49 protein-coding genes and 1 tRNA gene (2 of these 50 only partly in view) are annotated in these 57,376 nt (G+C 56.1%); 32 read left to right on the plus strand and 18 right to left on the minus strand.

Going from position 1 to position 57,376, the window contains the following annotated elements:
- Positions 1-1,106, plus strand: the 3' portion of a protein-coding gene (locus GWA01_RS07365) for a sugar porter family MFS transporter (RefSeq protein WP_146795727.1). The gene continues 304 nt to the left of window position 1, outside the view; the window shows 1,106 of its 1,410 coding nt (coding positions 305-1,410); its start codon lies beyond the left edge, outside the window; its stop codon occupies positions 1,104-1,106.
- Positions 1,107-1,166: 60 nt separating this feature from the next.
- Here the strand turns inward: GWA01_RS07365 and GWA01_RS07370 are convergent, their stop codons facing one another.
- The 3 genes from GWA01_RS07370 to GWA01_RS13265 form a co-directional block, all read right to left on the minus strand.
- The gene (locus GWA01_RS07370; protein ID WP_186819505.1) at positions 1,167-2,492 is read right to left on the minus strand and encodes a UDP-glucose dehydrogenase family protein; all 1,326 of its coding nucleotides are present in this window, start codon (positions 2,490-2,492) and stop codon (positions 1,167-1,169) included.
- An 85-nt stretch (positions 2,493-2,577) separates the two neighbouring features.
- A complete protein-coding gene (locus tag GWA01_RS07375; protein WP_146795729.1) occupies positions 2,578-4,476 on the minus strand; it encodes an AsmA family protein in 1,899 nt (632 codons plus the stop codon).
- A 267-nt stretch (positions 4,477-4,743) separates the two neighbouring features.
- The gene (locus GWA01_RS13265) at positions 4,744-6,447 is read right to left on the minus strand and encodes a hypothetical protein (RefSeq protein ID WP_146795731.1); all 1,704 of its coding nucleotides are present in this window, start codon (positions 6,445-6,447) and stop codon (positions 4,744-4,746) included.
- A gap of 318 nt (positions 6,448-6,765) precedes the next feature.
- Between GWA01_RS13265 and pstS the strand changes: the two genes are divergently transcribed.
- On the plus strand, positions 6,766-7,785 hold the full coding sequence (gene pstS, locus GWA01_RS07385) for a phosphate ABC transporter substrate-binding protein PstS (protein WP_146795734.1): 1,020 nt from the start codon (positions 6,766-6,768) through the stop codon (positions 7,783-7,785).
- 159 nt (positions 7,786-7,944) lie between these two features.
- Positions 7,945-9,189 (plus strand): multidrug effflux MFS transporter, encoded by a 1,245-nt coding sequence (locus GWA01_RS07390; RefSeq protein ID WP_229316064.1) that lies wholly within the window; start codon positions 7,945-7,947, stop codon positions 9,187-9,189.
- An 83-nt stretch (positions 9,190-9,272) separates the two neighbouring features.
- Here the strand turns inward: GWA01_RS07390 and GWA01_RS13020 are convergent, their stop codons facing one another.
- Both GWA01_RS13020 and GWA01_RS07395 read right to left on the minus strand, forming a co-directional pair.
- Entirely contained in the window at positions 9,273-9,410 is a 138-nt protein-coding gene (locus GWA01_RS13020; RefSeq protein WP_186819506.1) for a hypothetical protein, read from the minus strand.
- A gap of 277 nt (positions 9,411-9,687) precedes the next feature.
- On the minus strand, positions 9,688-10,194 hold the full coding sequence (locus GWA01_RS07395; RefSeq protein ID WP_146795736.1) for a DUF2721 domain-containing protein: 507 nt from the start codon (positions 10,192-10,194) through the stop codon (positions 9,688-9,690).
- 95 nt (positions 10,195-10,289) lie between these two features.
- Between GWA01_RS07395 and GWA01_RS07400 the strand changes: the two genes are divergently transcribed.
- From GWA01_RS07400 to guaD, 4 genes are all read left to right on the plus strand, one after another.
- On the plus strand, positions 10,290-11,135 hold the full coding sequence (locus GWA01_RS07400; protein WP_146795738.1) for a creatininase family protein: 846 nt from the start codon (positions 10,290-10,292) through the stop codon (positions 11,133-11,135).
- Entirely contained in the window at positions 11,132-12,355 is a 1,224-nt protein-coding gene (locus tag GWA01_RS07405) for a YncE family protein (RefSeq protein ID WP_146795740.1), read from the plus strand. Before GWA01_RS07400 ends, GWA01_RS07405 begins: the two co-directional genes overlap by 4 nt.
- Positions 12,356-12,521: 166 nt before the next feature.
- Positions 12,522-12,884 (plus strand): zinc ribbon domain-containing protein YjdM, encoded by a 363-nt coding sequence (locus GWA01_RS07410; RefSeq protein WP_146795742.1) that lies wholly within the window; start codon positions 12,522-12,524, stop codon positions 12,882-12,884.
- A gap of 148 nt (positions 12,885-13,032) precedes the next feature.
- On the plus strand, positions 13,033-14,358 hold the full coding sequence (guaD, locus tag GWA01_RS07415) for a guanine deaminase (protein WP_146795745.1): 1,326 nt from the start codon (positions 13,033-13,035) through the stop codon (positions 14,356-14,358).
- Here guaD and GWA01_RS07420 read toward each other — a convergent pair.
- Entirely contained in the window at positions 14,328-15,296 is a 969-nt protein-coding gene (locus GWA01_RS07420; RefSeq protein WP_146795747.1) for a LysR family transcriptional regulator, read from the minus strand. The two genes, guaD and GWA01_RS07420, sit on opposite strands and share 31 nt — an antisense overlap.
- Before the next feature lie 208 nt (positions 15,297-15,504).
- Positions 15,505-15,639 (minus strand): hypothetical protein, encoded by a 135-nt coding sequence (locus tag GWA01_RS13325; RefSeq protein WP_264818479.1) that lies wholly within the window; start codon positions 15,637-15,639, stop codon positions 15,505-15,507.
- On the opposite strand from GWA01_RS13325, the gene GWA01_RS07425 reads away from it, so the two are divergent.
- The 6 genes from GWA01_RS07425 to GWA01_RS07450 all read left to right on the plus strand — a co-directional run bounded on the left by GWA01_RS07425 (position 15,638) and on the right by GWA01_RS07450 (position 22,369).
- Positions 15,638-17,095, plus strand: coding sequence for a SidA/IucD/PvdA family monooxygenase (locus tag GWA01_RS07425; RefSeq protein ID WP_146795749.1), 1,458 nt, complete (start codon positions 15,638-15,640; stop codon positions 17,093-17,095). The two genes, GWA01_RS13325 and GWA01_RS07425, sit on opposite strands and share 2 nt — an antisense overlap.
- Entirely contained in the window at positions 17,092-17,985 is an 894-nt protein-coding gene (puuE, locus tag GWA01_RS07430; RefSeq protein ID WP_146795751.1) for an allantoinase PuuE, read from the plus strand. Before GWA01_RS07425 ends, puuE begins: the two co-directional genes overlap by 4 nt.
- Positions 17,982-18,500, plus strand: coding sequence for a 2-oxo-4-hydroxy-4-carboxy-5-ureidoimidazoline decarboxylase (gene uraD, locus GWA01_RS07435; RefSeq protein WP_146795753.1), 519 nt, complete (start codon positions 17,982-17,984; stop codon positions 18,498-18,500). Before puuE ends, uraD begins: the two co-directional genes overlap by 4 nt.
- Positions 18,497-18,829 (plus strand): hydroxyisourate hydrolase, encoded by a 333-nt coding sequence (gene uraH / locus GWA01_RS07440; protein WP_146795755.1) that lies wholly within the window; start codon positions 18,497-18,499, stop codon positions 18,827-18,829. Before uraD ends, uraH begins: the two co-directional genes overlap by 4 nt.
- Before the next feature lie 282 nt (positions 18,830-19,111).
- Complete coding sequence (locus GWA01_RS07445) at positions 19,112-19,795, plus strand: hypothetical protein (RefSeq protein WP_228118525.1); 684 nt, start codon at positions 19,112-19,114, stop codon at positions 19,793-19,795.
- 207 nt (positions 19,796-20,002) lie between these two features.
- A complete protein-coding gene (locus GWA01_RS07450; protein ID WP_146795759.1) occupies positions 20,003-22,369 on the plus strand; it encodes a putative bifunctional diguanylate cyclase/phosphodiesterase in 2,367 nt (788 codons plus the stop codon).
- 64 nt (positions 22,370-22,433) lie between these two features.
- Here the strand turns inward: GWA01_RS07450 and GWA01_RS07455 are convergent, their stop codons facing one another.
- Positions 22,434-24,554 (minus strand): protein-disulfide reductase DsbD family protein, encoded by a 2,121-nt coding sequence (locus tag GWA01_RS07455; RefSeq protein ID WP_146795761.1) that lies wholly within the window; start codon positions 24,552-24,554, stop codon positions 22,434-22,436.
- 511 nt (positions 24,555-25,065) lie between these two features.
- Here GWA01_RS07455 and GWA01_RS07460 point away from each other — a divergent pair.
- On the plus strand, positions 25,066-26,376 hold the full coding sequence (locus GWA01_RS07460; RefSeq protein WP_228118580.1) for an autotransporter strand-loop-strand O-heptosyltransferase: 1,311 nt from the start codon (positions 25,066-25,068) through the stop codon (positions 26,374-26,376).
- Positions 26,377-26,522: 146 nt separating this feature from the next.
- Positions 26,523-27,476, plus strand: a complete 954-nt coding sequence (gene trhO, locus GWA01_RS07465; RefSeq protein WP_146795763.1) for an oxygen-dependent tRNA uridine(34) hydroxylase TrhO — start codon at positions 26,523-26,525, stop codon at positions 27,474-27,476.
- Positions 27,477-27,482: 6 nt separating this feature from the next.
- Here trhO and GWA01_RS07470 read toward each other — a convergent pair whose 3' ends face one another.
- The 4 genes from GWA01_RS07470 to uvrA form a co-directional block, all read right to left on the minus strand.
- Positions 27,483-27,908 carry a hypothetical protein gene (locus GWA01_RS07470; protein WP_146795765.1) on the minus strand — a complete coding sequence of 142 codons (426 nt, stop codon included), beginning with the start codon at positions 27,906-27,908 and terminating at the stop codon, positions 27,483-27,485.
- Between the two features lie 127 nt (positions 27,909-28,035).
- Positions 28,036-30,189, minus strand: a complete 2,154-nt coding sequence (locus tag GWA01_RS07475) for a TonB-dependent receptor (protein WP_146795766.1) — start codon at positions 30,187-30,189, stop codon at positions 28,036-28,038.
- 129 nt (positions 30,190-30,318) lie between these two features.
- Complete coding sequence (locus GWA01_RS07480; protein WP_244945717.1) at positions 30,319-30,699, minus strand: DUF2946 domain-containing protein; 381 nt, start codon at positions 30,697-30,699, stop codon at positions 30,319-30,321.
- 240 nt (positions 30,700-30,939) lie between these two features.
- Positions 30,940-33,924, minus strand: coding sequence for an excinuclease ABC subunit UvrA (uvrA, locus tag GWA01_RS07485; protein WP_146795770.1), 2,985 nt, complete (start codon positions 33,922-33,924; stop codon positions 30,940-30,942).
- A gap of 130 nt (positions 33,925-34,054) precedes the next feature.
- On the opposite strand from uvrA, the gene ssb reads away from it, so the two are divergent.
- The 6 genes from ssb to GWA01_RS07515 all read left to right on the plus strand — a co-directional run bounded on the left by ssb (position 34,055) and on the right by GWA01_RS07515 (position 40,543).
- Positions 34,055-34,633, plus strand: a complete 579-nt coding sequence (gene ssb / locus GWA01_RS07490) for a single-stranded DNA-binding protein (RefSeq protein WP_146795772.1) — start codon at positions 34,055-34,057, stop codon at positions 34,631-34,633.
- A gap of 207 nt (positions 34,634-34,840) precedes the next feature.
- Positions 34,841-37,693, plus strand: coding sequence for a DNA gyrase subunit A (gene gyrA, locus GWA01_RS07495; protein WP_371858440.1), 2,853 nt, complete (start codon positions 34,841-34,843; stop codon positions 37,691-37,693).
- Positions 37,686-38,192: a pantetheine-phosphate adenylyltransferase gene (gene coaD, locus GWA01_RS07500; RefSeq protein WP_146795776.1), complete on the plus strand. Its 507-nt coding sequence runs from the start codon at positions 37,686-37,688 to the stop codon at positions 38,190-38,192. Before gyrA ends, coaD begins: the two co-directional genes overlap by 8 nt.
- 32 nt (positions 38,193-38,224) lie before the next feature.
- Positions 38,225-38,710, plus strand: coding sequence for a peptidylprolyl isomerase (locus tag GWA01_RS07505; protein WP_146795778.1), 486 nt, complete (start codon positions 38,225-38,227; stop codon positions 38,708-38,710).
- 246 nt (positions 38,711-38,956) lie between these two features.
- Complete coding sequence (locus tag GWA01_RS07510; RefSeq protein WP_186819507.1) at positions 38,957-40,363, plus strand: sensor histidine kinase; 1,407 nt, start codon at positions 38,957-38,959, stop codon at positions 40,361-40,363.
- 104 nt (positions 40,364-40,467) lie between these two features.
- Positions 40,468-40,543: transfer RNA gene (locus GWA01_RS07515), tRNA-Lys, on the plus strand.
- Positions 40,544-40,656: 113 nt separating this feature from the next.
- On the opposite strand, the gene GWA01_RS07520 is transcribed toward GWA01_RS07515, so the two are convergent.
- The gene (locus GWA01_RS07520; RefSeq protein ID WP_186819508.1) at positions 40,657-41,571 is read right to left on the minus strand and encodes an AraC family transcriptional regulator; all 915 of its coding nucleotides are present in this window, start codon (positions 41,569-41,571) and stop codon (positions 40,657-40,659) included.
- A gap of 139 nt (positions 41,572-41,710) precedes the next feature.
- Between GWA01_RS07520 and GWA01_RS07525 the strand changes: the two genes are divergently transcribed.
- Positions 41,711-42,925 carry an MFS transporter gene (locus GWA01_RS07525; RefSeq protein WP_146795782.1) on the plus strand — a complete coding sequence of 405 codons (1,215 nt, stop codon included), beginning with the start codon at positions 41,711-41,713 and terminating at the stop codon, positions 42,923-42,925.
- A gap of 234 nt (positions 42,926-43,159) precedes the next feature.
- On the opposite strand, the gene GWA01_RS07530 is transcribed toward GWA01_RS07525, so the two are convergent.
- On the minus strand, positions 43,160-43,906 hold the full coding sequence (locus GWA01_RS07530; protein ID WP_146795783.1) for a glucose 1-dehydrogenase: 747 nt from the start codon (positions 43,904-43,906) through the stop codon (positions 43,160-43,162).
- A gap of 229 nt (positions 43,907-44,135) precedes the next feature.
- Between GWA01_RS07530 and GWA01_RS07535 the strand changes: the two genes are divergently transcribed.
- The gene (locus tag GWA01_RS07535; protein WP_146795785.1) at positions 44,136-44,675 is read left to right on the plus strand and encodes a TetR/AcrR family transcriptional regulator; all 540 of its coding nucleotides are present in this window, start codon (positions 44,136-44,138) and stop codon (positions 44,673-44,675) included.
- A 109-nt stretch (positions 44,676-44,784) separates the two neighbouring features.
- Positions 44,785-44,943, plus strand: coding sequence for a hypothetical protein (locus tag GWA01_RS13025; RefSeq protein ID WP_186819555.1), 159 nt, complete (start codon positions 44,785-44,787; stop codon positions 44,941-44,943).
- A 78-nt stretch (positions 44,944-45,021) separates the two neighbouring features.
- Here GWA01_RS13025 and GWA01_RS07540 read toward each other — a convergent pair whose 3' ends face one another.
- The 4 genes from GWA01_RS07540 to GWA01_RS07555 form a co-directional block, all read right to left on the minus strand.
- The gene (locus tag GWA01_RS07540; RefSeq protein ID WP_146795787.1) at positions 45,022-46,641 is read right to left on the minus strand and encodes an efflux transporter outer membrane subunit; all 1,620 of its coding nucleotides are present in this window, start codon (positions 46,639-46,641) and stop codon (positions 45,022-45,024) included.
- On the minus strand, positions 46,641-47,852 hold the full coding sequence (locus tag GWA01_RS07545) for an efflux RND transporter periplasmic adaptor subunit (RefSeq protein ID WP_146795789.1): 1,212 nt from the start codon (positions 47,850-47,852) through the stop codon (positions 46,641-46,643). Before GWA01_RS07545 ends, GWA01_RS07540 begins: the two co-directional genes overlap by 1 nt.
- Positions 47,852-51,049, minus strand: coding sequence for an efflux RND transporter permease subunit (locus tag GWA01_RS07550; RefSeq protein ID WP_146795791.1), 3,198 nt, complete (start codon positions 51,047-51,049; stop codon positions 47,852-47,854). The genes GWA01_RS07545 and GWA01_RS07550 overlap by 1 nt, the downstream gene beginning before the upstream one ends.
- A 452-nt stretch (positions 51,050-51,501) precedes the next feature.
- Positions 51,502-51,894, minus strand: a complete 393-nt coding sequence (locus tag GWA01_RS07555; RefSeq protein ID WP_146795793.1) for a helix-turn-helix domain-containing protein — start codon at positions 51,892-51,894, stop codon at positions 51,502-51,504.
- A gap of 109 nt (positions 51,895-52,003) precedes the next feature.
- Here GWA01_RS07555 and GWA01_RS07560 point away from each other — a divergent pair, with 109 nt between their 5' ends.
- The 8 genes from GWA01_RS07560 to GWA01_RS07595 form a co-directional block, all read left to right on the plus strand.
- Positions 52,004-52,309 carry a transcriptional regulator gene (locus GWA01_RS07560; RefSeq protein ID WP_146795797.1) on the plus strand — a complete coding sequence of 102 codons (306 nt, stop codon included), beginning with the start codon at positions 52,004-52,006 and terminating at the stop codon, positions 52,307-52,309.
- The gene (locus GWA01_RS07565) at positions 52,309-52,821 is read left to right on the plus strand and encodes a hypothetical protein (protein WP_146795799.1); all 513 of its coding nucleotides are present in this window, start codon (positions 52,309-52,311) and stop codon (positions 52,819-52,821) included. The genes GWA01_RS07560 and GWA01_RS07565 overlap by 1 nt, the downstream gene beginning before the upstream one ends.
- Positions 52,822-52,950: 129 nt before the next feature.
- Complete coding sequence (locus tag GWA01_RS07570) at positions 52,951-53,391, plus strand: hypothetical protein (RefSeq protein ID WP_146795801.1); 441 nt, start codon at positions 52,951-52,953, stop codon at positions 53,389-53,391.
- A 36-nt stretch (positions 53,392-53,427) separates the two neighbouring features.
- A complete protein-coding gene (locus GWA01_RS07575; protein WP_146795804.1) occupies positions 53,428-53,874 on the plus strand; it encodes a hypothetical protein in 447 nt (148 codons plus the stop codon).
- A complete protein-coding gene (locus GWA01_RS07580) occupies positions 53,858-55,171 on the plus strand; it encodes a phage terminase large subunit (protein WP_146795808.1) in 1,314 nt (437 codons plus the stop codon). Before GWA01_RS07575 ends, GWA01_RS07580 begins: the two co-directional genes overlap by 17 nt.
- A gap of 47 nt (positions 55,172-55,218) precedes the next feature.
- Positions 55,219-56,652, plus strand: coding sequence for a phage portal protein (locus tag GWA01_RS07585; RefSeq protein WP_146795811.1), 1,434 nt, complete (start codon positions 55,219-55,221; stop codon positions 56,650-56,652).
- A complete protein-coding gene (locus GWA01_RS07590; RefSeq protein WP_228118522.1) occupies positions 56,649-57,149 on the plus strand; it encodes a phage scaffolding protein in 501 nt (166 codons plus the stop codon). Before GWA01_RS07585 ends, GWA01_RS07590 begins: the two co-directional genes overlap by 4 nt.
- A gap of 73 nt (positions 57,150-57,222) precedes the next feature.
- Positions 57,223-57,376 carry the 5' end (the start) of a DUF4043 domain-containing protein gene (locus GWA01_RS07595; protein ID WP_146795814.1) on the plus strand. It continues 1,226 nt past the right edge of the window, so the window shows 154 of its 1,380 coding nt (coding positions 1-154); it begins with the start codon at positions 57,223-57,225; the stop codon falls past the right edge of the window.

Raw genomic sequence — 57,376 nt, forward strand, 5'->3', positions numbered from 1 at the left:
CGACAGCGCACAGCGTTGCCATGCTGATTACAGCACGCCTTCTTCTTGGTTTGGCTATTGGTGCTGCGTCTCAGATCGTGCCGATATACATTGCTGAAATTTCACCGCCCGAAAAACGCGGCCGTTTGGTTGTCGGTTTTCAGTTGGCCGTTGTTTTCGGTGTTACCGTCTCGTTCGTCACCGGGTATCTACTGCGCGATCACAGCTGGCGGATCATGTTTGGCATTGGAATGCTGCCGGCCTTGATTCTCTTTGTGGGTATGGTTTTCTTGCCGAACAGCCCACGCTGGCTCGCGATGCGGGGGCGTCATGATGAAGCGCGGGACGTGTTGCGCAAGGTTCGCCCTTCTGATGAGGTTGCAGAACAGGAACTGCGCGAAATCCTGGAGGGGCATGACGAGCAGGCTCCTTGGTCCGTGCTGGCCAAGCCGTGGGTTCGCCCTGCTGTCATTGCGTCTGTTGGTATTGCGCTTTTGTGCCAGCTGACCGGCATCAATGCCGTAATGTATTACGCTCCGACAATTTTTTCGGGTGCAGGATTCGGGCAGGACTCAGCGCTTCTGACGTCTGTTGCTGTTGGGTGTGCGATGATTTGTGCCACTTTGTTTGGTGGCTGGGCTGTAGATGCCTTGGGTCGTCGTACCCTGCTGCTGAGACTGCTCCCAGGTGCGGTCGTATCGCTTATTATTCTCGGTGGTCTCTTCGCCTTTCACCTGACGACCGGCATTGGCGCATGGCTCACTGTTCTGGCTGTGATGGGATATACGGTTTTCAACACGGGTAGCCTGTCTGTTGCGATTTGGCTTATTGGTGCGGAGGTTTACCCTCTGTCGTGCCGTGGCAAGGGAATGAGCCTTGTTGCAGGAAGCCATTGGGGCGCTGATCTTGTTATTTCACTCACCACGCTTTCGCTGGTTGAGGGGCTCGGTGCTGGTGGCACGTTCTGGCTATTCGCTGCGGTTAATGCGCTCGCGCTGGTGTTCATCGCGCGGTATGTCCCCGAGACCAAAGGCAAGTCTTTGGAACAACTCGAAGCCAGTCTGAAGAACGGCACTTTTGCTCCTGTTGCCAAAGCTCAGAAGCAGGCCAATCTTCAGACATCTTGATGATTTCAGTGTAGATGCGGTTTGCGCCCGGCGGAAAATTCCGCCGGGCTTTTTTGTGTGTCAGACGCGGCCGATGGAACGGTAATCGAAGCCTGCCGCTTTCATGGTGTCCGAGTTCCAGATATTCCGCAGGTCTGCAATTGCTGTTCCGCGCATGGCCGTTTTGAGGCGGGCCGGATCCAGGGCGCGAAACATGTTCCATTCTGTCAGCACGACCAGAATATCGGCATTTTCAGCGGCAGACAGTGCGTCGTCGCAGTAGCGAATCTTTTCCGGCAAGAGCGCGCGGGCGGGTGTCATCCCTTCTGGATCGAAAGCCTGAATGACAGCGCCGGCGTCGTGCAGGCGATGAAGGATGGGAATGGATGCCGCTTCGCGCATGTCATCAGTGTCTGGTTTGAAGGTCAGGCCCAATACACCGACCGTCCTCCCCGCAACACTGCCACCAGCCTGCTCGATGATACGCTCCGCCATGCGTATCTTGCGGGCTTCATTGACAGCCACTGTTGCCTCGACGAGTTGTGTTGGAGCGCCTGCGTCCTGCGCGATGGCCGTCAGGGCGCGTGTGTCTTTTGGAAAGCAGGAGCCGCCATATCCTGGCCCTGGATACAGGAATCTTGGCCCGATCCGTTCATCCAGACCCATGCCGCGCGCGACATCGTGGATGTTGCCACCGACTTTCTCGCAGAGATCGGCCATCTCGTTGATGAACGTCACTTTCATGGCGAGGAAAGCATTGGCTGCGTATTTGGTGAGCTCGGCCGTTTCCAGATCGGTGAAGACGATTGGGGCATCAATCATATAGAGAGGACGATAGAGTTCTCTCAGGGCGTCCTTTGCGCTTATGCCTTGATCGGGGCCGCTTTCATCTATGCCAATAATCACGCGGTCCGGGCGCATAAAGTCGCCAATGGCGTTGCCTTCGCGCAGAAATTCCGGATTTGAGGCTACATCAAACAACAGGTCGGGTCGGGCTTCACGCAGGATACGCGCGACTTCGCGGCCTGTGCCTACGGGCACGGTGGATTTAGTGACAACGAGCAGGCCACGCTTTGCCGTACGCGCGATTTCGGCTGCTGCATCGTAGACATAGGTCAGATCTGCATGGCCATCGCCGCGACGGGTCGGTGTTCCCACAGCAATGAAAACCGCATCGGCGTTTTCGATTGCAGTTGAGAGGTCATCTCCGAAGGTAAGACGTCCTGCCTGTGTATTGGTGGCGACGATCGTGTCGAGGCCAGGCTCATAGATGGGAATACTGCCTTTGCGGAGCGCTTCGAGACGTTTTGGATCCCGTTCGACGATGGCAACATCCGTACCAAATTCGGCAAAACATGCGCCGGATACAAGTCCGACATATCCACCGCCGATCATTGCGATACGCATTAAGGTGTCTCCTCTCCGATTGGGTGTGCATAGCGACCTCCCGCGAGAGGGGCAAACAGCGGAGTTGTGGCCAGTATATGTGTGCTCAGCGTGTAGGGCGCAGGCAGGCATTGCCCGATGCGAAGGAGCGCAGTGCTGGTGGCAGTGTTGTGACGGTATTGGACTCTGCGAGCAGTGCTTTGCCCTGTTTTGAGAGGGCTGCCAGACTGAGCTGTGGGCTATCGAACGGCCCTTTGACGCGGACCGGAATATCGAGGGCAAAAAAGCCTGTTGAGAACGGACGGCTGGCAAATACGAGATCGAACCAGTGTCTGTTCAGGTCGAACGATGCTTTCGCTGCGACGATTCCGATAGAGGTTCTGATCCTCAGAGGCGCTACGGTTCCGATGCCCTGATGCAGTTCCATCACGCCCAGAAGGCAGGTGATTGGGACTGTACCTTTGGGGCGCCGGAAGATGAGCCGCAGATCCATTGATGCGGCTTCCACAATTTCCCGGGCAATTTCACCTTGCTCCATACTTACGGCTGCCGAGAGATCTGCCTTGCGCGTGGCTTCATTGAGCGTATGGGCGTTTCTGGCGCTCGCGATGACCTGAATTCCGAGTTTGCCTTTGACGGGAATGGGCGCAAATCCGGCAGCCTTGCGAAGGCGGTCTATGTCGCCATGGCGGGCGTCGAACTGAGCATCGATATCCGTGCCGTCACGGGCGGCTTTCAGGCTTCCCTGTGCACGAATGGTTGTTCCCAGATAGCCAAGCGACAGTTCGTGAACGACGATTTTCCCCGGAGCCTGTTCAGCATTCAGAGCAAGGCCCGACATGGACAGGTCATTATACGTGACCTGTGTGGCGGAGAGACGGATGTTCAGGAGTGGATCCGGCTTGAGGGGCACTTGCAGGGGGATGTCTGTGTGGGCCGCTCGGCCAGTGGGTTTCTTGCCTTTCGGCTGGGACAATCCTGCCAGCATGCTGTTTACATCCAGAGCGCCCAGCGAAATGTTCGCGTGAATGTCGTCGGGTTTTGTGTGATTGCCTTCCTCAAGGTCAAAGGTGGCGTCCTTGATGACGGTGCCCTTGATCTGCCCGGAAGTCTGCTCAAGGTGCCAGCTATCCTGAAGATGGGAAAAATTCCCGTTGATCTCCATCGGTACGGTGTCCTGAAAGTCTTTCAGGCCCGCCAGATCAAGCAGGGGACGGGATGTGGGAGTTTTGACTGTAATGTGGCCTTTGATGCCGTCTACGTTCAGGACATCGGTCAGGGTGCCGTCAAAACCGATCTCCAGATCCCCTGAGGTGATCTTCGCTTTTGCTTCATATGGGCGTGGGGAGAGGCGGAGCATGGCGATTGATGCCATTGTGGTATCAATCGCGACTGGGGTTCCGTTATAGGCTCCTGCAAGGGTCATGAGGAGCGGGCTGGTGTCGCTTTGGGACGACAGATGCATGTTGTCGAGGCGCGCATCGTATGAGCTGCCGCCTGCAGAGCGATATGTGACGTCGCTTTTTAGAATCCGTACATCGCGAATGCCCGGAAACCAGTGTGTATCGGGCGCATCATTTTCGGGTTTGTCAGTGTTTGTTGGCCCGGGCTGGGCATCTGCTGGCGCAAACCGCCAGTTGGGTTGCCGCTCGGGGGTGCGTTCGAAAATGCCTGAAAAGCCGGTGATGATAACATCTCTGCTCTGGACGGGGCCGTGTAAAAGCGTGGTCAGGCGTATCTGTGCGTGCAGGGTGTCTAGCGTGATCATCTGAGGGCGGCTGCCGCCGGGGATGTTGGCAATGGACAGGCCCTCCAGATCGGCTGTCAGCCAAAGTCCGGCGCGGACATGCAGATGGTGGATCTCGACGCTGCGTCCTGTTGCATGCGCAATGCGTTGCGCGGCAAGGGAGGCGAAATCCTTGTGATCGACCCAGTACAGGCCTGCTCCAAGAGTACAGGCTGTGATAGCGGGAACGATGAGGGCAAGCGACGTAAGCCAGCGCAAAAGAGTGACGCCTTTCTGGGGAAGAAAGAAAGCACGCTACTCCAGATGGCGCGTGTGGGGGAGTGGCTGTATCTTGTGTATCGGTTATTGTGTTGCTGGAAACTATTTTGAGATTTTCCCGCATCTGACAATGCGGGAAAATTCGTCCGAAATACCCTTGAGCGTGAAGAGCATCGTCCAGTCAATCATATTCAATTTATGGATTGAATTATGATTTTTAAATAATTCAAAAATGGTGGATTGCAGGGCCTAAGCCCTGCTGTGGATTTAGTTAAAAGGCATGTAACGCAGGGACATGAACACCATGTTATCGCTGGTGTGTGGGGCGCCACCAATGCCTGAGAAAGAGTCGACGTAGGTGTACGAATATTGTGCGCCTACGCGGACGGTGCCGTAATCACCTTTCAGGTAATCATACCAGAAACCTGTGGTGCCTTGCGCAACCGTGTGGACGTTGGCCCCGGCAGCACAAAGGCTGCTGAGTTCTGTGTTGCATCCAGACATATTGTAGAGTGGGTTGCCGTAACCGTAGGATTTTCCACCGGCGTTGAAGTAGGCCCGAGACCTGACTTCTTCTGCGCCGGCATAAGCGTAGAGGCGCAGGGCTTTTGTGGGGTTGCCATAAACTCCAAGAAGGACATTGGCCTCTGGGAGAGGGTGTGTGGAGCCGTTTTGGTTGAAGCTGTAGTCGGGAATATTGGAGGTGCCATAGCGGCCGATTCCAACGCCGACTAGACCCGAGGCTTGGAAATAAAGTTTTTTGTTGATGATTGGCAGGATCAGACCGCCGCCGCCGCCGCCCGCAACGGATGTGTGGCTCTGGCCGCTTCCGGTTACGCTGGTGCGGTCGTGCAGAAAGCGCATGACGCCGGTAAGTTCGTAGTGGCCCCAACCTGGATCAGCAGAAAATTTTGTGATGATGTCAGGAGCAACATCGGTCGCGTAATAAGTGTCTGGGTTATTTACGTTTGCGCCGCTCTCTTTATAGGTCACGACGGTGCTGCCAGGCTCATAAGGAGAGCCCGACGGAACGGCAGACGGATTTTCGATCGACAGACCGACATGATAGCGACTGTTGTCGAAGCCTTTGACGATACGGACCTGACTGTTTCTGGTCCAGTTGAAGCCGGGGACGTACTGGGCTTCGATGGTCAGCGGGATCTGTTCATCACGAGCTGACATGCCCTTGTTGAACATCGTAATGAGAGACCAGTTCTGGCCGCCAAGAATCTGGAGATCATCAGCCTGATCTTTCAGCTCTCCATAAAACAGACGAGCGCGCAGGACGTAAGAATTGGACTGGCGGGAGTTTGATGCAGATCCTGCGCCTTGGAAATCTGTTTCCACATAAGCGTCAGCTTCAAGCTTGCTGCTGATTTTTCCTTCCACCAGTGCAGCCAAACGGCTTTGGCGCTCCGTCTGGTGGAATTCATTCATGTGGGCTGCAGCATTGTTGCCCCACGGAATGGCATTAAAGCCTGTTGAGATATCAGACGCTGTGTTGCGTGATCTCCATATTGTGGCCGCTTCAGCAAACCCGCCAAGCGTAATTCGGATGCCACCCACCTGAATTTGACCGCGACGCAAAGGGCCATACAAGCTGGAGTGTGCCGGGGGGGTGCCGGTTATTTCGCCATAAGGTGTGCTTGCTGTGCGGGGAGGAGCCAGCAGGGGAGTGCTGACATTCCAGGAGGTCTGACCGCCACGGGCGTTAGGATTAATGTATCCTGCGCGCTGGCTGTAAGGGTTGTTTTCGGCTTCTTCACGCTGGTGCGCGAGAACGGCGCGCGCGCGCTTTACCTCCTCGTTGTGTTCTTTCTTCATTACGGCGAGCTGGCTTTGCATGGCGCGGATCTGGCTCTCCATGATTTCCATCTGATCAGCTGCCCGTGCGTGACCGCTTAGACAGCCCAAAGAAACCATTGTGGAGGTCGCCATGAGGGCTGCGTTACGTTGCGAAAAGAACTTCATTGCCGTGGGGCGTCCTTGCGTCAAAGGGCGGGTAATTCACGGCGTGGGTATCTGATTTGGTTTTTTGAATAATGGGAAGGTTTAATGACGGGAATATTGCAAAATAATGACAAAAATCTAAAGTATTGTTTTTAAATAATTTTATGCGTTAATTTATAAATATAAATTTACATTATATTTCTGGCGGAATATTGGTGTGTCTTTCGGGGCACAGTCTTATTGTCGCTGTCATGAAAGTATCATGCAGTTTTCGCTATATCCTTTTGAGGCCACTCGCTACTAGGTGAGCCGTATTTCAATGCCCCATGAGGGATCATCATGATCAAAACCAAGCTTGCGCTTTTCAGTTTCGTCGCGATGACGGCCCTGTGCGCCGTCTCACCATCTTTCGCAAATGCCGCCGATATTACGGGTGCCGGATCAAGTTTTGCAGCTCCGATTTATGGTGCCTGGGCTGAAGCGTCCAAGGGAACGACTGGCGTCAATGTGAATTACCAGAGTGTTGGTTCCAGCGCTGGGCAAGATCAGGTCATTGCGCGGACTGTGGATTTTGGTGCCTCTGACAAGCCGATGGCAGCAACACGTTTGGCCTCGGAACACCTGTTTCAGTTTCCGACTGTCATGGGGGGAATTGTGGTCGTCGTGAATGTGCCGGGTGTTGATGCTGGCAAGCTCCGCCTTGACGGACCAACGCTGGCTGCTCTGTTCGATGGTGAAATCACGGAATGGGACGATGCGCGCATCAAGGCACTTAACCCAGGCCTGAATCTGCCAGACACAGATGTTGCGCCAATTCATCGTGCGGACGGTTCGGGCACGAGCTATGTTTTCACGTCCTACCTTGCGCAGGTTTCCGCAACCTGGAAGCAGAAGCTGGGTGCTGGTACGTCCATCGCATGGCCCGGTGGAGCTGGTGCGCGCGGCAATGACGGCATTGCCGCCATGGTCAAGCAGACCGAAGGTGGCGTTGGTTATGTTGAATACGCGTATGCTGCTCAGAACCACCTGAATATCGCGCAGATGAAGAACCATGCTGGCTCTTTCGTCTCGCCGTCCCTTGCTGGCTTTGCTGAAGCTGCTGCCTCCGCAGACTGGGCTCATGCAGATCATTATGCGATCAACCTGCTGGACACGGCTGGCCAGAGCGCATGGCCGATCGTAACGGCCACTTTCGTCCTCGTTCCGACTGATGCCAAGGGTGCAGCTGAAGCCAAGGCCGTCCGTGATTTCTTCACGTGGGGTTTTGAGCATGGCGATGCAGAAAACACCCGTCTGGACTATGTTGGTCTGCCGCAGGCTGTGAAGACGAATATTCTGGCGAGCTGGCCGAAGCACTGAAGACACATTCCGGCTGGAAATTTAGAGGAAATCTCTGAAATTCCAGCCAAAGTGTTTTTCAGCACTGGCCAGTGCTTCAAAAAAGGCGTTGAGTAATCCAACGGGTCTTGCCGGTTTCCGGTAAGGCCCGTTCCCGTTTTTCATACGCCTGGTGTCTGCGTGTCTGCTTCAGCCCCGCCCGCTCTTTCCGTGCCGGCCCTGTCTTCCGCGAACCGTATCCTGATTGCGATGATCTTCATCCTTGGGCCGGTTGCGACGGATATGTATCTTCCTGCTTTCCCGATGCTTGAGCATGACCTGGGGCATGGTGCAGGGTCTGCGCAGCTTACGCTGACATCGTGGCTGGCGGGGCTCGCGATTGGCCAGTTCACGCTCGGCCCATTCTGCGACCGTTTCGGGCGTAAATCCCCGTTGCTGCTTGGTTTGGCGGTTTATTCCATTGCGTCCGGCATGCTGGCTGTGACGACCAATTTCCACATGTTCTGCTTCCTCAGGTTTGTGGCAGGTCTTGGTGGGGCTGCGACGTCTGTGGCTCCGCGCGCTATGGTACGCGATGTCGCGACGGGTTCGGAGGGCGCGAAGCTGATGTCTCAGCTCATGCTCATCTTTGGGCTTGGGCCGATTCTTGCACCAACCATCGGTGGATTTCTGCTTGAGCTTGGTAACTGGCGTCTGATTTTCTGGGCTGGGCTGGGATTTGGCGGTTTTCTGATGCTGTGGAGCTGGTTTCTGCTGCCGGACACTCTTGCGCCGGAAAAGCGCTTCGCTCTGCCGTTCAGTGGAATTTTGCAGCGCTATGTTTCGCTGGTGCGTGAGCCACTTTTTCTGTCTGCGGCGATGGTGGCGAGTTTTGGCACCTTCACGATGTTTACCTACCTTTCCAATGCGCCTGCTCTTTTTGAGGGTATTCTGGGGTTTTCGCCTCGCGCCTTCGCTATTTTCTTCGGGCTGAATGCGGGAGGGTTCATTTTGGGAACGCAGGTCAATGCGCGTCTTATCCGGCGCCACGCGTTCACCAGAGTGATGGAGCTTGGTATGATTGGCGGGCTGGTTGCGGCTGTGTTGTGCCTGATTGTCAGTGCGACAGGGTTGGCGAGCCCCTCAAGCCCCTGGGTGCTTTGCGTGTTGATCTGGTGTGTTACGTTCTCGCTGGGCTTCATCGGCCCGAATGCAGGCGTTCTGGCCATGACGCATCATGGTCATCAGGCGGGCTCTGCGGCGGCCTTGATGGGAACGCTGAACTGGACGGTGGGCGGAGCCGCGGGCGTGCTGATGGCAGTGCTGCCTGCGCACTGGATCGGCTCGACTGCTGTGGGGATGGTTCTGGGGGTTCTGGGCTGTTGGCTCAGTGATCTCTGGAGGCGCCGTCTGGACCCGGAATCCTATCTCTCGGTTTCGCGCTGAAACGGAGCTCTGAGCAACAAGAAGGCCTGTTTATGCAGGCGGGACGCCCGGCACTTTGGCCGGGCCTGTCCCGAGAGTGCTTTTCAGCTCTCGGAAACGCGGTCAGCGGCGATCGTAGCAATCATCAGAGCCGCAATAACGGGCACGAAGGCAACCATCGAGAACTGTGCGAGCAGGTTTGTGGGCAGGCCGATGAGATGAACAAGCGTCAGGGCAGTCATTGTCGTTTTTCCGATTTGTTGTGCATTTGTTGGTGTGGAGTGGGGAAAAACGCGAAATATCGCTGGAGCACAACAAGAGCAGACGAGGGTCAGATCTGCGTCTGATGCATAATTCTCGCTGAGAACTTTTTACGTGAAGCAAATACAGCCTCACTGTTCTTGTTAGTGATGCTCTTTATTTCGTGAGCAATCGTAATTCTTGGCACGCCCATTTCCAAAGCTGTGAAGAAGGACGCGCTAAAATCGAGGTTTAGGCGTAATAAAGTTGCGTGGGCGCCTATTTGGTCGTTAGTGGCCTTGGCATGGCACCGTCTCTTTTCAGGCCGTGCCAGCTCAGCATTGTGTCTGCCAGGAAGAACATCAGCGCTGCCACAGTGCATCCGAGAGCTATGCCGAAAAGAGCTAGCAGCCATGTGGATGTGGTCGTATCCCGTAGAGAACCGACGAAAAGTGCAATTGCCGCGCCGCAGGTCGAGGCTCCGCCAATGGCGTTCATGAGAATCGCCAGGTCCAGAACGAAGATTCGGCGATGCAGGCGCTTTTCGTGGGAGAGGAGCTTTTCGGGGGTGTAGTAGGGATCGGTAGTGGCCGTATCGCTAACCGTCCCTGCGAGGCGACGGCTCACATCTTCCAGATGGTCTGATACCCGTGCGAGACGTGTATTGAACACGTTGATGAGTGTTCCGATGCCAGACAACATGAATACTGGAGTAAGGGCGACCTGAATCAGGTGTGCCGCGCTGTCTACGGCGTCGGGATCGGCAGCATAGGGAGGAAAAGCCATGGCGCTTTTTATACCGGCTGGGCGCAGGGGGGAATATGGCAGCCTCTGGAAATATGGAGTAAAGAGGGCGGTGTTTTCTCTGTTTCCGGATCTGCATGTCAAAATCATCCTTCCTGCGCCTAGGCTTTGTTGCGCTGTCCGTTCTGGCAGCCTCGACGGGAGGAAAGGCGATGGGACAGGACGGAGCACATTGTGCGGGTGTTGCGGCAACAGTTGAATTTGCCTGTCACACCTGGACCGAAATTGCGGCAGATGTGAAATCAGGGACGACGACTGTCATTATTCCGGTCGGCGGGACTGAGCAGAGCGGGCCTTATATTGCCGTAGGCAAGCATGATGTTCGTGCGCAGGTTCTGGCAGATACGATTGCGCGGGATGTCGGGCATGCGCTGGTCGCGCCGGTTGTGGCCTATGTGCCTGAGGGTTCAACCAGTCCCCGCACGTCCCATATGCGTTTTCCGGGTACGATTTCTGTTCCCCCCAGCGTGTTTGAGGGGCTTTTGCGCGCCGCGGCGGAGAGTTTCCGTGTTCAGGGTTTCACGACAGTAGTCCTGATCGGGGATCATGGCGGTTATCAGGCGAGCATGGCGCACGTGGCTGCTGAGCTGAATCGGGCATGGAAGGGGCAGGCTCACGTCCTTTATATACGTGATTATTATGAGGTTGTTCCTACCCGCTATGCTGACGCGCTTCGGGCGCAGGGACATGGGTCGGAAGTGGGGCTTCATGCAGAACTGAGCGATACGTCCCTGATGCTGGCGGTTGATCCGTCGCTGGTTCGTCAGGAAGCGCTGCGTGCAGCGCCAAAACCGGGTACTGCCGAGGGCGTCTATGGTGGCGATCCCCGGCGCGCAACGGCCGAGCTGGGCCAGATAGGGACCAATATGCAGGTGCAGACAGCCGTTGCAGCCATTCAGTCCTTCAACAGGAGCCATCCATGAGATTAAAAACCCCTCTGCTGGCGGCATTGACGCTGCTCGGTGCTACAGCAGCGCATGCGCAGGATGCCACTGTTCCGGCACAGCCCGCGCCCGTAGCTTCTGCATCGGCCATCACGACGCCTTCCGCGCTTCCTGTTGTGGCTCCTGTTCAGACCATTCCCGGGATGCCGCCTGTCATTGATCCGCGCAATATCTACAGTGAGACGGGTCCCTCTCACATTTCGGCAGCCATCGCAGGGGACCCGGCCCGCGTTTATGTGCCGAACCTGCGTGGTGACAGTGTGTCTGTCATTGATCCTGCGACTTTCAAGGTTGTGGACACGTTTCCCGTCGGCCACTCGCCGCAGCATGTGGTTCCTTCATGGGATTTGCGTACGTTATGGGTGACGAATAACAGCGAGGGACGTCCGGATGGCTCACTGACGCCGATCAATCCGGCGACTGCAAAGCCGGGCCCCTCTATTGCTGTCGATGATCCGTACAACATGTATTTCACGCCCGATGGCAAGTACGCGATTACGGTGGCGGAAGCGCATGAACGTCTGGACTTCCGTGACCCGCACACCATGGCGCTCAAGGGGTCAGTCGAGACGCCTGCCTGTAAGGGCGTTAATCATGCGGATTTCTCCATTGACGGAAAATACGCGATTTTCACCTGTGAGTTTGGTGGCTACCTCGCCAAGGTTGATACGGTGAATCTGAAGCTGATCGGGATGCTGAAGTTGTCCAGGGGCGGCATGCCGCAGGATATCCTGACAGCCCCGGACGGTCACAAGTTTTACGTGGCTGATATGATGGCTGATGGCGTTTTTGTTGTGGACGGAGACACGTTCAAGGAAACGGCCTTCTTGCCAACAGGTATCGGTACGCATGGCCTGTATCCGAGCCGCGATGGCAAGATGATGTATATTGCAAATCGCGGTTCGCACCGGATTCATGGCAAGCGCGGCGGGCCGGGCAGTGTTTCGGTTATGGATTTTGCGACCGATACCGTCGTGAAGACATGGCCGATCCCCGGTGGTGGCAGCCCGGACATGGGCAATGTCAGTGCTGATGGCAAGCTTCTCTGGCTTTCCGGCCGTTTCGATGATGTGGTTTATGCAATCGACACGGATACGGGCTCTGTTCAGAAGGTGCGCGTTGGGGCGGAGCCTCATGGTCTGACGGTCTGGCCGCAGCCTGGTCGCTATAGCGTTGGGCACACTGGTATTCTGCGATAAGCGGACAGATGCGCAGGAGGCTGGAAACGGTCTCCTCGATTTTTCGCACCTGATATTCTCCCCTGATGGGGAGAGATGCGGCATGTGGACTCAGGCAGCCTGATGGTTGTCTGGCTGCTGGTGCGTTTTTGCGTTTCAGGCTTGTTTTATGGAAGAGAGTTGAGTGATGGACCAGGATCTGAAATGCCCGAAATGTGGCTCTGAGCATGTGTATCCTGATGGCAGCCTGTGGGTGTGCCCGGAATGTGCGCATGAATGGAGCCAGCAGAGCGAAGGCAGTGCGGGTCCGTCAGAAAATCCTGATGCATCTGGAGAAATCCGCGATGCCAATGGAAATGTTCTGGCAGATGGTGACAGTGTCACGGTCATCAAGGATCTGAAGATCAAGGGTACGTCGTCCGTGGTGAAAAGTGGCACCAAGGTCAAGAATATCCGGCTTGTGGATGCGACGGACGGGCATGACATTGCCTGCAAGATAGCGGGTATTGGCGCGATGAATCTGAAGTCCGAGTTCGTACGCAAGGCCTGACGCCTGAATGGTCGAATAATCCATAGGCTGCTTACGCGCGCGTGTAAGGGGCCTATGCGATGCTCGGATTGCCCTCGCGAAAAAACAGCATTCATCGAGCGAAGAATGAGGCTGGAAGCTGCGTGCGTTCGCACCTAAAGCTTGCTTCATGATCAAGCGCACAGCCATTCGTGGCCCCGTCATCACCTTCCAGGCTGACCCGTTTTCCACTGATCCCATGTCGGCCCTGCGCTATGAGGCAGATGGGTTAATCGTGATTGAGGACGGGCGCATCGTCGCGTTTGATGCATGGGAGATCCTTGCGGGAACGCTTTCCGAGGACACGGAGGTCACACATTATCCGGACATGCTGATTTCCGCAGGCATGATCGACACGCATATCCATTATCCGCAATTACCGATGGTGGCGTCTTATGGTGAGCAGCTTCTGGAATGGCTGAACCGGTATGTGTTTCCCGTGGAAGCGCGCTATGCCGACATTGGCTTTGCCCGAAGCGTGGCCAGGAGTTTTCTGTCTGAACTGATGCGTGTCGGGACGACGACTGCAGCCGTGTTCTGTACGGTTCATCCGCAATCTGTTGATGCTTTTTTTGAGGAATCAGAGCGGCTTGGAACCTGCATGATTGCGGGCAAGGTTCTGATGGATCGGAATGCGCCAGACAATCTGCGTGATACTGCCCAGCAGGGCTATGATGAATCCAGCACGCTGATTGATCGCTGGCATAACAAGGGGCGGCAGCTTTATGCGATAACGCCGCGTTTTGCGCCGACCAGCACTGAGCGGCAGCTTGAGCTGGCGGGGAGTCTCCTGAAGACGCGTGATGATCTTTTCATGCATACGCATCTTCTGGAAAACCGGGCAGAGATCGAATGGGTCCGCGAGCTTTTTCCGGCGCGTTCGTCGTATCTGGATGTTTATGATCATGCTGGGTTGCTGCGACCGCGTGCCATCCTTGCGCATGCTGTTCATGCTGATGAGCAGGACTTCCAGCGTTGTCATGATACTGGCTGCATGATCGCACACTGTCCCGGGTCCAACCAGTTTCTGGGCAGTGGGAGTTTTCCACTCTTCAACGCGCTGAAAGCAGACAGGCGTGTTCGGGTTGGGGTCGGCAGTGATATCGGAGCAGGGCCAGCACTATCGTTGCTGCAGGTTCTCTCGGATGGCTACAAGGTTGCTCAGGGGCTGGGTACATCCCTTCATCCTGCACAGGCGCTTTGGTTGGCCACGGCGGGTGGCGCGGAGGCGCTCGGGCTTGAAGACAGGATTGGGAGCATTCGCTCTGGTATGCATGCGGATCTGTGCATTTTTGATCCTGCGGCGACGCCTCTGGGACGCATCCGGAGTCAGACTGCCGAGAGCCTGTCAGACCTTCTGTTTGCCCTGGTTATGCTTGGTGATGATCGCAGTATTGCTGCTACGTGGGTGAATGGGCGTTGTGTTCATCGCAGGGACGCGTCCCCTTCTGTCTGACCGTTTTCCAGTGAGCTCCCGCCCGGAGCCAATTCGCGGGGGGGCTTCAGAAACGACTTCTCAATTTCTGCGATTACAAGGCGCGTGGCAGCAGAGAGCTGTCGGGAACGGTCTACGCAGAGTGCGAGCCGCAGTGGCGCCAGCGTGCGGTTCGAAATGGGGACGAAAGCCAGTTCTCCACGTCGGATTTCCTCAATGGCATCCAGAAAGCTCAGAATGCCAACGCCCATGCCTTCCATGACGAGGGATTTGATCATCTGGATGTTGTCAGCGGAGACGACGCTTCGGATGGTGACACCTGTCTCGATTTCCAGAACCTCGATCTGACGTCGCAGGGCAAGCGGGAGCTCGGGCATGACCATTGGGAGTTCGGCGCACATGCTGAAACGGAGGGTTTTGCGTCCTGCAATGGGGTGGTCAGGCCTGCACACGAAGCCGAGCGGAAAATCGACATGTGTTCGAACCAGAATTTCCCTTGCATGGGTTGGGTTTAGAAGCAGTGCCAGATCTGCCTCTCCGTCGATCAGGCAACGGGAAATATCATGGTTTTCCAGCACATGCAGGCGCACGCTGATACCGGGGTGAGACTGTTGAAGTTCACGCAGCAGAACCGGGAGAAAGCCGCGTGTCAGTGCATCGGGCAGTGCAATGTCCACCTGACCGCGTCTCAGGCCGCGCATATCTTCGATCTGGACTTTCAGATGCTCGTGGTCGCGCGACCATTTTTTGCTGCTAGCATACAGAAGTTCACCTGCGGCTGTTAGTCGCAGCCCTGTTGGCAGTCGCTCGAACAGAGGCGTGCCGAGCATGCTTTCGCCCTGAAGGATCTGTCGATCGATGGCTGAAGCCGCGATATGCAGGTGCTCCGATGCCTTGCGGATGGACCCCAGACGGGCAACGGCCATGAAATAACGCAGAAATCTGGAGAAAACTGGCATCGGAGCCGCTCTCTTTTTTAGAACGAAGGGGACGTTTAAAAGAGATACCCGGGAATGGCCTGCTTGTGAAACACTTTGACCTGCACTGGCGGAGCGCAGTTCCGCAGACCTCCCCGTGAAGCCTGCCTGACTGAACATCCTTCAGGTGTTTTATTTTACGGGCCCCGGTCATGTTCGCGCAGCATATTTTCCTCTCGTATCGTGAAGATCATGCCTCAAAAGGGATGGGCAATCCGGGCTTGGTATCTATGCTGAGGACATTAGGTGAATGGCCGGTAAGGCGAACCGGCGCAACCATTGTTGCTTCGCGTTCCTTTGGCTGATCTTTAGGATTTACGGACATGTCTCTCTCGCAACAATGTTCTGATGCTCTGACTGAGCTGGCGGCCAAGGTCCGCGAGGATCTGGCCAGGATCGGTTATGCCAGTGGCTCATGGAGCATTCCGGTCACTCACGAGGACAGTCATGTGCTGGATGTTGCGATTGTGGGTGCTGGGCAGGGCGGGCAGACGACATGTTTTGCTCTGCGCAGGCAGGGTATTTCAAACGTTGAAGTTTTTGATCGTGCCCAGCGTGGGGGGGAAGGTCCGTGGGTTACGTTTGCCAGGATGCTCACCCTGCGCACACCAAAGCATGTAACGGGGCCTGATCTGGGCATTCCCAGTCTCACTCCGCAGTCCTGGTACGAAGCCCGCTATGGTGCGGAGGCTTGGCAGAGTTTGGACAAGATTTCCCGTCAGGACTGGCAGTCTTACCTCGACTGGATACGCGATACGTTGGAAATTCCGGTCACCAATGATCAGGAATTGCACCATGTTGGCTGGGAAAACGGGCTTCTGCGTCTGACGTTTCGAGACAGCAGCGGGAATGAAACCATACGTCTGGCCCGAAAGCTTGTTCTCGCTACGGGAATCGACGGGGGAGGTTCATGGCATATTCCCTCCTTCATTTCCGATGCCCTACCGAAATCTGCTTATGCACATACACATGAGACGATCGATTTCGAGGCTCTGCGGGGCAAGAGGATCGGCGTGCTGGGCGCTGGGGCATCTGCCTTCGACAATGCTGCAACGGCGCTTGAAAAGGGTGCGGGGAGCGTGGATCTCTGTCTGCGCCGAGCGAAGATTCCTGCAGTTAATCCCTATCGTTGGATGGAGAACGCAGGCTTTCTGGCCCATTTCTCCGAACTTCCGGATTTACAGCGCTGGCGCTTCATGTGCCGGATTTACAGTCTGAACCAGCCCCCTCCACAGGACACGTTCTGGCGTTGTCGCCGCCATCCCAATTTTGCTTTCCATCCGGAGACACCGTGGACGGGTGCGCGCATGGAAGGAGATGAGGTTGTCATCAGCACCCCAAATGGGGAGATGCGTTTTGATTTCCTCATTATCGGCACGGGCTTCACGATTGATCTGAGCCAGCGGCCAGAGACACGTGATTTCGCGAGCTCTGTTATGCTCTGGCGTGATTGTTTCATGCCTCCTGAGGGTGAAGAAAACGCGCTACTGGGGAGCCACCCATATCTGGGCAGCCGCTTCCAGTTTGAGCCACTTGATCCGGCAGACCCAAAAGCAGAGATGCTGGAGAACATCCACAACTTCACTTTCGCATCCATGCCGACGATGGGTCTTTCTGGTGCCTCCATCAGTGGCATGCGTTTTGGAGTGGAGAAGCTGGCGCGCGGTATTGCGCGTGATCTTTTCGTTGTGGACGGTGAGAAGCATCTGGCGAGCCTTCTGGCCTACGAGACAGAAGAACTCATCAGCCTCGATCCTCCAGTGGAGAAGGCCCACTCATGACCACTTATCCGCGTGACATGTGTGGGTACGGCAAAATTCCGCCGGACCCGCGTTGGCCAAATGGTGCCAGGATCGCCGTACAATTCGTCGTTAATTACGAAGAAGGGGCAGAAAACTCTGTCCTGCATGGTGATAAGGGATCTGAAGCCTTCCTTTCGGAAATGATCGGAACGCAATCCATCATTGGCGCACGTTCCATGCAGATGGAGAGCCTGTACGAATATGGCAGTCGGGCCGGGTTCTGGCGTCTGCACCGCTTATTTGCTGAAGCGAATATCACGCCGACCGTGTTTGGTGTTGCCAAAGCTCTGGCACGCAATCTTGAGGCTGTTGCTGCCATGAAGGAAGGTGGCTGGGAAATTGCCAGCCATGGATTGCGCTGGATTGACTATCAGCATTTTCCGGAAGAACTCGAACGCCAGCATATCCTTGAGGCCATCGATCTTCATACGCAGGTTACGGGCGAAAGGCCGCTCGGCTGGTATCAGGGCCGTACGAGCCCCAATACGGCCCGCATTGTCGCGGAGGAGGGGGGCTTTCTTTATGACGCCGATTCCTACGCCGATGATCTGCCCTATTATGATCACGCAAGCGGGCGCCCACAGCTGATTGTGCCTTATACGCTGGACGTGAATGACATGAAATTTGCGGCGCTGAATGGGTTTACGGAAGGGGAACAGTTCTTCCGCTATCTACGTGACACCTTCGACATGCTTTATAGTGAGGGTGGTCGGATGATGTCTGTTGGTCTGCATTGCCGCATTGCTGGGAAGCCGGCGCGGGCTTTGGCGCTGAAGCGCTTTCTCGCGCATGTCAACGCTCACGAGGGGGTTTGGACTGCCACGCGTCTGGACATTGCAAGGCACTGGCTTGAGGTGCATCCGGCATGAATATTCAGAACGTCAACGCTCTGAGTGTGCAGGAATTCGTGGATGTTTTTGGGGCGGCTTATGAGCATTCTCCATGGATTGCCGAGCGCGCCGCACTTAACCGGCCGTTTGCGGACCTGAAGACCATGTTACAGGCGTTTTCCGAAGTGGTGAAAAGCTCTGGTGAGGCCGTGCAACTCAAGCTCGTGCGGGCGCACCCGGAACTGGGCCATAGGGCTGGGGTTGATCCAGAGCTTGGGGCAGCGTCTGCATCAGAGCAGGCTTCCGCCGGGCTCGACCGATTGAGCCCGGAAGAATACAGCCGGTTCAAGGTTCTGAATGAAGCCTATCTTCAGAAATTTGGCATGCCGTTTGTGATCTGCGTGAGACTTGCAGGGCAAGGCGCAGCAAAGACGGTCATTATGGATGCTATGGAGCGTCGACTCGAGGGATCTGCGAAAGAAGAGCTTGTCGAAGCGCTTATGCAGATAGATGCCATCGCAGGACTGCGGATAAAGGATATCGTGACACAATGAGTTCTCTCTCGACGCACGTTCTTGATACGGTTTCCGGGCGGCCGGCCTCTGGCGTTTTTCTGCGTCTTTTGGACGGGGAAAAGGTTCTTTTTTGCGGTACTACAGACGCTGACGGCCGATGCCCCGAGCTTCGAAATATCTTCCTTGAGAAGGGGGGGTACCGTCTTGAGTTCTCTGTTGGAGAGTATTTCCGTCAGGCAGGACAGGTACTTTCCGATCCGCCCTTTCTCGATATCGTGCCTGTTGTTTTTGGTTTGGGGAGCGATATGCACGCGCATGTCCCCCTTTTGGTGGCCCCATTTGGGTATTCGACCTATCGCGGTAGCTGACGAGAAAATATTCCAAAATTACAATAACTTCCCAAAGGCTGGATGTAATATTCCAGCCTTTTTTCATGTACAACTTATTTTGTTTTGGTAACAAAATTACATATAATATAATAATAATTCTAAATACTTATAAAACTCAATTATAATTAAAATAATTATCCTTACATTTAAGTTTTTTTTGACGATAACTGCAGGGGCCGCAAGCAAGGCAATAATAAATAAAGCGGGAATCTAAAAATGTACGCTCTATTATTCTCCGAGCCTCTAGTAAATCGTTCTCAAATGCGCGTATTCACTCGAGAAAAAATCTATTCGTCTTCGCTTGCACGCGGTGCAGCACAGGGAGATCGTGAAACCATTCGCGCGATGATGATCGGATGGTGGCCTTTTATTCAGGCATTCGAGCGCGCTATTGATGTGCGTGTAGGGCATTTGCCGATCAAGCCGCTTGTCGCGCGTTTTGGTCAGTCAAAGATTAAAACCTTCTTTTCCGAGGCCCGGGAAGCTGTGCGGGAGATGAAGGAGGAGGAGGGTTCGCATGCCGTTCTGTGGGCGGAAGGGGCCAAGGAGTTTGGTCTGGATCTTTACGCAGACAACTATCCAACTCTCCCCAGCGTGCAGACCCTCATAGCGAACGCTGACAGTGATGATCCCGTGGTATTTTTCTCCTGGCTAGCGGCCGTGGAATATATTGCCGAAGAGCTTGCGGCTTATCTTTGCCACTCACCGAAATTCACGGACAAATTTGCCTGTGGCCACTGGACATGGGGTCTTGCCCATGACGAGCACGAGCATGATGGCCCCTCGCATCTGGAAATCGATGAGGATCTGGCGCGAGCCTATCATCCTGCGCTGGACCCGGAAATTGCCCGTGCGGCACTGACGGCAAACATGCACGAATGCATTCGTCTGTTTGAAATTGCCAGTTACGACATACACGGCACGATTAACGAAACTATACAATAATTAACTGAAAATTTTTTCAACAGGCGCACCGGTGCAGGAACAGTTTTGGCCTGCCCGGTGTTTCCTGTGGAAAACATTAAGAAATAAAGGAGCCTTAAACGAATAAGATTTAATTTGCGGCGTCCTGAGGATATGATGGGGCGTGACGAGCCTTTGCGTGTTTCTTCTGGGATTTTACGGATGGGAAACGGGGCAGAGGAGATTTTCATGATCACACTGCGCCTCTCTGCGTTGCTGCGTCTCTTCCGTCAGATGACCCGCGTTTCCTCACCTGCGCCCGAAATGGATTCGACGATCCAGAGTTCTGGCGGGCAGGCCCTGCGCTGGCTAAATTTCTTTCATATTCTGGCCCATGGAAGCGCTGCTCCCGTGACGGCCCTATGCCTTTTTCCGGCGCACCCTCTCTACAGCGTTTTGTTATGTGCTTCTGTCCTGATCGTACTGGCGGTCTATAACGTCATTTTTTATGCAGTTCCTGCCGACAAGACGACGGCTTCTCCCTGTAGCCATATCCTGCGCTTTCTGAATTTCCTTCTTGGTGTCTGCTGGGCCACCCTTCCCATCATGATCTTTCCTTACGGAAATTCGGATGATCGCGTGCTCGTATCGGGCATTACCATTGGCCTGACGGCTACGACCGTCTCTCTTCTGCCTTTGCGTATGGCCGGCGAACTGATTTCCAGCATGATCATGATTGGTTGCTGGATTGCGCTTTTTCTGACCTGGGAAAAGAAGCACAGCGTCTTCTATCTGTTCGTTGGCATCGAACTGTTTATCTACCTTTTCTTTATCCTATCGCTTTCCGCGACGGTACGGTTCCTGTTCATTGCCTTTCTGACAAACCGGCGGTCTCTCGAGGAGCGGAACAGCATCGTGCAGTTGTTGCTTCGGAATGCCGATAACGAGGCGGGAGACTGGTTGTGGGATATTTCTGCTGATGGCACGCTGCAGCACGTATCCACTGTTCTTGCCAACGCGCTTGGAAGATCCATTCCGGCACTTGAAGGGCGATCGCTCGTTGAGGTGCTGGCGGAGATCAATCCGTCTGCCAAAGAAAACGGGAGAAACACCGATCTTCTGCGCCTGGAGCAGTGTCTGGGAAACCGGATATTCTTCCGCGATATCGTTGTTGGGGGCTTTCTGGACAGCCGACAGCATTTTTGGTCGCTGAGCGGTCGTCCCATTTTTCAGAACCGCATTTTTATGGGGTATCGGGGGGTTGGGACGGATGTCACGCAAACGCATCGGGCCAGAGAGAGTGCGTCATTCAGGGCACGTCATGACATTCTGACTGGCTTGCCGAACCGCGCCGCTTTCATGGACGATATGGAGACCTATCTGATCGATGCAGAGCGGGAGGGGGAGGCCTTTGCGCTATTCAACCTTGATCTGGACGGTTTCAAGCAGGTCAATGATCGCTACGGCCATCAATATGGCGACGAGATGCTGCGTAAGGTTTCAGTATTGTTCAGTCGTAGCCTTACGGAGCGCCATCGGCTTTACCGGTTTGGTGGTGATGAATTCATGCTGCTTGAGCGGCATGCAACGGTGACCTCGGCGGCGGGAACGGCAAACGCCCTCATCAGCGCGCTGGTTGAAACTCCGATCCAGCTCCTTGACAGGGTTACGGCCCCGATTGGCGTTAGTGCGGGTATTGTGATTGCCAGTGGCGGCACGGAGCGGGTGGAGAGCCTGCTTGAGGCCAGCGATCTGGCTTTGTACGAAAGCAAGCATGTCGGTGGACATACCTATCATTTCTACGACGCCCAGCTGCGAACGCTTGCGAAGAGAAACCGCGGTCTTATTCGGGCATTGCCCCATGCACTTGAAAGTGGGCAGATCAAGATTGTCTATCAGCCCTTCTTCAACGCGCAGAGCCAAAAACTTTGTGGTTTTGAGGTGCTCGTTCGCTGGACGCACCCGGAATATGGTCGCATTCCCGCAGACCGTTTGATCCGGCTTGCTGAAGAAGCAGGGTCCATTCAGGAGCTGGGTTCGTATGTTACCGAGCAGGCCTGTCTGCTTGCCCGAGAATGGCCCTCTGACCTTCTGCTGTCTGTGAACGTGTCTGTGGGGCAGCTGGAATCAAAGGCGTTTCTTCCGGATCTCACTCGCATACTTCAGGACACGGGGTTCCCGGCCTCCCGGCTGCAGATCGAGGTTACGGAGAGCATTTTCATGGAGCCTGATGCCTCCACGTTTACGCTGCTCCATTCTCTGCGCTCACAAGGGATCATCATCGCGCTGGATGATTTCGGAAAGGGTTTTTCGTCCCTTGGTTATCTGCGCTTCTTTCCATTTTCAAAAATCAAGCTGGATGCACTTTTTGTGCGGGACATGCTGCGAGAGCCGCGAGCTGCCTCCATTGTTCGTGCTGTGATCGAGCTTGCCATTGATCTGGGTGTTGCTGTGACTGCTGAAGGGGTGGAAACTCAGGAACAGCTTTCTTACCTGACCAGTCTCGGCTGCACGGAAATTCAGGGATACCTGCTTTCGCATCCTCTTCCGCCGCTGGAAGCGATGGCTCTTTTGACCCGGGACGGGTTTCCGGAAGCACGGATCACTGCTTCCTGAGACATAAAAAACCTGCCCACATAAAGTGGGCAGGGGTGGGAATTCGGGTTCGGTGGGATCTGGGCTACTTGCCGATCACGCTCAAGACCAGACCTGGTGTCAGGATTTGGGGTAGAACCTCACCATCTCCATGTGCTGGGTAGTAAACGTAGAGCGGGACGCCATCGCGGCCATGGACTTTCAGATAAGCCGAGATTTCTGCGTCGCGGTTGGTCCAGTCTCCCTTCAGATATGCGACATGCCGCGCGCCGAAGGCTTCTTTCACAGATGCCACGTCCAGCGCGACACGCTCATTGACCATGCACGTGATGCACCACGATGCGGTCATGTCTACAAACACTGGCTGTCCTTTTGCGCGGAGTTCTGCGAGCCGGGCGTTTGAAAATGCTTCAATTCCAGACGCGGCTTCTGGGGCTGTGCTGGGGGCAGGCGGGCCACCAATGCTCTTCGCCAAGGCGACCCCGCAGCCGATGACGCACAACAGAGCGAGCGTGCGGCAGAACAGCACAATGCGACCACCGCCCTCTCGCATGGCGCGATGCTGGCCGATGCCGAATATCCATGCGGCAAAGCCCAGTAGAACGACACCACCGGCTGTAACCGCGACGAGATTGATTCCACGCTGGATGCCTGCAACCCAGAGCAGCCATACGCATGTGGCCAGAAGCGGGAACGCCAGAACCTGTTTCATGATGCCCATCCAGGCACCCGGTTTGGGCATGCGCTTTGCAAGGCCGGGGATCCCTGCGACGAGAAGATAGGGTGCGGCCAGCCCCAGCCCCATGGACAGGAACACCAGCAGCCCCAGAATGGGCGGTCCGCCCAGAGCGCCTGCAATCGCTACGCCCATGAACGGGGCTGTGCAGGGGGTTGCCACGATAACGGCCAGAAGGCCGGTCATCAGGTCCCCGGCATGACCGGTTCCGACCTGAGCCTGTCCTAGTCTGCCCGGCGTGATTTCGAACACACCAAGCAGGTTAAGGGCCATCAGGAACAGCAGCCAGCATACGCCGACCACGAAACCTGGAGATTGGAACTGAAATCCCCATCCGGCAGCAGAGCCCACGGCCCGCAAGCCGATCATGACAATGCCAAGTGCTGCGAAAGCCCCCATGACGCCGGCTGTGTAAAAGAATGCGCTCTGGAGCTGTGCCTTGCGGCCTGCGCCGCCCATGCGCGCAAGCGACAGTGCCTTCATGGCCAAAACAGGAAACACGCAGGGCATGAGGTTCAGGATAAGGCCACCGACGAAGGCGAAGAGGAGAACTCTCAGCCATTCGACCCCATGTGGCACGGCAGAATCTACGCTTGATGCAGGCTCGCCCGGTGCGTGTGCCGCTCCTGCGCTTTCCGTGGCGATAGGGGAGCCTCCGGGTATGGGGGCTGCCTCAATCTGGAGTGCGCTTTCGGCGCCCGCGGCATCCTTCAGGACGACGACGCCCTTCAGGGGGGCGGCGCGGTGAGCGCCCTTGAGGAATTTAAGGCCGAGCGAAATTTCACCATCCCCTGCATGTAGGGGCTGTGGGGCGACTTGATCGATTACGCCGCCATCCTGTGGCAGGAACCATGCCTGTGACACTGCTGCTGATGACAGGCCCTTGCCCGCAAGTTTCAGCGTGCCATCGGCCTGGATGCTGGCCTGGAATGGGGAAGGCACAGGCATGGCGGCTTCGGCCTGACGAAAGCGCGCCGCGTCATTGCCCTGCGGCGCATCCTGTGCGGAGGCAGGGAGTGTCAGTGTGAAATCGCCACTTTCCGGCACGCAGACCTGTGCGCAGGCTAGCCATTCTGCATGGGCATGAAGTGTTGTGCCACCTGATCCTTTGAGCGGCAGATCCTGCGGCAGGAGGACGTCCCCGACATATGCGTAGGACATCAATCCGCCTTCGCTGATCCGTACGGGCGTAGGCCAGTGGATGAGCGAGCTTTTCCCGGTTGCGCCGCCTTCAGCTGTCACATCGAGCGTGGGCGTATCGCCGGCGTCTCCCGGGTTGATCCAGTATGTATGCCATCCCGGTTTTAACTGAAGCCTCAGACCAACTTTCAGATGCTGATCAGGACCGACTGCGTCGCGATCTGTCACCAGAGTGGCAGTGTCGTTGGCAGACGTTACGGGCGCGCTTTCTGCCGCGAGTGCGGGCGCGCAGCCGAGGATGGAAAGCCCCGCCATGAGCAGGGCGGGCATAGTGAATTTTCGATGCAAGACAGGCTCATTTCACGGGTGAAGACAGCAGGTCTTATAGCAGCGCCTCACCACGAAAACAGCACTGCCTCATGACGGTTACGACCATTTAACATAGCATCATATCGCATGAATGTTTGAAAGAACGATCAGAAGCACGCCGACGAGCCGCGAGGCACGAATGTATTTCTTTGCTGGAGCCGTCGTTTTCTATCGGCGCAGAGTCGAGTGCGTTTGCGGCAATGCCGCATGTGGAGCGTGCATATATTGCGACATCCAGTCTGAAAAATGCCAGAGCTAAGAGACGAGAAAAGTCTGGTATCAATTCTACAAATAAGTTCATTGGTATATTTTATAAATTATATTAACCAATTATTATGTAACATTCATGAGGTTATTGCGGTCGATGTCCAGTGATCAGCGTGTGGCTTCAGGTTTGGTGGGTGAAGTTGAGCAAAGTGGCCTAATGGCAAATGAAAGCGGTCTTTCATCTGCTCTGTCCGGGACGGGAGGCATGCCGCCCGCATCGGAGTTGACGGATTCCGGTGGAACGTCTGCCGCAGGTCTCAGGAATGAGGATAGTCCATATCTCCCGCCTGCTCCGGTTCCGTGTCTGGAGGCCGGGATGGGAATACGGTTTGATTTCAATGATGGCGCGCGTGTCATGGTACCGGACCTTCCGCCGGAAACCGGGGAATGGCAGGTGCGGCTTTCTGACCGTGTGACGGGAAATATCCTTTTCGATGCGCGCCTGAAGGGCGGCATGGTGGCGTCTACGAAGAAGTTCTTTGTCCCGTTTGGTGTCGATGTCTGGCTGCATCGGGAGAATGGGGCGTCTGAGCATGTTGTGCAGCATGATCTGGATCTGCGGGAGCGGCAGGTTCTGGTTCAGCTGCCTGTGGGAACGCTTGGCGATACGCTTGCGTGGCTTCCGGCTGTTATCCGGATGGCACGACAGACCGGAGCATCTGTTACGTGCTCTGTTGCGGATGTCATTCTACCTCTGGTTGTGGATGCCAATCCGGACATTACGCTGGTGGGGCAGGATGTGGCCCGCAAGGATGGCGGATTTACGTCTCGGTTTTATGCCACTTACAATCTAGGGCTTTTCTTCACGGATAAAGAGTTCTGTCGTCAGCCAACAGATTTCCGCCATGTTGGACTGCATCGGACGGCTGCGTATATTCTCGGGGTCAATCCGTGGCGTGATGAGCCACCTGCGATCACGATCCCGGATGGCGATCATGCGCCAATCGACGGGCCCTATGTTGTTGTTGCCACGCAGGCGAGTACGCAGTGCAAGTACTGGAACAATCCTGCTGGCTGGCATGAGGTCATCGCGTTTCTGAAGGGGTGTGGTTATCGTGTTATTTGCATAGATCAGAAGCCCTTTCATGGTACGGGATATGTGTACAACCATATTCCTCACGGTGTGGAAGACGAGACTGGAAACCGGCCGCTGAGTGAGCGTGCGCGATGGCTCAGGCATGCCAGTTTTTTCATCGGGCTTTCCAGCGGCCTGGCGTGGCTGGCCCATGCGGCTGGGACGCCTGTGGTGATGATTTCGGGGTTCACGCATCCGGACAATGAGTTTTTCACTCCATATCGCGTCATCAACTGGCACACGTGCAATTCATGCTGGAATGATGCGTCCCATCAGTTTGACCATCATGATTTCCTATGGTGCCCGAGGCACAAGGGAACTGATCGGCAGTTTGAATGCTCACGCCTTATTACGGGCACGCAGGTTATCCATACGATCCGGGGTTTGATGAAAGACAGGAATTTGCCCGGCCTCGACAATGCGGTCCTTTCTGTGACCTGAGGTTTTATGCGGGTCTCCATGTGCGGAGTTCTGGCGCCATTTGTCGTGGCCTGATATTGGCGGGGTCCTGTTTTTCATCTGACTGCGGGGAGAAGGGGCCTGTTGGTTCTTTCCCGGCCTGTGGTCGCAAGCCGGATGGTCCCATAATGTCAGACGCCTTCCAGCCGATCCGTATCGTCGCGCTTTATAATTTCACGCCTTTTGAAGACCATGCCGCATTGCGCGAGCCTTTGCTGGCGCTGTGTGAGGCTGAGGGTATCAAGGGCATTCTTCTGCTTGCGCGTGAGGGTATTAACGGCACGATTGCAGGTTCGGATGCTGGCATGGAGCGGGTGCTGGAGCATATCCACGCGCTGCCGGGATGTGCGGAACTGGAGATCAAGGAGTCCCGCGCGCCGGAAATGCCGTTCCGTCGCATGAAGGTCCGGCTCAAGCGTGAAATTGTGACGATGGGCGAGCCGAACATCGATCCGCGCAAGGATGTGGGGCAGTATGTGGCGCCTGAGGACTGGAATGCGCTGATTTCAGATCCCGAGACCATTCTGATTGATACGCGCAATGATTATGAAGTTGCGATTGGCACCTTCGAGGGCGCGATTGATCCGCATACGAAGACGTTCCGTGAATTTCCAGAATGGTTCCGTGCGCGCAAGCTTGAGCTGGAGGCCAAGGGCAAGGTTCCGAAGATTGCCATGTTCTGCACGGGCGGTATCCGTTGTGAAAAAGCGACGTCTTTCGTCAAGGCGGAGGGGCTGGATGAGGTTTACCATCTCAAGGGCGGGATTCTGAAGTATCTGGAGACGGTGCCCGAGGAGGACAGCCTTTGGCATGGTGAGTGCTTCGTGTTTGATCAGCGTGTTTCAGTGAAGCACGGGCTTGAAATTGGCAGCTTTGATGTCTGCCATGCCTGCCGTGCGCCGGTCAGTGCGGCGGACAAGGCGTCTCCTTTGTATGAGGCTGGCGTGAGCTGTCCGCATTGCCATGATGCCCGTTCGGCGGAGCAGCGGCACAGATATGCGGAGCGTGAGCGGCAGGCAGCATTGGCAGAAGCCCGCGGGATGCCGCATCTGGGTGTCCCGCAGGTAAAAACACGCCGATAAGGGCTCTTAATTCGGCTCCAGTGCTCGCACGTGAAGCCTGACGGGTTCGCTGTGGTTTGCGGGGCGCATCAGCTGACCCACGGCGATCACCTGATGATCTGCGAGTTCTGACGGGCTGGACCAGACATGTCCGTCAGGGCCGGGGCGAATGGTGGGGGGATTGTCGATCAGCAGGTCGAAATCCTGCTGGTGAACGGCGTAACGGTCCGGACCATTGCCGTTGCGGACTGTGGCCGGGTGCGAGAGATGCAGCCGCAGCGACGGGCATTTCCCGCTTCGTACCGTGTCAGGTGTCTGACACGGTACGCTGAGGAGGGTTCCGTGCAGCGTGACGGTTGCGGGTTCGAACGGGAATACGGTTTCCTGAGACGACGCAAAAGCGGGTGTTGCGACGCAGAAAGCCAGAGCGGCGGAAAGTGGCAAAAGCTTCATGACGACCTCCATGAACGGAGAAAACCTTTAGAAACAGTGACGGTGCTGTTTGCGGCTGCGCAAGAACAATCGCCACTGTTTTTCTGCCGATAACGGTAACGTGCGGCCGGTGAATGGTCGCGTGTCGTCAGAACGCGGCAGTGAGGCTCAGGTTGAAGGAACGTCCCATGCCCTGAAGGGGCCCCAGTATCCCGCCTGCCGCATAGTCTCCGAGCGAGAGTCCGCCCAGAGGAAGGTAATAGTTCTGGTTCAGAAGGTTTTCGATGCTTGCGTTCAGGGTAAACGCTTTCCAGCGGTAGCTTCCGCCAAGGCCCATCAGCGCATATCCGGGTGTGCGGGGTTCATTGCGGAGCCAGTCCACGGTGGTTTTTGATTTGACGAGTGTCACCTCGACGCGACCTGTCCAGTTTTCGTAGGTTTCATGCAGACCTACGATACCGTTTGCAGGCATCTGGTGATAGAGGCCGGAATGCGTCACGAGGTCCTGTCCGCGGACCCAGTTGATGTTGCCGGTCAATTCTCCATGCCCGTAATGGGGCGTGTTCCACAGGCGCACGAACCCTGAGGCGTTGATGCCGTAGCTTCTGGCGTTGTGGTTGACGAACTGGAGCTGTGAGAGGCCGTTCGTAAAGTTCCCGAGGCGGACCACGTTTATGTAATTGTGCGTATATGTGTAAAACGGCTGTACTTTCAGGTCCCAGCGCTGACCTGCCGGATCGTGCCAGTCGATCGTGGTGCTGAGCGTGTTGGCGATCTCGGGTTTGAGATTGAGGTTGCCGACATAGCCGTTGCCATCTCCAAACCAGCCGATCATGCGCGAAGACATGCTGCCCATACCCCAGGCGTAACGCTCATAGAGGTTGGGAGAGCGCGTCTTGCGAGCATAGCCGCCTTCGATGGTCAGGCTGTTCAGTGGCTCCCATTTGCCGGTCGCGGTGACGTCAAAGTTCGTATCTGTGCGTCCACGCGATGCGGCGTTGAAGCGTTTGGCGGCCATGGCGTCTGCCATTCCCATCATGCCTGTCCATGAATAGGGGGCGACGGTGCCTGTGTTCATCATCACGACGTCGCTGCGGAGCCCAAGCTGCGTGGAAAAGTGGGGGAGCCAGTGGGCGTCCCATTCCGCAAAGTGCCCAAGGCGATCGCGGTGGCCGTTATTGATGTTATGGAAGGTTCCGGGCCCCATCATCATGCTTCCCTTCAGAGGGGGCCACCAGTCGTTCAGGCCGTTATGATCAAACCCGCTGCCGAGTGTCAGTGTGTGTTTCTGGCTGAGGGGGATGGTGGCCTTTAGGGCATAACCGGCTGTTCGGGCGTCTGTGTTCATGGGCATGCCGGTGGTTGCGGTGTGTCCGCCCTTGTCTGACATCATGTCCATGACGTGAGAGACGCGCTGCCAGAAGCCGCGCGCTTCGAGTGTGCCCCAGCCAAAATTTCCCTTGTATTTACCGTTCACGAATGTGGACCGGTTGTTGGTCATATCCATGTACTGGTTGGGGAAGCCTTCGTAGGGAATGTCCTGCTGGCCGAATGTCAGGGCCAGAAGATGGTTGGCTTTGTGCAGACCAAGTGTCACGGCATGGTTGAAGCTCAGATAGCTGGTGGAGAGCACCCGCCTGCCTTTGCCGCCGGTCTGGTAGTCGCTCGCATGCGCATATGAGGCAGTGTAACGGAGGCTGAGGGTGTCGTTGGCGACTGTGACTGTTCCCGATGCGCCTGATCCGCCACCGTTGCTTCGGTAATCTCCGCGGACATGGCCGGTGATGAGAATTTTCCCGGCTTTCGCAAATTGTGGGTCCTTGCGATCCACCTGTACCGTACCGCCTGTGCTGTCGCCGCCAATACTGACAGGTGTGATGCCTGCCAAGGCTACTGCGTGCGAGACGCTGTCAGGGTCGATGTATGACATGGCGGGGTTCATGTGGTTGGGGCAGGCGGAGGCAATGCGCATCCCGTCAACAATGGTGGCAACACGGTCATCGGCCATTCCGTTGAGGACGGGCAGGGATGATACGCCACCTGCATTATAGGTGCTGTAGCCCAGTGAATGTTTGAAAAGGGAGGCCGTATCGGGGCTGTCTGTCACCTGATGGCGGACGCCGTTTACGGTCAGGAATTCTGTCTGGGTGGTGGTGAGTGATTGGGACTGGTCAGTTGTGTCTGGAGTGGGGCTCTGTGCCAGTGCCGTTGTTGCGGAGAGGGATGCCGAGAGGGCACACGCCAGGGCCGTGCGTCGGCACGTGACTGCGTTTGAACGCAGGATACGGGCAAGCGAAAACATGATGATCTGATGTCCTGAACGGAGAAGAACTTGGCCGTTCGGAGGCTTTCTGTTCGGGCACGGGGGTGCAGCCGCAGGGAGATGCACAAACGCGCGCAGGATACAGGAGGACTCGTCTGGCCGTGAGGCTCAGAACAGGGTTGGTGGTCCGCGGGAGGGTGGAAGTGCACGCCCTGCAATCGGGGGGGCACGGGGCTGGATGGGTTGGGCCCGAAGGGCTGTCCAGCGGAAAGAGCGCCCGGGAAAGAGTGGCAGGGCGGTAAGCAGGATGGCGACGATCTGCAGCAAAGGGCAGAGTGGGCATGAGCCATCATCGTGGTCGTGTGTGCCTTGTGGATGATGCATGTGACCGGGCATGGCCATGTGCATCCCGGGCATGTCGTCCATCATTCCCGAAGGGCTGATGTCTATGCCCGTCAGGCGTTCAATGGTGGCTCGGGGGGCTTCATCGGGGAGCGCGAAGCCCTGAATGAAGATCTGACCAAGAAAGCCAAGCAGGACCACGAGCACTGGTAAACAGTGTCGAAGCCGAGTTCTCCCTTTCTTTCGAAAGGCCAGACTCATCAGAGGCGGCTTTCAGACGTCATGGGTGCAGGTAAAGACCCGCGTCTCTCCGGTGTCAATGGAAACGCATATGCAGGGCAGCAGGGGGGCGTTCTGGCTGGAAATATTCTCGAATCTGGCGCGATGCGGGCGTGTCTGACTTCTGCTGCCAGATACGCCCGATTTGTCACGCCCGCTTTGCGTCGATCAGGAGCGCGGTTTGTTTTTGCTTCCGGCAGGGCGCCCCTTTCGGGCTTTTGCTTCTGGAGTCGGCGCTTTTGCTGGAGGTGCGGCAGGCGGGGTGCTTTTTTTAACAGGCGTCTTCTGTGCTGAAGTCGGGGATGGCGGTGGAAGGAGTGGCCCCAGGAAGCGACCGGTGTGGCTGGCCTTGCAGGCGGCAATATCTTCGGGTGTTCCGGCTGCGACAACCTGACCGCCACCGTCTCCACCTTCCGGGCCGATGTCGATGAGCCAATCTGCGGTTTTGATGACTTCCAGATTATGTTCGATCACGAGGATGGTGTTGCCTTGGTCGACGAGGGCGTGGAGGACTTCTAACAGTTTTCGGACGTCGTCGGTGTGGAGGCCGGTGGTGGGTTCGTCGAGAATGTAGAGCGTACGTCCGGTTGCACGTTTGGCCAGCTCTTTGGAGAGTTTGACGCGCTGTGCTTCACCGCCTGACAGGGTTGTGGCCTGCTGGCCAAGGGCGACGTAGCCCAGTCCGACCTGCTGCAGGATGGCGAGGCGCTCCCTGATGCGGGGGACTGCGTGGAAGAAGGGCAGTGCTTCATCCACAGTCATTGCCAGAACGTCCGCGATGGATTTTCCGCGAAATTTTACGTCTAGCGTCTCGCGATTGTAGCGAGCGCCTTTGCAGGTGTCGCATGTCACGAAGACGTCCGGCAGGAAGTGCATCTCGATTTTGAGGACGCCATCGCCCTGACAGGCTTCGCAGCGGCCGCCTTTGACGTTGAATGAAAAACGACCCGGTTTGTAGCCGCGCGCTTTGGACTCTGGCAGTTCGGAGAACCAGTCCCTGATCGGGGCAAAGAGATCAGTGTAGGTCGCGGGGTTGGAGCGGGGGGTGCGGCCGATAGGGGACTGGTCAATGTCGATGATCTTGTCGAGTTCCTCCACGCCTTCCATGCGGTCGTATGGCAGGGGAGACTGGCTCGATTTCATCAACTGGCGCGACAGAGCCTTGTAGAGCGTATCCACAACAAGCGTCGACTTTCCGCCACCGGAAACCCCGGTGACGGCGATGAAGGTTCCGAGCGGGAACTGGACTGTGAGATCCTTGAGGTTGTTCCCTCGTGCGCCATGCAGTGTCAGGAAGCGATCCGAATGGCGGCGATGTTCGGGGACCGGGATGGATTTGCGTCCTGAGAGATAGGCCCCGGTCAGGCTGTTCGGGTTTTTTGCGACTTCGGCTGGTGTGCCGTGCGCAACGACCGTGCCGCCGCGGGTTCCTGCGCCTGGGCCCATATCGATCAGGTAGTCTGCGGCACGGATGGCGTCTTCATCGTGTTCGACAACAATGACGGTGTTTCCAAGCCTTTTTAGACGTTCCAGCGTTCCGAGGAGGCGTTCGTTGTCGCGCTGGTGAAGGCCGATTGATGGTTCGTCCAGAACATACAGCACGCCGGTCAGGCCCGAGCCGATCTGTGATGCAAGGCGAATACGCTGGCTTTCGCCACCGGAGAGGGTGGCTGAGCCACGGGAGAGGGTGAGGTAGTCCAGGCCCACGTCATCCAAGAAGTGCAGTCGGTCGGTGATTTCACGCAGAATGCGCCGGGCGATTTCAGCGCGCTGGGGTGTGAGGGAGGCTTCCACGCCCGAGAACCATGACAGGGCCTTGCGGATCGGCATGTCCGAGGCCTGAGCGATGTCCAACTCGTTGACTTTGACGCACAGGGCCTCGGGTTTGAGGCGTGCGCCGTGGCAGGCATGACATGGCTTTTCGGACTGATAGCGGCTTAGTTCCTCGCGGACCCACATGCTGTCTGTTTGTGCGAGCCGACGGCGGAGGTTCTTGAGTACCCCTTCGAAAGGCTTCGTGACGGTGTGGACCTTGCTGCCATCGCGGTAGGGGATGGCGACAGGGTCCTTGCTTCCGTTGATGATGAGGTCGCGCGTCTCTGCCTTGAGGCTGGCCCAGGGGGTGCTGGTTGTGTCGCCGCAATGTCGTGCCAATGCTGCGAGGGTCTGGTCGTACCAGTCTGTCTGGTTGCCGTGCCAGGGCGCGATGGCACCTTCTGCGAGGGACAGGCTGTCATCGGGGACGATGAGGTTTTCGTCGAAATGATTTTCGGTGCCAATGCCGTCACAGACCGGGCAGGCGCCCATGGGGGCGTTGAACGAGAAAAGCCGGGGCTCGATTTCCTCAAGTGTGAAGCCGGAAACCGGGCAGGCAAAGCGGGATGAAAAAACGATATGGGTGGCTGGATCGGTGGCCCCGCTGCGTTTGACTTCCTCTGCGTATGCGAGACCGTCCGACAGGCCGATGGCAGTTTCGAAGCTGTCTGCGAGGCGGGATTCGATCCCTTCTTTGACCACGATACGGTCAACCACGACTTCCACTGTATGGCGGGTCTTGCGGTTGAGTTCTGGTGCTTCGGCGATTTCGTGTAGTTCGCCGTCAATCTTGACGCGTGTGAAGCCCTTGCGTGAGAGGTCTGCCAGTTCGCGTTTGCAGTCTCCCTTGCGGTCACGGATGACGGGAGCGAGCAGCATCAGGCGCATGCCTTCGGGCATTGCCATGACGCGGTCCACCATCTGGCTGATGGTCTGCGCTTCAATGGGTAGGCCGGTGGCTGGGGAGTAGGGCACGCCGGCGCGCGCCCAGAGAAGGCGCATGTAGTCGTGGATTTCGGTGATCGTGCCGACTGTGGAGCGAGGGTTTTTCGAGGTGGTTTTCTGTTCGATCGAAATGGCCGGTGAGAGGCCTTCGATCGAATCCACATCCGGCTTGCCCATGAGTTCCAGAAACTGGCGGGCATAGGCGGAGAGGCTCTCGACGTAGCGACGCTGACCTTCAGCGTAGATCGTATCGAAGGCAAGGGAGGATTTCCCCGAGCCCGAGAGGCCTGTGATGACAGTCAGCGAGTCACGCGGGATTGTAGCGTCGATGTTCTTGAGGTTGTGGGCGCGGGCCCCACGGACGCGGATCGAATGATTGTCTGAAATGCTCACGGACAGGGGTGCACCGGCCAAGAATGAAGGGAACTGCGAACACAACGCCATGGAACAGCGCTGGATTGTTCATAGGTAGGTGTTTAGGATCATATGAAAAGAACAATTCGAGAAGATTGGTTGAAAACGCATGGCTGGTAGCGTCAACAAGGTAATTCTGGTTGGAAATCTGGGTAAGGACCCAGAGGTCCGCAATACGCAGTCGGGGACGAAGATCGTCAACCTGACCGTGGCCACCAGCGATACGTGGAATGACAGGCAGTCCGGGGAGCGCAAGGAGCGCACCGAATGGCATCGTGTGGTCATTTTCAACGAGCGTGTGGCAGATGTGGCTGAACGCTTTCTGCGCAAGGGGCGTAAGGTTTACATTGAAGGCGAGCTGCGGACCCGCAAATGGACAGATCAGTCTGGCCAGGAGCGTTATACTACCGAAGTTACGATTGACCGCTTCCGCGGTGATCTTGTGTTGATTGACAGCAACCGTGGCGGTGAAGACGGTGGTGGTGGCTATGATGCCCCGCGCTCTGGCGGCAATGGCGGCGGCTTTGGTGGCGGTTCGCGCAGTGGCGGGAGCGGTGGCTTCGGCGGTAGCGGCAACGATGGTGGTTTTGGTGGTGGTCGCAGCGGCGGTGCTACTGGTGGTGGCAATCGTGGTGGCGGCTGGGATGCTCCGGCTGACAACGATCTGGACGACGAAATTCCGTTTTAATCGGCGGAGTTGCGCTGCTGGTTCACAACTGCCTGCGTGGAGCAATCTGCGCAGGCTTTTTTATGCCGTTTTTTCGTTTGGGGCGGCGCGAGAGGCATCAGGCGGCCCGTGCACGCGGAAAGGCGCGTGGCGGGTGTGGCGCGGCCGGGGAGCATGGGGTATGCTGTAGGGACTTTATTCTAGCGTGGTGGACCTGTCTTGACCGAGCTGACCGAGCCGAACGATCTTCTGCCCCCCGACCGTATTCCGGTGACGATCGAAGAGGAGATGCGTTCCTCTTATCTCGCCTATGCGATGTCGGTCATTGTTTCGCGTGCGCTTCCGGACGTTCGTGATGGCCTGAAGCCTGTTCATCGCCGCATTCTGTATGCGATGCGCGAGAGTGGGTTTACGTCTGACAAGCCGTATCGCAAATCTGCGCGTGCGGTTGGTGACGTGATGGGTAAATACCATCCGCACGGTGACAGTTCGATTTATGACGCCATGGTGCGTATGGCCCAGCATTGGTCCATGCGGGTCAAGCTGATTGATGGTCAGGGTAACTTTGGTTCGGTCGATGGCGATAGCCCGGCGGCCATGCGTTATACCGAAGCGCGTCTTGCCAAGTCTTCGTCGTTCCTGCTCGATGATATCGAGCGTGATACGGTTGATTTTCAGCCGAACTACGACGAAAGCGAGCACGAACCGAAAGTTCTGCCGGCGACGTTCCCGAACCTTCTGGTCAATGGTGCTTCGGGTATTGCCGTGGGCATGGCGACCAATATTCCGACGCACAATCCCGGCGAGATCATTGATGCCACGCTGGCAATGATTGCCAACCCGGAGATTGATCTCGACGAACTGACGAAGATCGTCCCGGGGCCGGATTTCCCCACGGGTGGCATCATCATGGGGCGTCGTGGCATTCGTCAGGCTTTCGAGACGGGCCGCGGCTCCATTCCCGTTCGTGCGCGGGCGGAGATTGAGGAAATCCGCAAGGATCGTCAGGCGATCATCATCACTGAGATCCCGTATCAGGTGAATAAGGCGACGCTGCAGGAAAAGATTGCCGACCTCGTCCGTTCGAAGGAAATCGAGGGTATTTCCGATATCCGGGACGAGAGCGATCGTTCGGGTATGCGCGTTGTTATTGAGCTCAAGCGCGATGCCACGCCTGAAGTGGTACTGAATCAGCTTTATCGCTTTACGCAGCTTCAGACCTCTTTCAGTGCCAATATGCTGGCTCTCGATGAGGGCAAGCCGCGGACGATGGGGCTGATTGATATCCTGCAGGCGTTTATTCGTTTCCGCGAGGATGTCATTCTGCGCCGGGCGCGCTTTGACCTGAACAAGGTTCGGGATCGCGGGCATCTGCTGGTTGGCCTTGTGATGGCGGTTGCCAACATTGATGAGGTGATTGCGCTGATCCGTGCGGCTCCTGATGCGGCAACGGCTCGGGAATCGCTGATGGCGAGACAGTGGGATGCTGAGGAAGTTGTTCCTCTACTGACGCTGATCCGCGATGAGGGCAATGTCATCATTGATGGCAAGGTTCGCCTCACTGAGGCGCAGGCCCGCGGTATTCTGGAGCTGCGTCTGCAGCGCCTGACCGGTCTTGAGCGCGAGAAGATCCAGGGGGAACTTAATGAAGTTGCCGCCAAGATCACGGATCTTCTGGAGATCATTGAGAGCCATATCCGCCGCATGGAGGTCATGCGCAACGAACTGATGGCTGCGCGTGCGGAAATTGCGACGCCGCGTGCGACAGAGATTTCGGATGCGTTGGGTGACCAGTCTGACGAGAGCCTTGTTGAGCCGGGCCAGATGGTCGTGACCATCACACGCGATGGCTTCATCAAGCGCACACCGCTGGAAATTTTCCGTTCTCAAAACCGTGGTGGTCGTGGTCGTACGGCATCGGGTCGCCGTGGGGACGATGTCATCATCCGCAGCTTCAATGCACACACCCATCAGTGGGTGATGTTCTTCTCATCGGGGGGCAAGGCCTATCGGATGAAGGTCTGGCATCTGCCAGAGGCTGCTCCAACGGCGAAGGGGCGCGCACTCGTCAATCTCCTGCCTGAGCTGGGTACGGACTCCATTACGGCGGTTCTGCCGCTGCCGCAGGATGAGGAGCTGTGGGATGATCTGCACCTCGTCTTTGCGACGGCCAGTGGCAATGTACGTCGTAACCGCCTGAGTGATTTCCGCAACATCCGTGCTTCGGGCCTGATTGCGATGAAGCTGGACGAGGGAGATTCCCTGATCGGTGTGGCGACGTGCCGCGAGGGACAGGATGTATTCCTCGCCACGAAGAAGGCACGTTGCATTCGCTTCCAGATCACGGACGATACGCTGCGCGTGTTTGCCGGTCGTGGCAGCACCGGCGTGAGGGGTATCCGTCTGGCGGAAGGCGATATCGTCAATTCGCTCTGTGTGCTGAACCATGTTGAAGCGACGGTCGAAGAGCGTGCGGCCTATCTGCGGATGGCGAATGCCAAGCGCCGTGCCGAGAATGCTGCTCCTGCTGAAGGGGCGGATGAGGACATCACGACCACTTCTGAGGATAGTGACGATGTTCCGGAAATCGTTGGCAGCCTGTCTCAGGAGCGCTTCGAGGAACTGGAGCAGCAGGAGGAAATCCTGCTGACGGTGACGGATGGTGGTTTTGGCCGTCGTTCTTCGGCGTATGACTATCGTGTTTCGGGCCGTGGTGGTCAGGGCATCACGAACATGACGTTCTCGGCCAATCGTCGTGGCAAGGAAGTTGTGGGTACCTTGCCGACGCTGGATGGTACGGACGTGATGATGGTCACGGATATGGGGCGTCTGATCCGTCTGCCGGTGTCTCAGGTACGTGTCATGGCCCGTCAGGCCAGCGGTGTGACGCTGTTTCGTGTGAATGATACCGAGAGCGTTATCTGTGTTTTCCCGGTTCTGGAGGATGACAGCGAGGACGGTGATGCTGACGAGGTGATCGACGGCGGTGTTGTCTCGGCGGAGGGTGCTGTCCCGGCTGTCGAGGGGAGCGAAGGTCAGGCTGATAGCGGTGCTGAGGAAGGCCCTGCGGCGGATGCCTGATCCGCGCGTCGGGTTTTATCCCGGCACGTTCGACCCGGTGACCTTCGGGCATCTGGACATTATCGATCGGGCGTCAGCATTGTTTGACCGCCTGTTCGTTGGGGTCGCGGTGAACGAGGGCAAAGGGCCGCTCCTTGATGTGGAGGAGCGGATCACTGCGGTGCGGAAAGAGGTTTCCGGGTTGCGGCATGCTGCGCGTATCGAGGTTCTGGGGTTCGGCAATCTCCTGGTAGATGCTGTGCGTGATGCTGGTGCCGGAACTGTGGTGCGAGGGTTGAGGTCGTCCGGTGATTTCGATTTTGAGACGCAGCTTTCGGGTGCATTGCGGCGTCTGGCGCCAGAAATAGAGACGGTTTTTCTGCTGTCTTCAGAAAATCATCGAACGACTGCGAGCCGCATTGTTAAGGAGATAGCGCGGCTTGGCGGTGATATTTCTCCTTTTGTCAGCGATGATGTGGCGCGTCTTGTCTTGTCGAAACTGGATCGAGGGGCGACATAAGGGCCTTCTCCGATTTTTGGAAGGTTTGAAGCATGTCCGATACTGCAGTGCCTGAAGGCAACAAGCTGGTTTTTGAACTCAAGGACGGTAAGGTTGTCATCGAGCTGCGCCCGGATCTGGCTCCGCTGGCTGTAGAGCGCCTGAAGCTGCTGGCTAGCGAAGGTTTTTATGACGGTGTGAAGTTCCATCGTGTCATCGAAGGCTTCATGGCGCAGGGTGGTGATCCGACGGGCACGGGAACCAGCGGTAGCAGCTACCCGGATCTGAAGGCCGAATTCACCAAGGAAGCCAAGTTCGAGCGTGGTACGCTTGGTATGGCTCGCACGATGAGCCCGAACACGGCGAACAGCCAGTTCTTCATCATGTTTGAAGATGTTCCCTCTCTGAATGGCCAGTACACCATTGCAGGCAAGGTTATTGAAGGCATGGAGAACGTGGACAAGATCAAGCGTGGCGCAGGCTCTTCGGGCACGGTCAAGGATCCGGACATCATCGTGAAGGCCTACGTGGAAGCGTAAGACTTTACGGTTCCTGGAGTTGAAAAAGGCGGGAGCACGGAAGTGCTCCCGCCTTTTTTATGTCTATGTTGTTGCCGGGTAGGTTAGATTTTATCTGTCCGTGCCGGTTTTGAGATGATTTCTGAATGGATAGTAAAAAGACTCGTTAGAATGCGGGTTGCACATTAGGGTGTGATGTCCTGCCGTATCGTTTGCCTGATGAGCAGGGTGCTGAGTTTCTGGAACGAATATGTGCAAGATGAAGTCATGAATGAGACGTTTCGGAACGGGGAAATTGCAGGGTGTGCCGCTGAGGCATCTGTAGTTGCTGCCTCTCAGGCGTTTAGTGCTCTTGATCTTTTGCCTGACCTCATTTGCGTTGTTGGGGTTGATGGCTTTTACGAACACTTCAACAGGGCCTGGCGTCGGAACGCTGACGTTTTTACGGCTGGGTTTGAGTCTGAGTGTTGGGCAGACAACGTGCATGTTGAAGACAGAGCTCTTGTTCGACACGAGCTTGAGGTTGCTTTGTCTACTGGGCGTCCATGTAATCTGGATATGCGTCTGATCGCTGCATCTGGTGTGGAGCGTTGGTATTTGTTGCGCGCGCATCCGGAACTGGATGAGCGTGGTCAGGTTCGTTTCTGGTTATACATTCTCACAGACATTCAAGATCGTAAGATTTCACGTCTCAATTTAAGCAGGCGGATTAAGCTTCAGACTGAAATGCTGAATATCAGTCAAGATTGCATAAAAATTCTAACGGTTGATGGTCGGTTGCAGCATATGAACAGGGCCGGGTGCCTTGCGCTGAATGTTGATGAAGACTCCGGGTTTGGTATGGAGTGGCTGCCGTTGCTGCCCGACGAAGTTCATGCTGAGGGCGAAAAGGCTCTGCGTGAGGCGCAGGAAGGCCGTCATGCCCGGTTTCCGGGTTTGAGCTGCATGCCGGGTGAAAGTGTCCGCTGCTGGGATAATATGTTGACCCCATGTCCGAACGAGCAGGGGGACGTTGAGGCGATTTTGTGTGTTTCGCGTGATGTGACGGCACAGCGCGAAGGTGAGCGACGGGTTGAACTTCTGCTTCATGAGCTAAATCATCGTTCTAAAAATATGCTGGCAGTTGTTCTTGCCTTGATCCGGCGAAGTGTTCCTGACCCAAAAGCAGATTTTGTGAAAGTTCTGGAGCAGCGTCTTGTTTCGATTTCCAGAAGTCAGGACTTGCTTGTGGCGGGTGAGTTGATTGGGGTGACTGTACGGGATTTGGTCTTGTCTCAGACTGCAGTTGCGGGGGACATGTTGGAAGAACGGATTATCGTAAAAGGAGATCCATCATTGCGACTGCGCGTTGGTGCCGCAGAAATGGTTGGTCTGGCGATGCATGAACTCACAACAAACGCGATCAAATATGGAGCTTTGTCCAACGATTTGGGGACCGTAAATATTTGCTGGAATGTTCAAGAAATGCCTGAGGGGTCTTTCTTCCGTCTAATATGGGAGGAAAGTGGGGGGCCGGAAGTGAAGCTTCCGGAACGTCGTGGCTTCGGGACGGCAGTGATTGGTCGTAATCCGTTTGCGAGCCAAGGCGGAAGTCTCCAGCATGTGTTTGAACCTTCAGGTGTGCTCTGGGAGCTGAAATTACCCGTTGAGAGTGGTCTCGCCTCAGCCAATTGACATCAAATAGGATCCTAATCTGGATTATCTGGGTAGGGAATGCTTCTTTTCCGCTCTCTGGAGGTTGACGCTCAGGTGCGTTGTAGGGTAGCCAGCGTGCGGATGAACCGGTAGCTCAGTTGGTAGAGCATTCGACTTTTAATCGAATGGTCCTGGGTTCGAGTCCCAGCCGGTTCACCAACGATTCTTGATGAATCTCGAAAAAACCATTTTTTATATGAATTGGTTTTTTGACCCACCTTAAAGTCCATGTTTGACAATGGGTTGTACGGCCAGACGGCCCAATGGTGAATTCATTTGTTTTCCCGGCGGCTGTAACCTGGTGGTGTTCCCGTAATTCTTTTGTAGGCACGGCTGAAGGCTGCTTGAGATGTGTAGCCGAGGCGCTCTGCAACTCTCTCGATGGGCATTCTGTCGTAAGAGAGCCAAGTGTGGGCAATGCGCATCCTTAATTCTCCTGCGTAATGCAGAGGCGCGATGCCAATTGTTTCCTGAAAGCGTTTTGCAAATACCGAGCGTGAAAGGCCACTTTCAGCTGCCAGTTCTGCTACGGTCCAGTTGCGTCCTGGCTGACGATGCAGGGCCAGAATGGCACGGGACAATTTTGGTTCCCGGAGCGCTGTGACGAACGCAGAGCTGTTGCTGCAGCCGCATTCGACCCAGCCCCGGACGATGACTGCCATCACGACATCAGCCAGACGCGCAAGGATACCTGCGTCTCCTACGCGCCCGGTACAGGCTTCGTGCTCCATAGCGGTCAGGATCGGCATGAGTTCGAGATAACGCTGGCTTGTGGCATCAATCATCATGAGCTCTGGCATCAGAGGGACAAGCCCCTGAAGGCCGCCGAGATCGAACTCCATGCAGCCACTGAAGAAAATGGCATGGGGTGCGCTGCTGGAGGACGCGGTTACTGCGCAGACGGTCTCGCTGAGGGAAACAACATTGTAATGGTCGATATCCTGAACAGGGGCATCGGGGCTGGAGATGATCTGATGGGCGTTTCCATGTGGAAGAAAGACTGCATTTCCAGCTGAAAGCGGTTGAAGCACGCCGTCTTCGGTCAGCAGATTTGCTGTGCCTGTCGCCAGAAAATGAAAATAGGCACAACCGGGTTTTGCCCTGAAAGCAAAACCAAAAGACGCACCGGTATGGATACGGCGGTATTGAATGCCGCGCAGACGCATCCCCAGGAGCAGTTCGCTCATGAGGTCAGAGGAAAGAGCGATCTGATCCAACGATAAAATATTCCGGTGTTTCGATCAAAAATTACGGATTTATAGCCATAGATCGTCCTGATTGTGCCGTCTAGCCTGTGCTGCAAGGGCAATTTTAAGGGCGTTTTTCATGAGTGATGCATTTTTGGATTCACTTTCTTCCGACACGGGGAGCATAGATGACAGTGAACCTAGAGCCCCTGCATGGATGGCGGTTTTTTCGTTGGCTATGGGGGTTTTTGGGCTTCTGACAGCGGAATATCTGCCAGCAAGCCTTCTGACGCCCATGTCTGCCGGACTGGGTGTTTCAGAGGCTCTGGCAGGGCAGGCGGTAACTGTCACGGCGGTCGTTGCCATGTTTTCGGGGTTGCTGACAGCGAGCCTGACACGGCGGATTGATCGGCGCATTGTGCTGTTCGTATTTAGCCTGCTGATGATCGCGTCCAATTTATTGGCGGCTCTTTCATCCAGCCTCATCGTGCTTCTTGCTATGCGTGTTCTGCTGGGTATTGCTTTGGGAGGGTTCTGGAGCATGGCTGCGGCAGTGGCGATGCGGCTTGTTCCGGCGATACTTCTGCCGCGGGCTCTTTCGATTATTTTCAGTGGTATTTCGGTGGCGACGGTCGTAGCTGTACCGCTGGGCAGTTATCTGGGCGGCTTGTATGGGTGGAGAAGCGCTTTTTTCGCTGCGGCGGCACTTGGTGTTCTGACACTGGCCTTCCAGTTTTTTGCGCTGCCACCTCTGAAACCAACCCGTCCAGCCCGTTTAGGAACTATTCTGGAGATTCTGCGCAGGCCTGGGATTGGCGCCGGGATGCTGTGCTGCACCCTTGTTCATACGGGGCAATATGCTCTGTTCACCTATATCCGTCCGGTGCTGGAAAGCGTGATGGTGATCAATGTCAGTGGTCTGGCGCTGATATTGCTGGCCTTTGGTGTCGCGAATTTTGTTGGAACACTGGTTGCCGGGTGGATGCTTGAACGCAGCCTGCGTGCAACGCTTGTCGTTATGCCGGTTTTGATAGGAGGCGCGAGTTTGGGTCTGATCCTGTTGCCTGCGGGGATAACCGGGCAGGTGCTTCTGGTGGTGCTGTGGGGAGTGGCGTTTGGTGGCGTTCCTGTGGCGTGGTCGAACTGGGTGGCTCATGCAGTCCCAGATCAGGCTGAGAGCGCAGGCGGGATGGTTGTCGTCTCGGTGCAGTCTGCCATAGCGGCTGGGGCTGCGGTGGGTGGCCTGATGTTTAGCATGGGGGGTGTGGTTGGGGTGTTTGGTGTGGCCAGCGCCATTCTTCTATTTTCGGCTCTGCTGATTGTATTTCGGGTTCGGACCAATGTTAGTTTGTAGGCCGCCGCTACCCTGTAATGCTCACTCAAGCCATGAAGCTCATTTACCTTCGATAACGCATTGCTTCTACGAACGCAGCGAAAGCGGGCGAGTGTAATTGTCTGCTGGGGCAGCGATTTCTAGGCCTCTTGATGGGATGCTCCGACATTTTTGAGGCCATTCTGGCTGCTTACGATGACTAAACTCATGGATGAGGTGTAGCCCGGCGCGGATGCACCGGGCCGGATTTATGTTCTAGCGAAGACCACCCGAAGCGATGAGCGTTTCGCCTGTCAGCCAGCGAGCGTCATCGGAGGCGAGGAAAACAGCCAGGGGAGCAATATCCTGCGTCTGACCGATGCGACCCAGTGGGGTTTGGGAGATGATGAGCTGCTCCATCTCTGAACCGACGACATTGGCAGTTTTTGTGCCTTCTGTTTCAATTAAACCAGGATTGATGGCGTTGACCCGGATGTTTCTTGGGCCAAGTTCGCGCGCGAGGGAGCCTGTGATGGCGTCTATAGCTCCCTTTGTTCCTGTGTAGACTGCAGAATTCGGTGGTGTGATGCGTGAGACAACGGAGCTGATGTTGATAACGCTGCCGCCGTCGCCGAGATGTTTTGCTGCGGCCTGTGTGGTCAGAAGAGTGCCAAGTACGTTGATGTTGAAGAGGCGATGGAAGTGTTCTTCGGTGATCTCCTTGATTGACGCAAATTCATAAACGCCGGAATTGTTGACCAGAATGTCCAGTCGTCCGAACTGACTGATTGCGGCATCGATAATCGATTGTGCTTCGGCTTTGCGCGAAACATCACCCTGAACGGCAATCGCCTTGCCGCCGCTTTCCGTAATGGCGGTGACTACTGCATCTGCTCCGGATTTGCTGGATGCATAATTTACGACGACAGAGGCGCCTTCTGCTGCGAGGGCTTTGGCGATGCCTGCACCAATGCCTTTTGATGCGCCGGTGACGATTGCAACTTTTCCGGAGAGCTTGCTCATTGATGTGTGCCTGTTTGTATGGGGCAGGACGTGTGTGCAGACGTCATGCCCGGATTGCAGAAACCGAAGGATTATAATGTGGAGTGATCGCTCCAACATAAGGCATATGAGGTGCACATTTTCGAATTCAAGGATTTATGGAGCGATGGTACCAAAAAAAGAGCCGGCTGAACGGCGGGGTCGGGGGCGTCCACAGTCTTTTGAACGAGAGACTGCTTTGTGCGCTGCTATGCGGCTCTTCTGGGACCGGGGTTATGAAGGGACGAGTTTTGATGATCTGATCGCGACAATGGGGATCAGTGCGTCGAGTTTTTACAATGCCTTTGGTAGCAAGGAGGCGCTGTATCATGAGGCTATTGAAACCTACATGAGCGTTGCCGGTGGGTGGTTTCTCGATATTCTGAATGAGAATATCGATACGATAACTGCCTTTAGGAAACTGACGACGACAGCGGCCATGGAGTTCACACGCGACGATCAGCCTTCAGGGTGTATGATTTCGGTCGCGGCGACTCAATGCTCGCCCGGTCAGAGCCGCTTGCGTGACCTTTTGGCGAGTCAGCGCACACAGGCAGAAGGGGCTATGGCTGAGCGTCTTCGTGTGGGAATGAGTGCGGGGGATTTGCCCGAAAATACTGATATTGATGCTCTTGCTGCTTTCTACGGGTCTTTGCTGCGTGGTATGGCGGTGCAGGCCCGTGATGGGGCGTCCCGAGACCGGCTGCTGGAAATTGCGAGGATCGGCATGCGGGCCTGGCCTGCAATATGAGGCAGATTTCGTATTTCCTTTTTTACGTACTTACGTGTGTATTCCTGATGCCTGTATGACTGCGCTGAATGTTGCGGAGTATGAACTCCGGGTTTGCTGAGGGATGAAGATGATGCGGTTTCGGGTTGGCGTGGCGTTTGCGTTGCTGGTGGCACTTTCTGCCTGTGGACCGGATTATGGCAGCCGAGGTTCCAGGCAGTTCCGTGGGGATGGTTTTGGCAATACCGGGCAGGGTGTCAGCAGCTATGGATATCAGGGGCCGGATTGATTGCTGGTTTTGGGGTGATCTGGATATGAAAAAGGCGGCCTGTGAGGGCCGCCTTTTTTTGTTGTTCGGAGATGCTCTTTATTTGAGCATTCCGGTTGGCAGGGGAGCCAGGGTTTTGTTCGCACCGAGCGGAGCCGTGGAAGGCGCCGGGGAGGAAAGGTTTTCGAACTGCTCCGGATGTTCGGAGGCGTCGACGCCTGGGACTGGCTTTGGGTGGTGCAGGTTGTCGTACTGGAGCGGGGTAATGGACAGGGTTTGGTCCATTGTCGGCATCAGCTTGATATCCCAGCCGCCGCCGAGGCTGCGGATGAGGTCCACGTCAGCCTGATAAAGGTGGGTGGCGATTTCTACCTGATGGATGCGCGACTGCAGGGTGTTTTCCTGACTGAAGATCGCCTCCAGATACGTTCCGACGCCGCCCTGATAGAGTGTCATGGTCATGGCCTGCGTTTGCAGGTTAGCTATGACAGCGTTTTGCAGGGCTTTGTTTTCACGTTCCAGCCTGCTTGTGCGGGACAGGCCGTCTTCGACATCGCGGAATGCGGACAGGACGGTCATGCGGTATTCGTCGCGCGTTTCGCGGTATGAAGACCACGACCGCTGAAGTTCTGCACGACGCAGTCCGCCATCATAGATTGGCATGTCGAGGCTTGCGCCGTAGGTCCAGAGTGAGTTGGCCAGATTGGCCAGATCAAACCCATTTCCTTCGAAGCCGCCGCCAAAATTGAGCGAGATATGTGGGTAGAATGCGGCGCGAGCGATACCGATTTCGCGGTTTGCCTGCGCCATTTTGCGTTCTGCCGAAGCAACATCGGGGCGACGCTGCAGAATCTCGGACGGGATACCGGTCGGGATGTGCGGCTGGTTGAAGTTCAGCGTCTGGATTTGAGCAATATGGAAGCTGGACGGTGAGGTGTTTGTCAGAACCGCGATTGCGTGTTCGGTCACCTGACGTGCGGCTTCGATGTCTAGCTGCGCGGCTTGTGTGGTGTAGAGCTGGGCTTGTGCACGGGCCAGATCAAGGCGTGGGACAGCCTGGTTTTCCAGCTGGTTTTCCGTGATTTTTACGGCGCGCTGATAGTACTCGATGGACTGCTTATAGATGGCATCCTGTGCATCATATCCACGCAGTTCGATGTAGTCGCGTGCGAGTTCGGCCTGCATGCTCAGGCGTGCCATTGCGAAATCTGCCGCACGCTGCTGCGCAAACTGCTTCTCTTCGCGGACACGATTACGGATGGAGGACCAGAAATCTGGCTCCCATGATGCCAGACCACGATATTCCTCGCTCGTCTGGGTCAGGGTTGCGCCATTGCGGAAGAGACGATCTGCGGACTGCTTGTTATCTGATCCGCCGGCTTCCATGCTGATATGGGGCAGCAGGTCGGCACGGGCTTCCACCACAAGTGCGCGGGCCTGCATGAAGCGCTCGGCCGCTGCCTGCAGGTCCCCGTTATCCTGGGTTGCCCGTGCTTCGAGTTCATTGAGAAGCGGGTCGTGGAACAGGCTCCACCAGTCGGTGGGAAGCACGTTGTCCGCAGGGGTTGCGACTGCGAATGGTGCTTGTCCGTGCCAGCTGGAGGGGACGACGAAGGTGGGTGTTTTGTACGTCGGCGCCATGTCGCAAGCGGAGAGGCCCAGAAGAGAAAGGGCCGAACCGCAGACGAGCGTTGCGCGTCTGAAGGACTGTAAGAGCATTATTCGTCCCCGTTATCGTCAGAATCTTCGGAACCTTCGGTAGCGCCACTCTGGTCGTAGCCGCGGGCTGGTGTCACGACGTGAACAGGGTCCCCTTCCAGAAGGTCTGCGGGCGGATTGTTGATGATACGGTCTTCCGGGGTGACACCTGCCTGGATTTCGGTGGAACTGTCTGCCATGCGGCCGACTTTGATGTTGCGGTAATGGACGTGGTTGCTTTGATCCACGACAGCGACCTGCATGCCCTTTTCTTGGAATACGAGGCAGCCGGTCGGGATTTCGAACAGTTTGGCCGATGTATTTTGAGCGCTCAGGGCGATGGACGCGAAGGTGCCTGGCCACAGGAGGTGGTCGGGGTTTTCCATCGTGAATTCAGTGACGGCCGTACGGGTATTGGGGTCATAGCCGTGTGAGGACGCGATGTACTGAGCGTCAAAGGTTTTCCCGGCGAACTGGGGTACCCTGACTTTTGCGGTCAGGCCATCCTGCAAGATGTAGGAAAAGACTTCTGGCACAGAGACGAACAGGCGGAGTTTGTGTGTGTCTGCGACCGTGAAGAGTTCGGACGCTGCGCCTGTTGCATTCAGGCCGCCGCCGCCGTTGTTGACGTAATCACCGACGCTGACGGAGCGTGATGTTACGACGCCATCGAAGGGTGCGACGATCTGCTTGAAGCGTTCGAGTGCTTCAAAATGGTCCACGTTGCGTTGTGCTGCCTGGACTTCTGCGTTGGCGGACTGTTCGTTCGCGTTTGAGACGGACACTGACTGGCCGGAAACAGACTGTGACTTTGCCATTGTGCGCCAGCGGTTCGCGGTGACAACGGCGAGGTTGTACTTCGCCATGACAGCTGCGAGATCGGCTTTGGCCTGAGCGTACTGGGCATCGAGTGCCGGAGCGTTGATCTCGGCGAGCACATCACCCTTGTGCACCTGTGCACCGTAATCTTTATACCACATCTGCACGTAGCCGGAGACCTGTGGGTAGATCGGGGCAGAGTACCATGCGTCAATCGTGCCCGGTAGCGTCAAGGCTACTTTCGGGCTGGTGTGGCGTGGGCTGATCACGGCGACGTCTGGTACGGCGTTGGCAATGGTTTCGGCATTGAGTGTCGAAACGGCATGCACGCGACCTACAACGAGGCCGGCAACATAGAGCCCGAGTACGCAGACACCCGCGCCGAGAATGATTTTACGGGACGTGGAGGCCATCAGACTGTCTCCTTCTGGCGCGAAGTGCGGTTGTGGAGGATTGCGTAGACGCAGGGAACGAAGAGAAGTGTAGAGATCGTGGCGACCAGCAGGCCGCCGATAACGGCGCGTCCGAGCGGAGCGTTGGTCGAGTTGGATGTTGCCATAGGCACCATGCCGACGATCATGGCCAGAGCCGTCATCAGCACCGGACGGATGCGGCCGTAGCCCGCTTCGATGGCAGCCTTGATGGCGTCACCGTGGATTTCGAGGCGTTCACGAGCGAAGGAGACCACGAGGATCGAGTTCGCTGTTGCGGTGCCCATGCACATGATGGCGCCGGTCAGGGCAGGGACCGACAGACGGGTGCCTGTCAGGAACAGTGCCCAGGCGATGCCTGCAAGTGCGCCGGGCAGAGCCGTGATGATGACGAACGGATCGAGCCAGGACTGAAAGTTCACGACGATCAGCAGGTAGATGAGGGCTACGGAGACGACGAGGCCGAAGACGAGCTGATTGTAGGCGCTCTTCATTGTTGTGGCCTGACCGCGGACATCGACAGCGGCAGAGCGTGGAACAAGATTTGCTGTCTCGTCGAGGACCTTGTGGACACCGTTAAGGACGGAGCCAAGGTCGGTTCCTTCTGCAGACACGTAAATGTCCACTTCCGGCATGGAGTTGTAGTGCGACACTTCGCCTGGGGTGCCGGTCGGCGTGACTGTGCTGATGGCGCCAAGGAGCTGTGTCTGGTTGTTGGTCGGATCGCCGTCACCCTTGTCTACAGGGATGGTCAGCAGGTCGTTGAGATGTGTGAGCTGATCCTGCGAGACATAGACGTTCAGCGGGAAGGTCACATTATCCGAGGGATCGAGCCAGTATTGTGGATCGACGGTGGAACTGCCCGACAATGTCATCAGTTCGTTGTTGGCGAGATCTGCTTCTGTCAGGCCGGTTGCCTGGCTGAAGGTACGGTTGCCACGAACCGTAAGGGTAGGGGTTTTCATGGTTTGCTGGATCACGACATCGCTGGCGCCGGGGATGCGGCGTAGGCGGCCGATGATGGAGCGGGCGTAGTTGTAGTCGTCGTTGATGCCAGGACCCGAGATCTGGATGTCGATTGGCGATGGGGCACCGAAGTTCAGGATCTTGGCTGTCAGATCAGCAGGCTGGAAAGTGAAGACTGTTCCAGGGAACTGGGCAGACAGATCCTTGCGCAGGAGCTTGCGGTAATCCCAGACCGGCGATTCCTCGTTTTTGAGGGTGATCGTCAGGTCGCAATCCTGCGTGCCGATGGTCGGGGTTGGGATGAATGCCTGGTTATGCGGGCCTTCGGGAAGACCGCAATTGCTGATGATGCCTTCAACCTTGCCGGGTAGGTCTGCGTGGATGCGGTCGTCCACGAGTGCGGCGACGCGGCCTACGGATTCAATACGCATGCCTAGTGGCGCACGCATGTGCATCTGGAGCAGACCGGATTTGGTTTCGGGGAAGAAGTCACGGCCGGCAACTGTGTAGAGGCCAAGTGACAGGACTGAGATGCCCAGGAATACACCGACAAAGGCGATGCGGCGCTCAATGCAGCGGGTCAGGAGGGTGTTGTAGCCTTCCCGGAAGCTGTTGAAGCGGCGCTCGAAGCCCTGCTGGAAGCGACCGAAGAAGCCTTTACGCGGGGCGTCCGGAGTTGGCTGATCGTCGTGAAGGGCTTCATGCTCGTGACCGTGCTCGCCGGAATGGACGTGTGCGGACAGGAGGAACTTGGCCATCGTTGGGACAAGGGTTCGTGACAGGATGAAGGATGCGACCATCGCGAAGATGATTGCTTCTGCCATTGGCTTGAAGAGGAAGCCAGCGACGCCGTCCAGTTCGAACAGTGGCAGCCACACGATGCAGATGCAGGTGGTGGACACGAAGGTTGCGATGACGATCTGGTTGGCAGCGTCGATGATCGCGAGTTCGAGGTCTTTACCCATTTCGAGATGGGTATCGATGTTCTCGATCATCACGGTGGCGTCATCGACCAGAATACCAACGGCCAGTGCCAGACCGCCAAGGGTCATAACGTTGATGGACTGTCCGGCCCAGCCGAGGCAGATGATAGAGCACAGGATCGCCAGTGGAATGGAGGTGGCGATGATGACGGTAGAGCGCCAGGAGCCAAGGAACAGCAGGACCACGATGCCGGTCAGGAAAGCGGCCGTTATCATTTCGCGTACGACGTCCTTGATGGAGTCTTTCACGAAAGTGGAAGCATCTGTGAGAATCGAGACCTTGACGTCCGAGGGCAGGATTTTACGCAGGCGTGGCAGAAGGGACTTGACCCCGTTGACGACGTCCAGGGTCGAGGCTCCGCCGCCCTTCATGACGACGATTTCGACGCCCTGACGGCCTTTAACGAGGACTACGTTCGTTTGGGGGTGCCCGCCACGATATACGTCTGCCACGTCGTGAATGTAGATCACGGCATTGCCGACGCGCTTCACCGGAATGTTGCCGATGGCTTTCATGCTGGTGGGTGTGGCGTTTGTCTGCACCATCCAGTCCACCGAATCGATTTTCTGGTCACCAGCGGGGAGGACGATGTTCTGGTCGCGCATGGCAGCCTGAACGTCCATCGCGGAAAGGTGATGAGCGCGGAGCTGGTCTTGATTGAGCGCAATCATCACAAAACTGTCCATGCCGCCATATGGGTGAGCAACGACAGAACCAGGGACTGTGACGAGAAGCGGACGCACGGAAATGACGCCGAGTTTAAAGAGATCTGAAGGCGTCTGTTTGTCGGACGTGATCTGTAGAGAAATCACGGGGACCGATGAGGCCTCCAGACGCATTATCATTGGCGCGGGGATGTGCGTGGGGAGCTGCTGGATGACGGTTTGTGAAATGGCGACGACGTCTGCTTCGGCCGGTCCGATATCAGTACCTGGCTGGAAGTAGATGTTGACGATTCCACGACCGTAATAGGAGTTCGACTCCATGTGCTCGATGCCTTCGACGGTCGAGGTCACATTGAGTTCGTAGTTGTAGATGATGCGGCCCGCGAACTGTTCAGGCAGCATTCCGCCATAAGTCCAGACGACAGACACAACGGGAATGTTGATGTTTGGAAAGACGTCCGTGGGTGTTTTGAACACGGACATGATGCCGAACATCAAAATCAGAATCGATAAGACGACAAATGTTAAAGGTCGCCTCAGTGCGGTAACGACAATTGCATTCATGGGGCACGATTTCCGGCGTTGCTCAGACTTCTCATAGAGGTCGGAGGCTAAATGAGCAGCCACACTAAGTCGCATAAACGATGGTTTATAATATGAAGGTCAGATTACGGGACTGATAGAAAATAAAAAAATCGTTTTATATCAATGCGTTAGATATAATTTTGCACCAAAAGATGTGAACCCTTATGGGGCTATAAATTCTTTCAGGGGCATTTTAATGGCTCAGAGCCACATTTGCAGCTTGACCCCATGGCTCAGCGCCATTAATTTATCGTTAATTGCTGGCTTCCATGGGGGGAGTTGGTGGGCGGGGGAGGCTCGGAACTGATGCGAGATGTATCGCTTCTGGAGTGTCCTGTTTCCGATTTGTTCATTCTATCGTCGGTGCCGCGGTTCTGCACCGCGTCGAATGGGGAGCGCTTGTGCGCGTATGAGAACCAGCGAAACCACCATCAATGGAGATCTTCGTCTGGTCTCTTGGGCGGATCAGGCGTGTCGGAAGGACTGTTTTTGTCCTTGCCTGGAGCCATGTCTTGCCGCTGGAGCACCAACTCTGGGTGCAGGGCTGCCAGCCGTAAGGCCAGTTCTTCGTCGGTTCGACCGTTCAGGACTCCTTTTAGAAGAAAGTCTGTAGAGACCCGGAGTCGGTTCGACAGAGCAGCAATAAGGAATACGCTTGGTGCGCGATCGCCACGCTCGATTTTGTTGAGCGTAGAGGCATCGACGCCGAGCAGCCGGGCGCATTCACTTTGGTTGGGGATAACAAGTTCCCGTGCCCAGGCGATGCGTGTTCCGATGGCTCGCTGGAGAGTGTTTAGGGTGTCCGGACGCTTATGTTTGGCCATGAGGCCTTTTTAGCAATGGCTTTATGCCAAATCCAGTGGAAGTTTTTGTCTTTTCCAGAATGGCATAATGCCAACTCTAAAAGATTTTTAGAACAAAAGGAATTTTAACATGCGGCAGATCAAAATGAACTCGATGTCGCGGAGAGTTTCTGCCAGTGCGGTCGCGGCAATGCTTGCTACTGATGGCTGGATTCCTGGTAGTGAGCGTTCCCGCCATCGCAAGAAGGGGAATGGGACTTCCTCGCGTGAGAGGAGAGGGTCTGCGGGGCGGACTGCGTCGGAACGTGAGAGAGCTGATGCGCTTCCCGCCGGGCATCCTGTCAGCTGGAACGCTTTGTGGGGTGGCGATCGTGTTCCGGCGTTTCCGGGGCTGCTTCCGATCGGGGCTCACGAACATGGTCTGGAGTTGAACTGATGCTGATCATGGAGCGAAATATGGTCGGTGTTGATGCTGGGTCCGTGTATCCCACTGCCGAGCGTTTCCAGCACTCCGAGTTCGGGCGGATCGGGGATGCTTACCGTGTCGTGAACACGGTTCAGGCGATGTATGACGCGCAGGATATTGGCGACGACGAGGTTGCGGCGGCTGATCGTTGGTATCGCGAGTTTCTGTTTGCGACCGTAGGTGTGGTGGAGCAGCGCCCCAATGCTGTGGCGTCGCATGAGAAAGGGGATGTTCACACCTGGATGTTGGGGCGTGGGAAATGTTCAGTACGAATCAATGATGTTCGCCATGCCATGGGATTATGTGCCCATGTCCGGCTTGAGATGATGTTGGCACGGGAGATGTCTTTTTCTGCAATGGCCCGGCAGTTTTATCCGGGTTTGTCTGAGGCTCGGGCTCGAATGAAGATTTCAGCGCAATGTGCTCTCATTCTTGAGCAGCTGGCTAGTTTTTATGAAAATGATAGAATTAATAAAAAGTAAAATTTTAAAATAAAAATTGACATTTGAGCGCATGTTTGTTAGTAATTATTCATCATAAAGAAATTGTATTCATCAATTTTAAGCCGCGCCACGGAAGTGACGCGGTTTTTTTTGTTTGAGTTAGAAATAATGACAAAAAATACTGAAATTGTTTCTGGATCTGTCGTTTTTTGTCGCTGGCAGCCAATGGTTGTTCTTCATGTGATGGAAGAAGAAGCTTTGCTCTGCCCGCTTGTTTCGGAAAATGAGCCGTTACATCGGGGAGATATGGAGCTTGCCTGGCACGACCTTGCGGAGGCTGGTCTTTCACGGCTCGACGTTCGTTTTCGGGGGGTTGTGTGCCGCAGGAATATTCGGGGTTTGAAGCTTCTGGGCAGCGTCAGCGCAACGCTTTTGCGCCGAATGCATGCACTTGCATGTCGTGAACAGGAGCAACGTCTTCTGGAGCAGCGCGCAGAACGTCGGAGTATGCGTTCGACATTTCCCGATGACAGGCCATTCGGCGGGGTGAAACAGGTCTGGATGCATCGAGGAGGGCACCGGATGGAACATAGAGGCATGGCAGGCTGACATTCCGTTTTTTGTGCGGATGAAAATGAGGACGGAATGAGCGAGGGCAGATCGGAAAGTCGTAAAAGGCGTTCCGGACGTGTGAAGCAGCGTCAGGACAGATTTCTTGAGCATCTGGCCCTGAGCGGGAATGTTTCGGAATCGGCTCGTGTGGCGGAAATGCAGCGAGGTAGTCTGTATCGCTGGAAAGAGGAAGATGCTGCTTTTTCTGAGCGTTGGGATTATGCGCTTGAAGACGCAGCGGACGCTTTGGAAGCTGAAGCGCGGCGGCGCGCTGTGGCGGGGTATGACGAACCTATCACGTATGGTGGCAAGGTTATCTGCGATCCTGAGACTGGGGTTCCGTTGTTACGAAAGCGGTATAGCGATGGATTGATGGCGTTTTTGCTGCGTGCTCACCGGCCGTCTCGCTTCAGGGACGGAGAACGGGAGGCGCGTGGTGGTATTTCCATCAATATAAGTCGTGATGACAGCCAGCTTTAGTCTCAATGCTGCTCAGCGCGATGCGGTGAGACTTCTTGGAAGTCCTGCACGGCATATTCTGCTGAGGGGAGGATCACGGTCGGGCAAGACGTTTGTTCTTGTTCGGGCAATTATTATTCGGGCCCTGAAGGAGCCGGGAAGCTGTCATGGGGTGTTTCGGCATCGTCTGACTGCTTTGAAGGCTTCAATCATCCGCGACACGTTCCCGAAGGTTATGCGGCTCTGTTTTCCGCAGGTGACCTGGAAGCTTGATCGGCAGGACTGGGTTGTCACGTTTTCCAACGGTTCGACAATTTTGTTTGGTGGTTTGGATGATGAACAACGGACCGAGAAAATTTTGGGTCTAGAGTTTGCGACTGTTTATCTGAATGAAGCGAGCCAGATCAGTTATTCGTCGCGCAATATGCTTCTGACGCGTCTTGCGCAGAAATGCGGGTTGGCGGTGAAGGAGTATATCGATGCAAACCCGCCGAGTGTGGGGCACTGGCTTTATGCGCTGTTCGAGGCAGGAATTGAGCCGAAATCTGGGGAGCCTGTTTCGGAGCGTATTTATTACGCGACGATGATTCTTAATCCTGAAGCGAACAGGGATAATCTGAGTGAGGATTATCTTGCGCGGCTTGAAGCTCTGCCGGAGCGTGAGAGACGACGGTTTTTGTATGGTGAATACCAGTCTGTTGTGGACGGCGCGTTGTGGAGGCTTGAGTCTTTTCGTCGTGATGCTGTTGTTACGGCATTGACGCGTGACGATGTGGCTTCGCGGATGCGCCGGATCGTGGTGTCGGTTGATCCTTCTGGTGCGGCTGGTCCGGATGATTATCGCTCGGATGAAATTGGCATCGTGGTGTGTGGTGTTGATGCTGACGGCGTGGGGCATGTGCTGGAGGATCTCTCTGCGAGGGATAGTCCTGCGGGCTGGGCTGGGCGTGCGTTTCGCGCTTTTGACGAATGGGGTGCGGAGCGGATTGTTGCGGAGCGGAATTTTGGTGGCGCGCTTGTGGAAAGCACGCTGCGGAGTGTTCGTGCACAGGCGCCTGTCAGGCTGGTTACGGCTGCGCGTGGCAAAGCTGCGCGCGCTGAGCCGGTTGCGGCACTTTATGAGCTTGGCAGGGTTATTCATCATGGGCGCTTTACGGCGCTTGAGGATCAGCTCTGTCATTTTTCGGTCAGTGGGTATCGGGGCTCGCGCTCTCCGGATCGGGCGGATGCAATGGTCTGGGGCCTGAGTGATCTGATGCTGAACGGGACGGGCGGTGTGGCGTCCTGGAACTCGGCTGGATTTTCGTTCGCGCGCTGAGGGCGTCCTGCCGGGGCGTGTGCGTTCTGTAGGAAATTGGAGAAATCATGGACTGGATGTCCCTGCAGCGGCGGTACGCAGTACCGGCCGGCGCTTCCGCGCGTACTGCCAGGATGCTTGCGCTGGGGCGTGTGTTGTCTGGAACGCAGTATGACGTACTGCCGAATCCTTTTGCGATGGAGAGAACGGGTTCGGGGGAATATATTCCGCTTTCCAATCGGCGGCCCGCTGTGCGGACCAATCTCTGCCGAACGGTTGTGGATGAATCCGTGTCGCTGTTGTTTGGTGATACGCATTGGCCGACGCTTGTTGCTGAGGATTTGCGGGTTGCACATGCAATGCAGGCGTTTGCGTCTCAGACGCGGCTTGCGTCTTTGATGATGGAAGTGGCTCGACTGGGATCAGTTGGGTCTGTGGCGATTCTGTTTGAAGTGTCGGCGAGTGTGCCTCGGCTTTCCATTCTTGAGACGGCATATCTGACGCCGTTCTGGGATGAGGCAAGTGGTGAGCTTTTGCGTGTGGAAGAGCGTTTTGTCGTTCTGGGACGTGAACTTGCGGCGCAGGGCTACCCGATTTCCGAAGATATGCTGGCTGCGCGTTTCTGGTGGGAGCGGGTCTGGACCAGCATGGATTGTGCCGTTTGCGTTCCCTGGCCTGTGGGCATGGAGGGTGGCCAGCGCGACGAGAGCCGGTCTGTCCGTCATGAACTGGGGTTTGTTCCTGTTGTGTGGATTCGGAATCTGGCGGGACCGCATGGGCTTGATCCGGATGGAGAGTGCACGTTTGAGCGGGCGATCGATACGGTTATTGAAGCGGATTATCTGCTGTCTCAGGCTGGGCGGGGTTTGAAATATGGATCTGACCCGACGCTCGTATTGAAGACAGGTGGATTTTCTGACGGAGTAGCACATCAGGGTGGGGCCGCGTCTGCGTTGACGCTGCCACCGGAAGGCGATGCAAAGCTTCTTGAAATCAACGGCAATGCTGCGGCGGCAGTTCTGGAGCATTACCGGGAGCTTCGGCAGATTGTGCTGGAGCAGCTTCATGGAAACAGGGCGCACGGAGATCGGATTTCTGCGGCGCAATCTGGAAAGGCCATGGAGATGATGTGTCAGCCATTGATCTGGCTGGCGGACCGTTTACGCCATTCTTATGGCGCTGGCGGATTATTGCCGATTTATCGGATGGCGTGCCGGTTTTCGCAGGTTTTGGAGAACGGACTTCGGCTTAACGGGCAGTTGGTGCGTGATCTGCCGTGTTGTCGGTTGGATCTGCGCTGGCCAGCCTGGTTCCCGCCGACTGATGGCGAATTGCTCTCGCTTGCGCAGGGGCTGGTGACAGCGGTTTCCAACGGTTTGGTTAGTCGTGAGACGGCTGTTCGGATTTATGCGTCAGCTTCAGGAAGTCCGGACCCGGAAGCCGAATGGCGTGCGGTTGCGGGGTGGGACGAAGACGATGTGGAACGATTTCGAAAGGTATGAAAATGTCCGAAACGGGCGAGGAAGTTCAGGACGCTGACGCTCTTCGGCAGGCGCTGAAGGAGGCGCGGGCCGAAGTCGAGACAGTGAGGCGCGAAATGGCGGGAGCTTCTGCAAAGCAGGAGAAGCTGCTTCGCACTCATGAGGAAGCGTTGGATCGTGTTCGGCAGGCCGGTGACCGTGAGGTTATTGCTGCAGAGCTTCGTGCTGAGGCTATTCGGTATGGTGCACATAATCCGGAGGATGTGGTCCGGCTGATTGATGCGTCTGATGTGGTGCGCGATGCGGATGGTCGTGTGCAAGGCGTTGCGGAAGCTGTGGAGCGTGCACGCAAGGATCGGGCTTATCTTTTCGGCGAAATGAGCCGCGCCGGAGTGGCCACGGGCACAACGGCAGGGCGCTCCGCGCCTCGTCCGGGTGGTGGTGAACCGTTTGATGCGCGTCGTGCAAACGGGGCGGATTACGAAGCGCGCAAATGGCAGTTTCTCGCACAGGGCTGAGGCCGATGCTGCGAGACGAAGATGGTTCATCCAGATGGATGAATTCCGAAAATATATTTACGGAACGAAATGAATGAGCATTGATAATTTTCCGGTTCAGCTTCAGGCCGCCATCCAGCAGGGTTTTCTTGCCCGTGAATTTGAAAATGGCCTGAAATCGCGCCTGGGCTTTCGTCAGGTTGCAGATCGGGAGGTGTTTCCGAATGCTATTGGTGAAACGCTTACCA

This window comes from Gluconobacter wancherniae NBRC 103581, from assembly GCF_007988885.1.
Taxonomy (GTDB): domain Bacteria; phylum Pseudomonadota; class Alphaproteobacteria; order Acetobacterales; family Acetobacteraceae; genus Gluconobacter; species Gluconobacter wancherniae.

What these genes read in the sequence shown, in the direction of transcription:
- GWA01_RS07400 (WP_146795738.1), top strand. Translation starts at nt 10,290, where the DNA reads ATGTCAAAATCATCCTTCCTGCGCCTAGGCTTTGTTGCGCTGTCCGTT.
- GWA01_RS07575 (WP_146795804.1), top strand. Translation starts at nt 53,428, where the DNA reads ATGAGCGAGGGCAGATCGGAAAGTCGTAAAAGGCGTTCCGGACGTGTG.
- GWA01_RS07550 (WP_146795791.1), bottom strand. Translation starts at nt 51,049, where the DNA reads ATGAATGCAATTGTCGTTACCGCACTGAGGCGACCTTTAACATTTGTC.
- GWA01_RS07370 (WP_186819505.1), bottom strand. Translation starts at nt 2,492, where the DNA reads ATGCGTATCGCAATGATCGGCGGTGGATATGTCGGACTTGTATCCGGC.
- GWA01_RS07585 (WP_146795811.1), top strand. Translation starts at nt 55,219, where the DNA reads ATGGACTGGATGTCCCTGCAGCGGCGGTACGCAGTACCGGCCGGCGCT.
- GWA01_RS07450 (WP_146795759.1), top strand. Translation starts at nt 20,003, where the DNA reads ATGATCACACTGCGCCTCTCTGCGTTGCTGCGTCTCTTCCGTCAGATG.
- guaD (WP_146795745.1), top strand. Translation starts at nt 13,033, where the DNA reads ATGATCAAGCGCACAGCCATTCGTGGCCCCGTCATCACCTTCCAGGCT.
- GWA01_RS07540 (WP_146795787.1), bottom strand. Translation starts at nt 46,641, where the DNA reads ATGCTCTTACAGTCCTTCAGACGCGCAACGCTCGTCTGCGGTTCGGCC.
- GWA01_RS07405 (WP_146795740.1), top strand. Translation starts at nt 11,132, where the DNA reads ATGAGATTAAAAACCCCTCTGCTGGCGGCATTGACGCTGCTCGGTGCT.
- GWA01_RS07520 (WP_186819508.1), bottom strand. Translation starts at nt 41,571, where the DNA reads ATGAGCGAACTGCTCCTGGGGATGCGTCTGCGCGGCATTCAATACCGC.
- trhO (WP_146795763.1), top strand. Translation starts at nt 26,523, where the DNA reads ATGTCAGACGCCTTCCAGCCGATCCGTATCGTCGCGCTTTATAATTTC.
- GWA01_RS07425 (WP_146795749.1), top strand. Translation starts at nt 15,638, where the DNA reads ATGTCTCTCTCGCAACAATGTTCTGATGCTCTGACTGAGCTGGCGGCC.
- GWA01_RS07410 (WP_146795742.1), top strand. Translation starts at nt 12,522, where the DNA reads ATGGACCAGGATCTGAAATGCCCGAAATGTGGCTCTGAGCATGTGTAT.
- GWA01_RS07470 (WP_146795765.1), bottom strand. Translation starts at nt 27,908, where the DNA reads ATGAAGCTTTTGCCACTTTCCGCCGCTCTGGCTTTCTGCGTCGCAACA.
- puuE (WP_146795751.1), top strand. Translation starts at nt 17,092, where the DNA reads ATGACCACTTATCCGCGTGACATGTGTGGGTACGGCAAAATTCCGCCG.
- GWA01_RS07505 (WP_146795778.1), top strand. Translation starts at nt 38,225, where the DNA reads ATGTCCGATACTGCAGTGCCTGAAGGCAACAAGCTGGTTTTTGAACTC.
- GWA01_RS07475 (WP_146795766.1), bottom strand. Translation starts at nt 30,189, where the DNA reads ATGTTTTCGCTTGCCCGTATCCTGCGTTCAAACGCAGTCACGTGCCGA.
- GWA01_RS07510 (WP_186819507.1), top strand. Translation starts at nt 38,957, where the DNA reads ATGAATGAGACGTTTCGGAACGGGGAAATTGCAGGGTGTGCCGCTGAG.
- ssb (WP_146795772.1), top strand. Translation starts at nt 34,055, where the DNA reads ATGGCTGGTAGCGTCAACAAGGTAATTCTGGTTGGAAATCTGGGTAAG.
- coaD (WP_146795776.1), top strand. Translation starts at nt 37,686, where the DNA reads ATGCCTGATCCGCGCGTCGGGTTTTATCCCGGCACGTTCGACCCGGTG.
- pstS (WP_146795734.1), top strand. Translation starts at nt 6,766, where the DNA reads ATGATCAAAACCAAGCTTGCGCTTTTCAGTTTCGTCGCGATGACGGCC.
- GWA01_RS07560 (WP_146795797.1), top strand. Translation starts at nt 52,004, where the DNA reads ATGCGGCAGATCAAAATGAACTCGATGTCGCGGAGAGTTTCTGCCAGT.
- GWA01_RS13325 (WP_264818479.1), bottom strand. Translation starts at nt 15,639, where the DNA reads ATGTCCGTAAATCCTAAAGATCAGCCAAAGGAACGCGAAGCAACAATG.
- GWA01_RS07455 (WP_146795761.1), bottom strand. Translation starts at nt 24,554, where the DNA reads ATGCCCGCCCTGCTCATGGCGGGGCTTTCCATCCTCGGCTGCGCGCCC.
- GWA01_RS07555 (WP_146795793.1), bottom strand. Translation starts at nt 51,894, where the DNA reads ATGGCCAAACATAAGCGTCCGGACACCCTAAACACTCTCCAGCGAGCC.
- GWA01_RS07535 (WP_146795785.1), top strand. Translation starts at nt 44,136, where the DNA reads ATGCGGCTCTTCTGGGACCGGGGTTATGAAGGGACGAGTTTTGATGAT.
- GWA01_RS07565 (WP_146795799.1), top strand. Translation starts at nt 52,309, where the DNA reads ATGCTGATCATGGAGCGAAATATGGTCGGTGTTGATGCTGGGTCCGTG.
- GWA01_RS07530 (WP_146795783.1), bottom strand. Translation starts at nt 43,906, where the DNA reads ATGAGCAAGCTCTCCGGAAAAGTTGCAATCGTCACCGGCGCATCAAAA.
- GWA01_RS13020 (WP_186819506.1), bottom strand. Translation starts at nt 9,410, where the DNA reads ATGACTGCCCTGACGCTTGTTCATCTCATCGGCCTGCCCACAAACCTG.
- GWA01_RS13025 (WP_186819555.1), top strand. Translation starts at nt 44,785, where the DNA reads ATGATGCGGTTTCGGGTTGGCGTGGCGTTTGCGTTGCTGGTGGCACTT.
- GWA01_RS07460 (WP_228118580.1), top strand. Translation starts at nt 25,066, where the DNA reads ATGCCGCCCGCATCGGAGTTGACGGATTCCGGTGGAACGTCTGCCGCA.
- GWA01_RS07445 (WP_228118525.1), top strand. Translation starts at nt 19,112, where the DNA reads ATGCGCGTATTCACTCGAGAAAAAATCTATTCGTCTTCGCTTGCACGC.
- GWA01_RS07570 (WP_146795801.1), top strand. Translation starts at nt 52,951, where the DNA reads ATGACAAAAAATACTGAAATTGTTTCTGGATCTGTCGTTTTTTGTCGC.
- GWA01_RS07395 (WP_146795736.1), bottom strand. Translation starts at nt 10,194, where the DNA reads ATGGCTTTTCCTCCCTATGCTGCCGATCCCGACGCCGTAGACAGCGCG.
- GWA01_RS07525 (WP_146795782.1), top strand. Translation starts at nt 41,711, where the DNA reads ATGAGTGATGCATTTTTGGATTCACTTTCTTCCGACACGGGGAGCATA.
- GWA01_RS07590 (WP_228118522.1), top strand. Translation starts at nt 56,649, where the DNA reads ATGAAAATGTCCGAAACGGGCGAGGAAGTTCAGGACGCTGACGCTCTT.
- GWA01_RS07580 (WP_146795808.1), top strand. Translation starts at nt 53,858, where the DNA reads ATGACAGCCAGCTTTAGTCTCAATGCTGCTCAGCGCGATGCGGTGAGA.
- GWA01_RS07420 (WP_146795747.1), bottom strand. Translation starts at nt 15,296, where the DNA reads ATGCCAGTTTTCTCCAGATTTCTGCGTTATTTCATGGCCGTTGCCCGT.
- uraD (WP_146795753.1), top strand. Translation starts at nt 17,982, where the DNA reads ATGAATATTCAGAACGTCAACGCTCTGAGTGTGCAGGAATTCGTGGAT.
- GWA01_RS07545 (WP_146795789.1), bottom strand. Translation starts at nt 47,852, where the DNA reads ATGGCCTCCACGTCCCGTAAAATCATTCTCGGCGCGGGTGTCTGCGTA.
- uraH (WP_146795755.1), top strand. Translation starts at nt 18,497, where the DNA reads ATGAGTTCTCTCTCGACGCACGTTCTTGATACGGTTTCCGGGCGGCCG.
- GWA01_RS13265 (WP_146795731.1), bottom strand. Translation starts at nt 6,447, where the DNA reads ATGAAGTTCTTTTCGCAACGTAACGCAGCCCTCATGGCGACCTCCACA.